Origin of the sequence: Serratia sp. B501 (assembly GCF_051172315.1) — a bacterium.
Classification (GTDB): Bacteria; Pseudomonadota; Gammaproteobacteria; order Enterobacterales; family Enterobacteriaceae; genus Serratia; species Serratia ureilytica.
This window is the reverse complement of sequence record NZ_JBPIZB010000002.1, coordinates 506,814-562,989: the sequence shown is the minus strand read 5'-3', so window position 1 is coordinate 562,989 and position 56,176 is coordinate 506,814. Positions and strand designations below refer to the sequence as shown.

The window sequence follows — 56,176 nt, the reverse complement described above, 5'->3', positions numbered from 1 at the left end:
CAGGTTGCCGATGATGATGCCGACGGCGAGCATCACGCCGAAGGTCAGCAGATACTGCATATCGCTGACGGCGAACGACCATTCGGGCTGAACGAAGAACAGATCGAAACTGGCGACGTTGATCACCGCCGCCAGCACCGATGGCCAGCGGCCGAAGAACAGCGCGACGATCGCCACGCCGAGCAGGTAGACCATCACCAGGTTGGCCTGATCGAAGCCCGGCAGCAGCCACTGCGAGAGCAGGGTGATCAGCGCGCACAGCGCCACCGCCACCGCGCAGCCGCGCAGCTGCATGCGCCATTTCTCATTGAAGCTGCGGCCGTCGTGCTCCTTGCCCGGCGGCGGCTGCGCGGCGTCGCTGTCCAGCGCGACGATCACCAGATCGAGATCCGGGCCCAGCCGGCCGAGGCGATCGGCAAAACTGCCACGCAGCTTCCAGCGCTGCTCGCTGCGGCGGCCGATGATGATTTTGCCGAGGTTATGTTCGCGGGCGTAGCGCAGCACTGCGCGCTCTTCGGACGGATCGGCCAAGGTGGCGGTTTCGGCGCCCAGCTCCTGCGCCAGCCGCAGCGCGCGCAGAATGGCGCGGCGCTGGTTTTCCGGCAGCCGGTGCAGCTTGGGGGTTTCCACGTAAACCGCATGCCAGTGGCAGCCGAGCCGCGCCGCCAGCCGGGCGGCGATGCGCACCAGCTTTTCGTTGCCGCTGTTGTGGCCGACGCACAGCAGAATGCTGTCGCGGGTGTGCCACACTTTCTCGCGCCCCTGGGTGTCGCGAAACTCGCGCATCTGGTCATCGACCCGATCGGCGGTGCGGCGCAGCGCCAACTCGCGCAGGGCGATCAGGTTGCCTTTACGGAAAAAATGCTCGATGGCGCGCTCGGCCTGACCGGGAATATACACTTTGCCTTCGTGCAGCCGTCGGCGCAGATCGTCCGGCGGCAGATCGACCAGCACCACTTCGCTGGCCTCGTCAAACACGTGGTCGGGCACCGTTTCGCGCACCCGCACGCCGGTCACGCCGCCCACCACGTCGTTCAGACTTTCCAAATGTTGCACGTTGACGGTAGTCAGCACGTCGATGCCGGCGTCCAGCAGCTCTTCCACATCCTGCCAGCGTTTGGGGTGGCGCGAACCGTGGGCGTTGCTGTGCGCCAGTTCGTCCATCAGGATCAGCGCCGGATGGCGCGCCAACGCGGCGTCGAGATCGAATTCATGCACCAGTCGCCCACGATGCTGGATGCGCTTTTGCGGCAACAGCGCCAGGCCGTCGAGCAGGGCGGCGGTCTCGCTGCGGCCGTGGGTTTCCACCACGCCGACCAGCACATCCAGCCCCTGGGCGCGCAAACGCTGGGCCTCCTGCAGCATGGCGTAGGTTTTGCCCACGCCGGCGCAGGCGCCGAAGAATACCTTCAACCGGCCGCGCGGTTTTTCATTGGCCAGCGCCAGCAGGCTATCGGGATCGGGACGCTGCTGTTCTTCTTCGACCATGACAATTCCTTGTGTTACCAAGCAAAAAGGGGTTCGGCATGCCGAACCCTATCACTATGCTGAATACGGCGCGTTACTTCAACGCATCCAGCGCCAGGTTCAGCTTCAGCACGTTGACCACCGATTCACCCATGAAGTTGGGCGTGGCCCGATCGGTGTTGTCTTCGATCAGTTTGGCAACCTGTTCCGGCGGCAGATGACGCGCCGCCGCGACCCGCGCCAGCTGATAACGCGCCGCAGCGGTCGAGATCTGCGGATCCAGCCCGCTGCCGGAGGCGGTCAGCAGATCCACCGGGATCGGGCCGCTCATGGCCGGATTGGCCTGGCGCAGCTGCGCCGCGCGTTCGGCGATAACCTTATCCAGCGCCGGGTTGGTGGCCGCCAGGTTGCTGCCGGCGGAGGCCTGTGGATTATAGGCTGAATCGCCGGTCGCCGACGGGCGGCCCCAGAAATAGTCGGCGCGCGTGAAGTTCTGGCCGATCAGCGCGGAGCCGACCGCCTTGTCGCCCTGGTACAGCAGCGAACCGTTGGCCGCGCCCGAAAACAGCAGCTGCGCCAGCCCGGTGGTCAGCAGCGGATAGGCGATGCCGGTGATCAGCGTCAGCAGGATCAACATCACCAGCGCAGGTCGTAAATACGTCATGTTCTTTTCCCTCAATGGTTAACCGGCGACGTGCAGCGCGACCAGGATCAGGTCGATCAGTTTGATGCCGACGAACGGCACCAGCAGACCGCCGACCCCGTACAGCCACAGGTTGCGGCGCAGCAGAGCCGCGGCGCTCATCGGCTTGTAGCTCACCCCTTTCAGCGCCAGCGGGATCAGAAACACGATCACCAGGGCGTTGAAGATCACCGCCGACATGATGGCGGAGGCGGGGGAGTGCAGGTGCATCACGTTCAGCGCGTTCAGCTGCGGATAGGTGGCCGCGAACGCCGCCGGAATGATGGCGAAGTACTTGGCCACGTCGTTGGCGATGCTGAAGGTGGTCAGCGAGCCGCGCGTCATCAGCATCTGTTTGCCGATATGCACCACTTCGATCAGCTTGGTCGGGTTGGAATCCAGATCGACCATGTTGCCCGCCTCTTTGGCGGCCTGGGTGCCGGAGTTCATCGCCACCGCCACATCGGCCTGCGCCAGCGCCGGGGCGTCGTTGGTGCCGTCGCCGGTCATCGCCACCAGACGGCCTTCCGCCTGATACTGGCGGATCAGCGCCAGCTTGGCTTCCGGCGTGGCTTCCGACAGGAAGTCGTCCACCCCGGCTTCGGCGGCGATCGCCGCCGCGGTCAGCGGGTTATCGCCGGTGATCATCACCGTTTTGATGCCCATCTTGCGCAGCTCATTGAAGCGCTCTTTGATGCCGCCCTTGACGATATCCTTCAACGCCACCACGCCTAGCACCCGTGCGCCTTCCGCCACCACCAGCGGCGTGCCGCCGGTGCGCGCCACGCTTTCCACCAGATCGTCCACCGCCCGCGGGAAGTGCCCCTGATTGGTTTCGACGTGACGGCGAATGGCGTCCACCGCGCCTTTACGGATCATGCGCTCCTGCACGTTGACGCCGCTCATGCGGGTCTGGGCGGAGAAGGGCACGAAGGTGGCGTTCAGCGCCTGCAGATCGCGCTCGCGCAGGTTAAAGCGCTGTTTGGCCAGCACCACGATGCTGCGGCCTTCCGGCGTTTCGTCCGCCAGCGAAGCCAGCTGCGCGGCGTCCGCCAGCTCTTGTTCTTTCACGCCCGGCGCCGGCAGGAACTCCGAAGCCTGACGGTTGCCCAGCGTGATGGTGCCGGTTTTATCCAGCAGCAGCACGTCCACGTCGCCGGCGGCTTCCACCGCGCGGCCGCTGGTGGCGATTACGTTGGCGCCGAGCATGCGGCTCATCCCGGCCACGCCGATGGCGGACAGCAGACCGCCGATGGTGGTGGGGATCAGGCAAACCAGCAGCGCGACCAGCACGGTGATGGTGACCACGCTGCCGCTGCCGGCCGCCTCGACGCTGTATTGCGAGAACGGGAACAGGGTGGCGGTAGCCAACACGAACACGATGGTCAGCGCCACCAGCAGGATGGTCAGCGCGATTTCGTTCGGCGTTTTGCGGCGTTTGGCGCCTTCCACCATGGCGATCATGCGATCGAGGAAGGTTTCCCCCGGGTTGACGCTGCACTGCACCACCAGCCAGTCGGACAGCACGCGGGTGCCGCCGGTGACCGAGGAGAAGTCCCCGCCGGATTCGCGGATCACCGGGGCGGATTCCCCGGTGATGGCGCTTTCATCCACCGAGGCGCCGCCCTCCAGCACTTCGCCGTCGCACGGAATGGTGTCGCCGGCTTCCACCAGCACGATATCGCCTTTGCGCAGGCTCTCGGCGGCCACTTTCTCCGTGGCGCCGTCGCGGCGCGGGCCGGCCAGTTTTTTCGCCCAGCTGGTTTTCTTGGTGCCTTTCAGGCTTTCCGCCTGGGCCTTGCTGCGGCCTTCGGCCAGCGCCTCGGCGAAGTTGGCGAACAGCACGGTGAACCACAACCACAGGGAGACGCTGCCGGTAAAGGCGGCGGCGCCGTCGGTTTGGCCGGCGAGGATCGCCAGCCAGATGGCGGTGGTCAGCAGGCTGCCGATATACACCACGAACATCACCGGGTTGCGCCATTGAACGCGAGGGTCCAGTTTTTTCACCGCATCGATCAGCGCGGTGCGCACCAGAGCCGGTTCAAACAGCGCGCGTTGTTTGCGAGTCATCTCTTATTCTCTCTCTGTGACGTCTGTTAGTTTGCCAACCAAAGTTGCAAATGCTCGGCCACCGGGCCCAGCGCCAGCGCCGGCACGAAGGTCAGCGCGCCCACCAGCAGCACGGTGCCGATCAGCAGGCCGATAAACAGCGGCCCATAGCTCGGCAGGGTGCCGTTGCCCGCCGGCTGGCGTGGCTTGGCGCTCAGCGAACCGGCGATCGCCAGCACCGGCAGGATCACCCCGAAGCGGCCGACGAACATGGCGAAGGCCAGCAGCAGGTTGTAGAACGGCGTATTGACGCTCAACCCGGCGAAGGCGCTGCCGTTGTTGTTGGCGGCGGAGGACAGGGCATACAGCACTTCGCTGAAGCCGTGGGCGCCCGGGTTGAGGATGCCGGCGCGGCCCGCGTCGGTGCCGATGGCCAGCGCGCTGCCCAGCAACACCAGCGTCGGCGTGACCAGGATCGCCAGCGCGGTCATCTTCATGTCGTAAACGTCGATTTTTTTGCCCAGATATTCCGGGGTGCGGCCGATCATCAGACCGGCGATAAACACCGTCAGCAGCACGAACAGCAGCATGCCGTACAGGCCGGAGCCGACGCCGCCGAATACCACTTCACCGATCTGCATCAGCCACATCGGCACCATGCCGCCCAGCGCGGTGAAGGAGTCGTGCATGGCGTTGACCGCCCCGCAGGACGCGGCGGTGGTCACCACCGAGAACAGGCTGGTGGCGAGAATGCCGAAGCGCGACTCTTTGCCTTCCATATTGATGTTGCTGTCAGCGCCCAGCGCGCTCAGGTGCGGGTTGCCCGCCAGCTCGGCGTACATCACCACCACCACCGCCACCACGAAGATCAGCGCCATCGCCCAGATCAGCGCGTGGCCCTGACGGTTTTCACCGGCCAGTTGTCCGAAAGAGAAGCACAGCGCGCAAGGGATCAGGAAGATGGCCAGCATCTGCACGAAGTTGGTCAGCACGGTCGGGTTTTCGAACGGGTGCGCCGAGTTGGCGCCGAAGAACCCCCCGCCGTTGGTGCCGAGCATCTTGATCGCTTCCTGCGAGGCGACCGGCCCCATCGGCAGCGTCTGCTGCGCGCCTTCGAGCGTGGTGACGTGCAGGTAAGGCAGGAAGTTTTGCAGCGTGCCCTGGCTGACGAAGAACAGGGCGATCAGCAGCGCGATCGGCAGCAGCACATACAGCGTGATGCGGAACAGATCGGCCCAGGCGTTGCCGACGGTCTTGCCGGCGCGGCGGGTAAAGGCGCGGATCAGCGCAAAGGCCACGGCGATGCCGGTGGAGGCGGAAACGAAGTTCTGCACCGCCAGCCCGGCCATCTGGCTGAAATAGCTGAGGGCGCTTTCACCGCTGTAGGCTTGCCAGTTGGTGTTGGTGACGAAGCTGACGGCGGTGTTGAGCGCCAGATCCCAGGAGAGGCCAGGGAAGCCTTGCGGGTTGAGCGGCAGCGAGCCCTGCGCCATCAGCAGGGCAAACAGCAGCGCCAGGCCGAGCAGGTTAAACGCCAGGATCGCCAGCGCATACTGCCACCAATTCATCTCGGTGGGGCGGATGCCGCAGGCGCGCCAGACGCCGGCTTCCACTGCGCGTAGCGCAGGCAGCGGCTCACCTTCGATCAGGCGCGCCATAAAACCGCCCAGCGGCCGGGCCAGCAGCAGAAGCACCAGCAGGAAACTGGCGATCAGTAAAAAGGCTGAAGCCGCCATCAGAAATCCTCCGCGTTAAACAGGGCGTAGACCAGATAGGCCAACAGCAGCAGAACCAACAGCGCACCACCAATAACGCTGAAACTCACGGGACACCTCCAGAGGTGTTGTTTTTGATAGAGGCAGTGTAGGGAGCGGGGTAGAAAGAAGATGAAAAAATCGCGCAGGCGGGTGTAAAAAAAGTATAAAAATGGCTGAAATTTCAGCGAAAATTGAGCATTTCAACCAGCAGGTTGGCGGCGAGATTGCGCCTGATGAGTGAATAAGCAAGGGCAGAGGCGTGGCAGCAGGAACCGGATAATAACCACAACGTAACCAATGTTAAGTTAAAAATTAACTTAGCTGTAACAAAATTACGAATCGCCGCGGTGATTAGCGATTTTTTGTGCGATTTAGTGGTCGGATGAGTAGTAAACTTTCATCAAGTGCGCTAAAATTTTGTCCAGTTACCAAATTACCGATTGTTCATTTGATACGCCCACGCCGTTTTCCCTGACAAATCAACGGCAGGCGTTTTTAAGGAGGTTCGCATGTCTACGACCTATCACGCTTATTCACTGCATCGGATTCTCCTGCGCCGCAGCGCAGTGGTGATCGCGGGCATTTTGGCCCTGCCGGTGATGCTGTTCCGCAGCGATCGCGGGCGTTTTTACAGCTACCTGCACCGCGTCTGGTCAAAAACCAGCGATAAGCCGGTCTGGCTGCAGCAGGCGGAACTGGCGTCCTGCGACTTCTACTGAGTCACTGCCGACTCACGAACAACCCTCGCCCTGCGGCGGGGGTTTTTTTATGCCCCAAGCCCGATGCCGTCAAGCGCAAGGTCGTATTTGGCAAGCCATTCTTCTACACTTTCCCCATCGACCAACACCACGAGAGAACGGTATGAGTGACAAGATCCCTATCGGCATCAGCGCCTGTTTACTGGGCGACGCGGTGCGTTTCGACGGTGGCCACAAGCGGCTGGCCTTCGCGGTGGAACAGTTGGCGCCCTATGTGCGCTTTGAGCCCGTATGCCCGGAAATGGCGATCGGCCTGCCCACGCCGCGCCCGGCGCTGCGCCTGGTGAAACAGGCGCAGCCGTGGCCGGCGATGCGCTACAGCAACGACGCCGGCGTGGATCTGACCGAGGAGATGCGCAGTTTCTCCGCGCAGCGCGTGGCCGCGTTGCAGCACCTGTGCGGCTATATCGTCTGCGCCAAGTCGCCGAGCTGCGGCCTGGAACGGGTGCGGGTCTACAGCGAGAACGGCAAGGACTCGCGTAAAAACGGCGTCGGGCTGTTTACCGCCGAGCTGCTGCGCCAGATGCCGTGGCTGCCGGTGGAAGAGGATGGGCGTTTGCAGGATGCGGCGCTGCGGGAAAACTTTATCGAGCGAGTGTACGCGCTGTATGAGTTGAACATGCTGTGGCGTCAGGGGCTGACCCGCGGCGGGCTGATCGCGTTTCACAGCCGCTACAAGCTGTCGCTGCTGGCGCATTCGCAGCCGGCGTACCGCGAACTGGGGCGTTTCGTCGCCGACATTCATCGCTGGGACTCGCTGGAAGACTTCGCCGTGGAGTACCGCAGCCGCCTGATGGCGCTGTTGGCGCACAAGGCGACGCGCCGCAACCATACCAACGTGCTGATGCACGTGCAGGGTTACTTCCGCCGCCAGCTCAGCGCGGCGCAGCGCCAGGAGCTGGCGCACCTGATCGACCGCTACCGGCAGGGCATGCAGCCGCTGCTGGCGCCGATCGCCTTGCTTAAGCATTACATGGCGGAATACCCCGACAGTTATCTGGCGGAACAACGCTATTTCGAACCTTATCCGGAGGCGCTGCGTTTGCGTTACGGCCATTGATTGACAAGGGAATTTTATGACCACGCATCTGGTCTGGTTGCGTAACGATCTGCGTATCACCGACAACAAAGCGCTGCACGCTGCCTGCAGCGATCCCAAAGCCCGGGTGCTGGCGGTGTTTATCGCCACCCCGCAGCAGTGGCGGGAACATGAGATGGCGCCGCGGCAGGCGGCGCTGATCCACGCCAGCCTGCGGGCGGTACAGCAGGCGCTGGCGCAAAAGGGCATTGCGCTGCATTGCCATGCCGGCACGGACTTTGCCGCGTCGATCGACTGGCTGGCGGAGTATTGCCGGCGAGAGCAGGTGGACGCACTGTTTTACAACCGCCAGTACGAACTGAATGAACGGCGACGCGATGCGCGGCTGGAGCAGCAGTTGAATGGACGGGTAACGTGCCACGGTTTTGATGACAGCCTGCTGTTGCCGCCGGGCAGCGTGCTAACCGGCGGCGGCGAGATGTACAAGGTTTATACGCCGTTTCGCAACGCCTTCATTCAGCGCCTGACTGAGTCCGACGTGAGCTGCCTGCCGGCGCCGAAGATCCGTGCCGATGGCGCGTTGCCTGCGCCTGAAGCGCCGGCGGCGTTCGATTATCCCGCGGCGGACATCGGGGATGATTATCCCGCCGGCGAGGAGGCCGCGCTGCAGCGGCTGCGCGCCTTTTGTCGTGAGCAGGTGCAAGATTACCTTCGGCAGCGCGATCTGCCCGCCATCGCCGGCACCAGCAGCCTGTCGCCCTATCTGGCGATCGGCGTGCTGTCGCCGCGCCAGTGTTTTAACCGCCTGCGCGCCGAATGCCCGCAGCTGCTGGAAGATCGCGAGAGCGGCGCTTTCGCCTGGCTGAACGAGCTGATTTGGCGCGAGTTCTATCGCCACCTGCTGGTGGCCTACCCCGAGCTGTGCCGCCATCGTCCCTTTATCGCCTGGACGGACAAGGTGCGCTGGAGCGCTGACGCGGCGAAGCTGCAGGCCTGGCAGCGGGGCGAAACCGGCTATCCGATCGTCGATGCCGCCATGCGCCAACTGAACGCTACCGGCTGGATGCACAACCGGCTGCGCATGATCAGCGCCAGTTTTCTGGTGAAGGATCTGCTGATCGACTGGCGCGCCGGGGAGCGCTATTTCATGTCGCAACTGCTGGACGGGGATCTGGCGGCCAATAACGGCGGCTGGCAGTGGGCGGCCTCCACCGGCACCGACGCCGCGCCGTATTTCCGCATCTTTAACCCGACCACTCAGGGTGAACGTTTTGATCCACAAGGCACTTTCATCCGTAAATGGTTGCCGGAACTGGCGGATGTGCCCGACAATGACATCCATTACCCCCACCGCTGGGCGGAAAAGCAGCGCCGTACGCTGAACTACCCGCTGCCGATCGTCGATCACAAACAAGCCCGCGTGGAGACGTTGGCGGCGTTCGAGGCGGCGAAACGGGGAGAGTCTTGAGGCAACTGCAAGGAGCGACGTAATGATGAAAAAGGTGCTGGCCCTGTGCCTGAGCGGCTATTCTGCGCTGGCGATCGCCGGCTTTGACGTGGTGGCGCTGGGCGTCGACGGCGGCGTCAGCGACGGCAACCTGACCTCTTATCTGATCCGCAGCGATAATCAGCCGCAGTATGTGGCGCTGGACGCCGGCTCGCTGCTGCCGGGCATCGCCAAAGGGCTGGAGAAGGGCAGTTTCCCGCAGGTGACCCCCGAGCTGGCTGCGCCTTACACGCCGCAGGGCTATGTGTTCCGGCAGTTGATCGGCGGCTATTTCATCAGCCACGGCCATCTGGACCACGTGGCGGGGCTGATCGTCGGCTCGCCCGAGGATAATAAAAAAACCGTTTACGCCCAGGCGGACACCGTGCTGACCCTGCGCAACCATTACTTCAACTGGAAGGCCTGGCCGAACTTTACCGACGCCGGCAACGGCTCGCGGCTGGGCACCTACCGGCTGCAAACGGTGCGGCCGCAGCAGCGCTTTACCCTCGGCCTGACCGGGTTGACCGGCGTGATGTACCCGCTCAGCCACGATCGCTACCCGTCGTCAATGCTGCTGATTTCCAACGGCAACGAGTTCTTCGCCTACTTCGGCGATACCGGGCCGGACAAGGTGGAGCAGTCGCGCGATCTCGATACCGTGTGGCGCGTGCTGGGGCCGCTTGTCGAGCAGAAAAAGCTCAAGGGCATGATTATCGAAACCTCTTACCCCAACGGGGTGGAGGACAAACATCTATACGGCCATCTGACGCCGGCCTGGCTGCTGAAGGAGCTGAAGAACCTGACGCAGTACAGCGGCGGCGAAGGCTCGCTGAACGGTCTGCCGGTGGTGATCAGCCACATCAAGCCGAGCCTGAAGCAGGGCGAAGACGCGCGCGCCGCCATTGCGCAGCAGCTGGCGCAGGGCAACGATCTGGGGGTGAAATTCATCCTGATGGCGCAGGGCGATCGGCAGACATTTTGACTATGAAGAGAGAAGAGAATGCGTAACCTCGATCTGGAACAACTGATCAACACGGAACTGAATGCCGCGGCGTTTCAGGACTATGCCCCCAATGGATTGCAGGTGGAAGGGCGCCCGCACGTGCAGCGCATCGTGACCGGCGTCACCGCCTGTCAGGCGCTGTTGGACGCCGCGTTGGCGCATCAGGCCGACGCGATCATCGTGCATCACGGCTATTTCTGGAAAAACGAGGCGCCGGCGGTGCGCGGCATGAAGCGCAACCGCCTGAAAACGCTGTTGACCCACGACATCAATCTGTACGGCTACCACTTGCCGCTGGACGCGCATCCGGTGCTGGGCAACAACGCGCAGCTGGCGCAGGCGCTGGGCATTCGGGTGATTGGCGACGTCGAGCCGCTGGTGCCGCACGGGGAATTCGAACAGCCGCTGACCGGCGAAGCGCTGCAACAGCGCATCGAAAGCCGGCTGGGGCGCGCGGTGCTGCACTGCGGCGATAACGCGCCTGAGCATATTCGCCGAGTGGCCTGGTGCACCGGCGGCGGCCAGGGCTTTATCGACAGCGCGGCGCGCTTCGGCGTCGATGCTTTCATCAGCGGTGAAGTGTCTGAGCAGACCATTCACAGCGCGCGCGAAATGGGCGTGCATTTCTTTGCCGCCGGCCACCACGCAACCGAGCGCGGCGGCGTGAAAGCGCTGGGGGAATGGCTGGCTCAGCACCACGGTTTTGATGTGACCTTTATCGATATCCCGAATCCCGCCTGATTTTTTTCTGCGTCGGATCCAGCCCGGCCTGCGCGCCGGCTGAATCCTTTTACCGCGCTATTTCCTTATTTTCCTTATGGTTGCGTTCTATTGACAGCCGGGGCTGCGTCACGCATAACTGGTGTGTTTTTCAGCGCGATAATAATAAGGAGAATAAGGGTGCAACAAGCGCGTTATTACCTTTTAGGTGAAAGAGCGGTAGTGCTTGAACTGTCGCCGCCGGTGACGTTGTCGAGCCAGCAGCGCATCTGGGCGCTGGCGGAAAAGCTGAATCATCATCCCGACGTGCGGGAAGTGGTGCCGGGAATGAACAACCTGACGCTGCTGTTGCATACGCCGCAGGCCGACGCCGAAGCGATGCTCGCGTTACTGCAGCAGGGGTGGGAAAGCAAAGAGCGCCTGACGCCGGAGTCGCGTCAGGTGGAGATCCCGGTTGTCTACGGCGGGGAACAGGGCCCTGATCTGGATGAGGTGGCGCGCCATACCGGCATGACGCCGCGACAGGTGGTGGAATGCCATGCGGCGGCGGCTTACGTGGTCTATTTTCTCGGCTTTCAGCCGGGCTTCTCCTATTTGGGCGGCATGCCGGAAAAACTGGCGACGCCGCGCCGCGCCGAACCGCGTCTGGCGGTGGCGGCCGGCTCCGTCGGTATCGGCGGCGGCCAGACCGGCATCTATCCGCTGGCGACGCCCGGCGGCTGGCAGCTGATCGGCCGCACGCCGCTGGCGTTGTTCAATCCCCATGAAATGCCGCCGACGCTGCTGCGCCCGGGCGATAGCGTACGCTTTGTGCCGCAGAAGGAGGGCGTATGCTGATTATTCTGCGCGCCGGCATCTATACCACGGTGCAGGATTTGGGCCGTGAAGGATTTCGCCGTCTGGGCATCAGTACCGGCGGCGCGTTGGATCAACCGGCGCTGAAGATCGCCAACCTGCTGGTGGGCAACGCGCCGGAGGCCGCCGGGCTGGAGATCACGCTCGGCCAGTTCAGCGCCGAGTTTACCCGTCCCGGCTGGATCGCCCTGACCGGCGCCGGCTGCGACGCGCAGCTGGACGGTAAGCCGCTGTGGACCGGCTGGCGCTACCCGGTGAAAAAGGGGCAGCGGCTGGTGCTGGGCACGCCGAAGCGCGGCATGCGCAGTTATCTCGCGATCGCCGGCGGTATCGCCGTGCCGGAAATGCTGGGCTCGCGCAGCACCGACATGAAAGCCGCTTTTGGCGGGTGCGAGGGGCGTAATCTGAAGGACGGCGATCGGTTGCCGCTGGGCAAATCCGCCGCTGAACCGCAAACCCGCTGTGGCGTGAAGCAGTTGCTGTTCACCAATCGCATCCGTGCGTTGCCGGGGCCGGAGTACGCCGAATTCAGCGAAGAGGCGCAAGATGCGTTTTGGCGCGCCGCCTGGCAGCTCAGCCCGCAGAGCAACCGCATGGGCTACCGTCTGCACGGCGGCACGCCGCTGGCACGCACCACCGACAGAGAGATGCTGTCGCACGGCCTGATGCCCGGCGTGGTGCAGGTGCCGCACAACGGCCAGCCGATCGTGCTGATGGCCGATGCGCAAACCACCGGCGGTTACCCGCGCATCGCCTGCGTGATCGAAGCCGATCTTTACCATTTGGCGCAGATCCGTCTCGGCGAACCGATCCATTTCGTTCTCTGTTCACTGGCCGAGGCGCAGCGCGCCAAGGCCGAGCAGGATCTTTTCCTTCGACAGATTGCCTGGGGGTTACATGATCGTTGATTTGAACGCCGATCTCGGCGAAGGCTGCGCCAACGACCAAGCGCTGTTGCAATTGGTGAGCTCGGCCAACATCGCCTGCGGCTTCCACGCCGGCGATGCGCAGACCATGCGTCAGTCGGTGCGCTGGGCATTGCAGTACGGCGTGGCGATCGGCGCCCACCCGAGTTTTCCCGATCGGGAGAATTTCGGCCGCACTCGCATGCAGCTACCGCCGGAAACGGTGTACGCGCAGGTGGTGTATCAGCTCGGGGCGCTGGCGGCCATCGCCCGCGCCGAGGGCGGGGTGATGGTGCACGTTAAGCCGCACGGCATGCTGTACAACCAGGCGGCGGTTGAGCCGGCACTGGCAGAAGCCATCGCCCGGGCGGTGCAGGCGGTCGATCCGGCGCTGCGGCTGGTGGGGCTGGCCGGCAGCGAGCTGATCCGCGCCGGGCAACGGCTCGGTCTGACCACCCGGCAGGAGGTGTTCGCCGATCGCGGTTATCAGGCCGACGGCACGCTGGTGCCGCGTGGTTTGCCGGGGGCATTGATCGAGGATGACGAACAAGCGCTGGCGCAAACCCTGGAGATGGTGCGCCATCACCGGGTGCGCAGCGTCGATGGCGTTTGGACCGCCGTACAGGCGGAGACCGTCTGCCTGCACGGGGACGGCGAGCATGCGCTGGCGTATGCGCGCAAGCTGCGGGACAGTTTTGTTCAACAGGGCATCCGCGTCAGCGCAGAGCAGTAAAGCAAGACACAACATCACAAACAAAAAAATTATTAGAAAATATCGAGGGAAGACTATGGAACAGGCCGTGAATCTCTGGCCACTGATCGGCATCGCCGCGATCGTGGTCGGGTTTGTATTGCGTTTCAATCCGGTGCTGGTGGTGATCGCCGCCGGCATCATCACCGGTCTGGCGGCGCTGATGCCGCTGGACGTCATTCTGGAAAAGCTCGGCGAGGGCTTTCTCAATACCCGAAACCTGCCGCTGATCCTGCTGCTGCCGCTGGCGGTGATCGGCCTGCTGGAACGTCACGGGCTGAAAGAGCGGGCGCAGGCGTGGATCGCCAAGATCAAAAGCGCCACCGCCGGCCGTTTGCTGATCGTGTACCTGTTCGTGCGCGAGATCACCGCGGCGATGGGGCTGACCAGCCTGGGCGGGCATCCGCAGATGGTGCGGCCGCTGCTGGCGCCGATGGCGGAAGGGGCGACGGAAAACCGTTACGGCGAGCTGCCGGAGCGCACCCGCCACCGCCTGCGCGCCATGTCGGCCGCTACCGACAACGTCGGGCTGTTCTTCGGCGAGGATATCTTCGTGGCCTTCGGTGCGATCATCTTCATGCATAACTTTATGCTGGAGTCCGGCGGCATTCAAACCGAGCCGCTGCATATCGCGCTGTGGGGCATTCCGACCGCCATTTTCGCTTTCCTGATTCACGCCTTCCGGCTGTATCGGATGGATAAACAGCTGAGCGCCGAGCTGGCGCAGCTGAATCAGGCGGCGCTGCAGGCGAAGGGGGAAGCGCGATGAACTTCCAGCAACAATACCTTTACTGGCTGGCCGGCGCGGTGCTGCTGATTGTGGCGGTGATGTCCTTGCGCGATCGCGCCAACCCGCGCCGCATCACCACCGGGCTGTTTTGGGGGCTGTACGGCCTGGTATTCCTGGTCGGCGACTGGACTTATCGCCTGTTGGGCGATGTACTGGGTGAGGGCAGCAACGAAAAACGCATGCTGCATATCATCGTTGGCGCGGTGGTGGTGGTGATGGCTCTGATTGCCGGCTTCGGCGGCGTGCGCCTCGGCAGCTATCACCAGCGGACGCCGCAGGAGCGCGAGGCGAGCGCCAAGCGCCTGGGCAACAAGCTGTTCATTCCCGCGCTGGCGATCCCGGTGGTGACGGTGGTCGGCGTGCTGCTGTTTAACAACGTGCCGGCGTTGCAAAACGCGGTATTCGGCAGCGGTAACCACGCGACGCTAATTACCCTGTTCTCGATGACCGTCGGCTGCCTGATCGGGTTGGCGATCGCGGTGACAATGACCCATGAGAAGGCGCTGCAGCCGATACAGGAAGCGCGGCGCCTGCTGGATTCGATCGGCTGGGCGTTCATTCTGCCGCAGATCCTCGCCACGCTGGGGCTGCTGTTTACCGTCGCCGGCGTCGGCACTGCGATCTCGCATTTGACCCAGGAATATCTGGCGGTCGATAACCGCTTTATCGCCGTGGCGGTCTACGCTATCGGTATGGCAGTGCTGACCATGGTGATGGGCAACGCCTTCGCCGCGTTCCCGATCGTTACCGCCGGCATCGGCATTCCGATCCTGGTGTTGCAGCACGGCGGCAACCCGGCGGTGATGGCGGCGATCGGCATGTTCTCCGGCTATTGCGGCACCCTGATGACGCCGATGGCGGCGAACTTCAACATTGTGCCGGCGGCGCTGCTGGAGTTGCCGGACAAGAATGCGGTGATCAAGGCGCAGGTGCCGACTGGCGTGCTGCTGCTGTTGGTTAACGTGTTCCTGCTGTATTTCCTGATGTTCCTGTAGGAGTAAGGATGCAAAAAGTATTGATTACCGGCTTCGAGCCGTTTGGCGGCGAGCGCCTCAATCCCTCCTGGGAAGTGGTGAAGCAGCTCAACGATATGGAACTGGTGGGCACGCGTATCGTGGCGCGCCAGTTGCCGTGCGTGTTCGGCGCCGCGCTGGAGGCGCTCAATGCGGCGATCGACGAGGTGCAGCCGGTGATGGTGCTGGCTATCGGCCAGGCCGGCGGCCGCACCGATATCACGATTGAACGGGTGGCGATCAACGTCGACGACGCGCGTATTCCCGACAATCAGGGGCAGCAGCCGGTGGATGAGCCGATCGTCGCCGGCGGTCCGGCGGCCTATTTCAGCACTTTGCCGATCAAAGCGATGGTGAGTTCGATGCGCGAGGCCGGCATTCCGGCCGCCGTTTCGCAGACTGCCGGCACCTACGTGTGCAACCATGTGATGTATGGGCTGCTGCACCGTTTGAGCGGCCAACGCGAGGTGAAGGGCGGTTTTATCCATATCCCGTATCTGCCTGAGCAGGCGGCGGCGCACCCCGGCGCGCCGAGCATGGCGGCTTCGACGGTGCTGTTTGCGCTGGAGCTGGCCGTTTCCATCGCTTTGCAGGTGGAACACGATCTGAAAGTGGTGGGCGGCGCGACGCATTAATCAAGAGAATCCCCGGCGCATCGGGCTGCGCCGGGTCTACGCAAGGAGTGGTCTATGCCGGAAGGACCGGAGATCCACCGGGCGGCGGACAAACTGGCGGCGGCGGTGATCGATCAGCCGCTGACCGCCGTCGATTTCGCTTTTCCCCAGTTGAAGCACTACCGCCAGCGTTTGCTCGGCGAGCGCATCGTCGCCATCGAGCCGCGCGGCAAGGCGCTGTTGACCCACTTTTCCAATGGGCTGACGATGTACAGCCATAACCAGCTGTACGGCGTATGGAAAGTGGCGGCGGCGGGAGAGACGCCGGAGACCAAGCGCGATCTGCGGGTGCGGCTGGAAACCGCTCGCAGCGCAATATTGCTCTACAGCGCGTCCGACATCACCGTCGGGCCGCGGGAGGAGATAGAACAGCACCCGTTCCTGCAACGCATCGGCCCCGACGTGCTGGACATGTCGTTGACGGTGGCTGAGGTGCAGGAGCGTTTGCTGACGCCGCGTTTTCGCCGCAGGCAGCTGGGCGGCATGCTGCTCGACCAGGCGTTTCTCGCCGGATTGGGCAATTATCTGCGCGCCGAAATTCTGTGGCAGGCCGAACTGGCGCCGCAGCACAAACCGCAGGATCTGGCGCCGGAAGCGCTTTGGCGTCTGGCGGAGGCGCTGCTGGCGGTGCCGCGTCTTTCCTATCAGACTCGCGGGCAGGCGGATGAGAACCGCCATCACGGCGCGCTGTTTCGCTTCAAGGTGTTTCATCGCAGCGGCGAGCCCTGTGAGCGCTGCGGCGCGATGATTGTGCGCACCGACCTGTCGTCGCGGCCGTTTTATTGGTGCCCGGGCTGCCAGAAATAAGCAAAAAAAACGCCGCCCGAAGGGGCGGCGCTGTGCGGTTTCAGCCGGGGAAGCGGCTTACTTGGTTTTCAGCTGGGATTTGAAATCACGCTCGGCATAGCCGGTGTACAGCTGACGCGGACGAGCAATTTTGATGCCTTCGTCGTGCATTTCGTTCCAGTGCGCGATCCAGCCGATGGTGCGCGCGATGGCGAAGATCACGGTGAACATGGAAGAAGGAATGCCCATCGCCTTCAGGATGATGCCGGAGTAGAAGTCGACGTTCGGGTACAGTTTCTTCTCGATGAAGTACGGGTCGTTCAGCGCGATGTGCTCCAGCTCCATCGCCACCTGCAGCAGGTTGTCGTCCTTCTTGTTCAGCTCTTTCAGCACTTCGTGACAGGTCTCGCGCATCACGGTGGCGCGCGGATCGTAGTTCTTGTACACGCGGTGGCCGAAGCCCATCAGGCGGAAGGAGTCGTTCTTGTCCTTGGCGCGCTTGATGAATTCCGGAATGTGATCGACGGTCTTGATCTCTTCCAGCATTTTTAGCGCCGCTTCGTTGGCGCCGCCGTGCGCCGGCCCCCACAGGGAGGCGATGCCGGCCGCGATGCAGGCGAACGGGTTGGCGCCGGAAGAGCCGGCGGTGCGCACGGTCGAGGTAGAGGCGTTCTGCTCATGGTCGGCGTGCAGGATCAGGATGCGATCCATGGCGCGTTCCAATACCGGGTTCACCACGTACTCTTCGCACGGGGTGGCGAACATCATGTGCAGGAAGTTGCCGGCATAGGACAGATCGTTGCGCGGATAAACGAACGGCTGGCCCAGGGAGTATTTGTAGCACATCGCGGCCACGGTCGGCATTTTGGACAGCAGACGGAACGCGGTGATTTCACGGTGACGCTCGTTGTTGACGTCCAGCGCATCGTGGTAGAACGCCGCCAGCGCGCCGGTCACGCCGCACAGCACCGCCATCGGGTGCGAGTCGCGACGGAAGCCACGGAACAGATGGGTGATCTGGTCGTGGATCATGGTGTGGCGGGTAACGGTCGTTTTGAAGGTCTCGAACTCTTCCGGCGTCGGGGTCTCGCCGTACAGCAGGATGTAGCACACTTCCAGGTAGGAAGATTCTTTCGCCAGCTGTTCGATAGGGAAGCCGCGGTGCAGCAGCACGCCTTTGTCGCCGTCGATGAAGGTAATCTTGGATTCGCAAGAAGCGGTGGAGGTAAAGCCGGGATCAAATGTGAAATAACCTTTGGAACCCAGAGCGCGGACATCGAGGACATCAGGGCCCAGTGTCGGTGTCAATACGCCCAGTTCGATCGGAGCTTCGCTGTCGTTAATGGTTAGCGTCGCTTTCTTATCAGTCATTTACTGTCTCCTTAGCGCCTTATTTTAAAAACCACTAACAACTGAAATACCTTAAATCTCTGCAGGTTGCCCGCAAAAAATGGTGCGGACGCTAACTCTGTGAGCGACTGCGCAACTGTGCGCGGGTAGGGTACAGAGTGCTGACCAGGCGAACGAGACGGGTGACCAGTTGTTAACGATTCAGAGTAATTCGTTATAGTCTGTTAATCTTACCTATGAGCTGTTCGAAGAGATGTGAACCTATCCCAATAAACTGTTTTTATTTGCTTTATTTGCTTTTTGACGCCGGCAAAATCGAGCGGGAAACAACGGCTATTGGGATAGGTTCGCCAAATACACTGTTGCATAACTCGAACCCGGGGGGAAGTGTATCTGCTGACCCGTAGCGCATCATAGGACCGTTTGTGCCCCTATATGTAATGGAAATGTTGATCTCTTGTCAAATCAGATAATTAATTTTGCACTAATTGTGAAATCCGTGATCTGAATCACTGTTCGGGGGAAATGTTATCAAAGCGGTTGTATGAGAATTGTAATCAGAATGTGATCCTCCTATACTGCCGCCAGGTCTCCGGATTACCCTGAAGTAGGAGCACCCAGCGTTATAAATGCGCGCCGTTTGAGCACAGAGGATGTTGATGTTTGAGCGCGTGACGTGTAAGGGTTTTAGGCTCTTAACGCTGTCTGATCCCCGCCCAGGCCCGGAGGAAGGAAAATAATAAGAGCTGTGTGGGCAAATACGTGAAAAAACAACGACCTGTCAACTTGGATCTGCAAACGATCCGGTTCCCCGTAACTGCGATAGCGTCTATCTTACACCGAGTCTCTGGCGTAATTACCTTCGTTGCCGTGGGTATCCTCCTCTGGCTGCTGGGCCTGTCACTCTCTTCCCAAGAGGGGTTCCTGCAGGCGGCCGCCATCATGAATAGCTTCATCGTCAAATTCATATTCTGGGGCATCCTCACGGCGCTGGCCTATCACATTTGCGGTGGCATCCGTCACTTGTTAATGGATTTTGGCTACATCGAAGAGAGTTTGGCCGCCGGCACCCGTTCCGCCCAGGTGGCGATCGGTCTGACCGTCGTGCTGTCAGTTCTGGCTGGAGTCCTCGTATGGTAAACAACGTTTCTGCATTAGGGCGCAACGGCGTGCACGATTGGCTGCTGCTGCGTGCTTCCGCTATCATCATCACCCTGTACGTCCTGTATATCCTGGGCTTTTTCGTCACGGCTCCGGAACTCACTTATGACATCTGGCGCGGTTTCTTCGCCACTTCCATTACGAAAGTGTTCACTCTGCTGACCTTGCTGTCGATTCTGGTGCACGCCTGGATCGGGCTGTGGCAGGTGCTGACGGACTACGTCAAGCCGCTGGCGGTTCGCCTGGTGTTGCAGCTGGCTGTCGTGGTCGCGTTGCTGGTCTATTTACTGTACGGAACAATCGTAGTGTGGGGTGCTTAAATGAAACTGCCAGTCAGAGAGTTTGATGCCGTCGTAATCGGCGCCGGCGGTGCGGGCATGCGTGCCGCGCTGCAAATTTCCCAAGCGGGCTCGACCTGTGCCCTGCTGTCCAAAGTTTTCCCGACCCGTTCCCATACCGTGTCCGCCCAGGGCGGCATCACCGTCGCGCTCGGCAACAGCCACGAGGACAACTGGGAATGGCATATGTACGACACGGTGAAAGGTTCCGACTATATCGGTGACCAGGACGCCATCGAATATATGTGTAAAACCGGCCCGGAAGCGATTCTGGAACTGGAACACATGGGCCTGCCGTTCTCTCGCCTGGACGACGGCCGCATCTACCAGCGCCCGTTCGGCGGTCAGTCGCTGAACTTCGGCGGCGAGCAGGCGGCGCGTACCGCCGCCGCAGCCGACCGTACCGGCCACGCGCTGCTGCACACCCTGTACCAACAGAACCTGAAAAACCACACCACCATTTTCTCTGAGTGGTATGCGCTCGATCTGGTGAAAAACCAGGACGGCGCGGTGGTCGGCACCACGGCTATCTGCATCGAAACCGGTGAAGTGGTTTACTTCAAAGCCAAGGCCACCGTGCTGGCGACCGGCGGCGCAGGCCGTATTTACCAGTCCACCACCAACGCCCACATCAACACCGGCGACGGTGTCGGCATGGCGCTGCGCGCCGGCGTGCCGGTGCAGGACATGGAAATGTGGCAGTTCCACCCGACCGGCATCGCCGGCGCGGGCGTGCTGGTGACCGAAGGCTGCCGCGGCGAAGGCGGTTACCTGTTGAACAAACACGGCGAGCGCTTCATGGAGCGTTATGCGCCGAACGCCAAAGATCTGGCGGGGCGCGACGTGGTTGCCCGTTCGATCATGATCGAAATCCGCGAAGGCCGCGGCTGTGACGGTCCTTGGGGCCCGCACGCCAAGCTGAAGCTGGATCACCTGGGCAAAGAGGTGCTGGAATCCCGTCTGCCGGGCATTCTTGAGCTGTCCCGCACCTTCGCGCACGTCGATCCGGTGAAAGAGCCGATCCCGGTTATCCCAACCTGTCACTATATGATGGGCGGCATTCCGACCAAGGTGACCGGTCAGGCGTTGACCGTAAACGAGAAAGGCGAAGACGTGGTGATCCCTGGGCTGTTCGCCGTGGGCGAAATCGCCTGCGTATCGGTGCACGGCGCCAATCGTCTGGGCGGCAACTCGCTGCTGGACCTGGTGGTGTTCGGCCGTTCCGCCGGCATGCACCTGCAGGAATCGTTGGAAGAGCAGGGCGTGAGCCGTGACGCCAGCGACTCCGACGTGGAAGCTTCGCTTGATCGTCTGAACCGTTGGAACAATACCCGTTCCGGCGAAGACCCGGTCGAAATTCGCAAAGCGCTGCAGTCTTGCATGCAGCACAACTTCTCGGTATTCCGCGAAGGCGATGCGATGGCCAAGGGCCTGGAAGAACTGAAAGTGATCCGTGAACGTCTGAAGAACGCACGCCTGGACGATACCTCCAGCGAGTTCAACACCCAGCGCATCGAGTGCCTGGAGTTGGATAACCTGATGGAGACCGCGTATTCCACCGCCGTGTCGGCCAACTTCCGTACCGAGAGCCGTGGCGCACACAGCCGCTTCGACTACCCGGAACGCGATGACGCCAACTGGCTGTGCCATTCGCTGTATCTGCCGCAATCGGAAAGCATGACGCGTCGTGAAGTGAACATGCAACCGAAGCTGCGCCCGGCATTCCCGCCGAAAGTGCGTTCTTACTAATTGCGGAGATCGACAGATGAAACTCGAATTTTCCATTTATCGCTACAATCCGGATGTCGACGACGCGCCGCACATGCAGGACTACACCCTGGAAGCGGAAGAAGGCCGTGACATGATGCTGCTGGATGCGTTGATCCAGCTGAAAGAAAAAGATCCGACCCTGTCGTTCCGTCGCTCATGCCGCGAAGGCGTGTGCGGTTCCGACGGCCTGAACATGAACGGTAAAAATGGCCTGGCGTGCATCACTCCGGTTTCGTCGCTGCGCAAAGGCAACGGCAAGATCGTGATCCGTCCGCTGCCGGGGCTGCCGGTGGTGCGCGATCTGGTGGTGGATATGGGGCAGTTCTACACTCAGTATGAAAAGATCAAGCCTTACCTGCTGAACGACGGCAAGAATCCGCCGGCGCGTGAGCACCTGCAGTCGCCGGAACAGCGCGCCAAGCTGGACGGTCTGTACGAGTGCATCCTGTGCGCCTGCTGCTCGACTTCTTGCCCATCGTTCTGGTGGAACCCGGACAAGTTCATCGGGCCTGCCGGTCTGTTGGCGGCGTATCGCTTCCTGATCGACAGCCGTGACACGGAAACGCAAGAACGTTTAGATGATCTGGACGATGCTTTTAGTGTTTTCCGCTGCCATAGCATTATGAATTGTGTCAGTGTATGTCCTAAAGGCTTGAACCCGACGCGTGCGATCGGGCATATCAAGTCCATGCTGCTGCAACGCGGCGCATAAACGGAATGAGATGCTGCGCCGGGCTCTTTTCCGGCGCACATCCCATAGGGGAGGGAACCTCTAAAAACTGACCCGCGGCTGCGGCGCTATGCAGCCTGGTTCTTCCGCCGGTTTTTAGAGGTTCCTTGTAAGGGACCGCAAGGTCCATAACAGAACGTATCGGGCCGTCATGGCCGCAAGTACGTCGAGTGAACCGTTTTACGGCAAACCGTATTCATCACGGTAATTATGTTAACCACGGCGAAAACTAAAGCTTCAAAGCTTAAGGGATCATGATGCAGAACGGCGCAATGAAGGCCTGGCTGGATTCCTCCTATCTGGCGGGCGCGAACCAGTCTTACATAGAGCAGCTCTATGAAGATTTCTTAACCGATCCGGGTTCCGTTGAAGATAGCTGGCGTTCCATTTTTCAACAGCTACCAACCGCGGGTGTCAAACCCGATCAGCTCCACTCTCAAACGCGCGACTACTTCCGCCGCCTGGCGAAAGACTCCGCGCGCTACAACACCACCATCACCGATCCGGCAACCGACGCCAAACAGGTCAAGGTACTGCAGCTGATCAACGCCTTCCGCTTCCGCGGACATCAGCATGCCAACCTCGATCCGCTCGGCCTGTGGCAGCGTGAGCAAGTTCCTGACCTTGAGCCCGCTTACCACAACCTGACCGAAGCCGATTTCCAGGAAACCTTCAACGTGGGCTCTTTCGCCATCGGCAAAGAAACCATGAAGCTGGGCGATCTGTACGCCGCGCTGAAGCAGACCTACTGCGGTTCGATCGGCGCTGAATACATGCACATCACCAACACCGAAGAGAAACGCTGGATCCAGCAGCGCATCGAGTCGGTGGTGGGGCGCGCCAGCTTTACCGCCGACGAAAAACGCCGTTTCCTGAACGAGCTGACCGCTGCGGAAGGCCTGGAACGCTACCTGGGCGCCAAATTCCCGGGCGCCAAACGCTTCTCGCTGGAAGGCGGCGACGCGCTGGTGCCGATGCTGAAAGAGATGGTGCGCCACGCCGGCAAGAACGGCACGCGTGAAGTGGTGTTGGGCATGGCCCACCGCGGCCGTCTGAACGTGCTGATCAACGTGCTGGGCAAAAAGCCGGCCGACCTGTTCGACGAATTCGCCGGCAAGCATAAAGAACACCTCGGCACCGGTGACGTGAAATATCACCAGGGCTTCTCCTCCGACGTGGAAACCGAAGGCGGCATGGTTCACCTGGCGCTGGCGTTCAACCCGTCGCACCTGGAGATCGTCAGCCCGGTGGTCATGGGGTCGGTTCGCGCCCGTCGCGATCGTCTGGACGAAGCGCGCAGCAACATGGTGCTGCCGATCACCATCCACGGCGACGCCGCCATTACCGGCCAGGGCGTGGTTCAGGAAACCCTGAACATGTCTCAGGCTCGCGGCTACGAAGTGGGCGGCACTGTGCGCATCGTCATCAACAACCAGGTTGGCTTCACCACCTCCAACCCGCTGGATGCGCGCTCTACCGAATATTGCACCGACATCGCCAAAATGGTTCAGGCGCCGATCTTCCACGTTAACGCGGACGATCCGGAAGCCGTGGCCTTCGTCACTCGCCTGGCGTTGGATTTCCGTAACACCTTTAAGCGTGACGTGATGATCGATCTGGTCTGCTACCGTCGCCATGGGCACAACGAGGCCGATGAGCCGAGCGCCACCCAGCCGGTGATGTATCAGAAGATCAAGAAACACCCTACGCCGCGCAAAATCTACGCTGACATTCTGACCGAACAGAAAGTGGCCAGCCTGGAAGATGCCACGGAAATGGTCAACCTGTATCGTGATGCGCTCGACCGCGGCGATTGTGTGGTTGAAGAATGGCGTCCGATGAATCTGCACTCCTTCACCTGGTCGCCGTACCTGAACCACGAGTGGGACGAAGAGTACCCGAGCAAGGTTGAGATGAAGCGTCTGCAGGAACTGGGCCGCCGCATCAGCACCGTGCCGGAAGCGATCGAAATGCAGTCACGCGTGGCGAAAATCTACGCTGACCGCGCCGAGATGGCGGCGGGCAACAAGCCGTTCGACTGGGGCGCCGCCGAAACGCTGGCCTACGCCACCATGGCGGATGAAGGCATTCCAATCCGCATCTCCGGCGAAGATGCCGGCCGCGGCACTTTCTTCCACCGTCACGCGGTGGTGCACAACCAGAAAAACGGTTCGGTCTATGTTCCGCTGGCGAATATCCACAGCGGCCAGGGCGAATTCAAGGTCTGGGACTCCGTGCTGTCTGAAGAGGCGGTGCTGGCGTTCGAATACGGCTACGCCACGGCAGAACCGCGCACGCTGACCATCTGGGAAGCGCAGTTCGGCGACTTCGCCAACGGCGCGCAGGTTGTTATCGACCAGTTCATCAGCTCCGGCGAGCAAAAATGGGGCCGTATGTGCGGCCTGGTGATGCTGCTGCCGCACGGCTATGAAGGCCAGGGCCCAGAGCACTCCTCCGCGCGTCTGGAACGTTATCTGCAGCTGTGCGCTGAGCAGAACATGCAGGTGTGCGTCCCGTCCACGCCGGCGCAGGTTTACCACATGCTGCGTCGTCAGGCGCTGCGCGGTATGCGTCGTCCGCTGGTGGTGATGTCGCCGAAGTCGCTGCTGCGTCACCCGCTGGCGGTCTCTTCGCTGGACGAGCTGGCCAACGGCACCTTCCTGCCGGCGATCGGCGAGATCGACGATTTGGATCCGAAAGCGGTCAAGCGCGTCGTGCTGTGCTCCGGTAAGGTTTACTACGACCTGCTGGAACAGCGTCGCAAGAACGAGCAGAAAGACGTGGCCATCGTGCGCATCGAGCAGTTGTATCCGTTCCCGCATCAGGCCGTGCAGGCCGTGCTGGAGCAATACTCGCACGTGCATGACTTCGTCTGGTGTCAGGAAGAGCCGCTGAACCAGGGCGCCTGGTACTGCAGCCAACACAACTTCCGTGAAGTGGTGCCGTTCGGGGCTTCTTTACGTTACGCAGGACGTCCGGCCTCCGCCTCTCCGGCGGTGGGTTATATGTCCGTACACCAGAAGCAGCAGCAGGCTCTGGTGAATGATGCGCTGAATATTGACTAATGTTCGCTCGCTTGCCGGCCGAGGGGCCGGCAAGCAGATGATAAAAAACTTAAGGGAAAGCTAAATGAGTAGCGTAGATATTCTGGTTCCTGACCTTCCTGAATCGGTTGCCGATGCGACCGTAGCCACCTGGCACAAGAAACCGGGCGACAGCGTTCAGCGTGACGAAGTCCTGGTTGAAATCGAAACCGACAAAGTGGTGTTGGAAGTGCCGGCCAGTGAAGCGGGTATTCTCGATGCTATCGTGGAAGAAGAGGGCGCGACCGTACTGTCTCGCCAGCTGCTCGGCCGCATCCGTCCGGGCGACAGCTCCGGCAAGCCGACCGCTGAGAAGAGCCAGGAGAAAGAAGCCACGCCTGCACAGCGCGCGACCGCGAGCCTGGAAGAAGAAAGCAATGACGCGCTCAGCCCGGCGATTCGCCGCCTGATTGCTGAACACGATCTCGATGCCGGCGCCATCAAAGGCACCGGCGTGGGTGGCCGCATTACGCGTGAAGACGTGGAAGCGCACCTGGCCAAAGGCGGCGCCGCTGCCAAACCAGCCGCCGCTGAAGCCGCGCCGCAGCCTGCTCTGGCCGGCCGCAGCGAAAAACGCGTGCCGATGACCCGCCTGCGCAAACGCGTCGCCGAGCGTCTGCTGGAAGCGAAAAACAGCACCGCGATGTTGACCACCTTCAACGAAATCAACATGCAGCCGATCATGGATCTGCGCAAGCAGTACGGCGAAGCCTTCGAGAAACGCCACGGCGTGCGTCTGGGCTTCATGTCCTTCTACATCAAGGCGGTGGTTGAAGCGCTGAAGCGTTTCCCGGAAGTGAACGCGTCGATCGACGGTTCCGACGTGGTTTACCACAACTACTTCGACATCAGCATCGCGGTTTCCACCCCACGCGGCCTGGTGACGCCGGTACTGCGCGATGTAGACGCCATGAGCATGGCTGACATCGAGAAGAAAATCAAAGAGCTGGCCGTTAAGGGCCGCGACGGCAAACTGACCGTGGAAGAGCTGACCGGCGGTAACTTCACCATTACCAACGGCGGCGTATTCGGCTCCCTGATGTCCACCCCGATCATCAACCCGCCGCAGAGCGCCATCCTGGGCATGCACGCCATCAAAGATCGCCCAATGGCGGTCAATGGTCAGGTGGTGATCCAGCCGATGATGTATCTGGCGCTGTCTTACGACCACCGCCTGATCGACGGTAAAGAATCCGTCGGTTATCTGGTGACGGTCAAAGAGATGCTGGAAGATCCGGCTCGTCTGCTGCTGGACGTCTAGTAACCCTTGCCGGGCGCGGCACGCCGCGCCCGCACTCTGTGCTATGTGGCCGGAAAACCATGCGGTTTACCGCGTAACAATGGTCCGGCTAAAAACCTTCAGAACTGAATGGATAGAACATCATGAATTTACACGAATATCAGGCAAAACAGCTGTTTGCTCGGTATGGCATGCCGGCACCAACCGGTTACGCCTGTACCACTCCGCGTGAAGCAGAAGAAGCCGCATCCAAAATCGGCTCCGGCCCGTGGGTGGTGAAATGTCAGGTTCATGCTGGCGGCCGCGGTAAAGCGGGCGGCGTTAAAGTCGTCAACAGCAAAGAAGATATCCGTGCCTTCGCGGAAGCCTGGTTGGGCAAACGTCTGGTGACTTACCAGACTGACGCGCTGGGCCAGCCGGTTAACCAGATCCTGGTAGAAGCGGCGACCGACATCGATAAAGAGCTGTACCTGGGGGCCGTTGTAGACCGCGCGACCCGTCGCATCGTATTCATGGCGTCTACCGAAGGCGGCGTGGAAATCGAGAAAGTGGCGGAAGAAACCCCGGAACTGATCCACAAAATGACCATCGATCCGCTGGCGGGTCCACAGCCTTATCAGGGCCGTGAACTGGCCTTCAAACTGGGCCTGACCGGCAAGCAAGTCAGCCAGTTTGCCAAGATCTTCATGGGTCTGGCCACGCTGTTCCTGGAGCGCGACCTGGCGATGGTTGAGATCAACCCGCTGGTGATCACCAAGCAGGGCGATCTGGTGTGCCTGGACGGCAAACTGGGCGCCGACGGCAACGCCCTGTTCCGTCAGCCTGAACTGCGTGAAATGCGTGACCCTTCGCAGGAAGACGAGCGTGAATCCCGTGCGGCTCAGTGGGAGCTGAACTACGTTGCCCTCGACGGCAACATCGGCTGCATGGTGAACGGCGCCGGTCTGGCGATGGGCACCATGGACATCGTTAAACTGCACGGCGGTGAACCGGCCAACTTCCTGGACGTTGGCGGCGGCGCGACCAAAGAGCGCGTGACCGAAGCGTTCAAAATCATCCTGTCCGACGACAAGGTGAAAGCGGTTCTGGTTAACATCTTCGGCGGTATCGTACGTTGCGATCTGATCGCCGACGGCATCATCGGCGCAGTGGCTGAAGTGGGCGTTAACGTCCCGGTCGTTGTGCGCCTGGAAGGGAACAACGCCGAACTGGGCGCCAAGAAACTGGCGGACAGCGGCCTGAATATCATTGCTGCGACCAGCCTGACTGATGCGGCTCAGCAAGTTGTTGCAGCAGTGGAGGGTAAATAATGTCCATCTTAATCGATAAAAACACCAAAGTAATTTGCCAGGGCTTCACCGGTAGCCAGGGGACTTTCCACTCCGAACAAGCTATCGCTTACGGCACCAAAATGGTTGGCGGCGTCACCCCAGGCAAAGGCGGCACTCAGCACCTGGGTCTGCCGGTGTTCAACACCGTGCGCGAAGCGGTTGAAGCGACCGGCGCGACGGCCTCCGTCATCTACGTTCCAGCGCCGTTCTGCAAAGACTCCATTCTGGAAGCGATCGATGCCGGCATCAAATTGATCATTACCATCACCGAAGGCATCCCGACCCTGGACATGCTGACCGTGAAAGTGAAACTGGACGAAGCCGGCGTGCGCATGATCGGGCCGAACTGCCCAGGCGTGATCACCCCGGGCGAGTGCAAAATCGGCATCATGCCTGGCCACATCCACCTGCCGGGCAAAGTGGGCATCGTTTCCCGCTCCGGTACCCTGACCTATGAAGCGGTGAAACAAACCACCGATGCCGGTCTGGGCCAGTCCACCTGCGTGGGCATCGGCGGTGACCCGATCCCGGGCTCCAACTTCATCGATATCCTGAAGATGTTCCAGCAGGATCCGCAGACCGAAGCGATCGTGATGATCGGTGAGATCGGCGGCAGCGCTGAAGAAGAAGCGGCAGCTTACATCAAAGAACACGTCACCAAACCGGTCGTGGGCTACATCGCCGGCGTGACCGCGCCAAAAGGCAAGCGTATGGGCCACGCGGGCGCCATCATCGCAGGCGGCAAAGGCACGGCGGACGAGAAGTTTGCTGCGCTGGAAGCGGCGGGCGTGAAAACCGTTCGCAGCCTGGCGGACATCGGCGACGCGGTAAAAGCGGTGCTGAAGCGCTAAGATATTAGTACGAAAAAACACTATCTCGACATGTTTGGCCACCCATTGGGTGGCCTTTTTTATGGGTGAAGATCAGAACTCGTTGAGCGCCTTGATCAGCGCGATCCGATCCTGCAGGCGGCGCTGCAGCACCGGATCCGCGGCGGCTTGCCGCTGTTGCTCCAGCGAGGTGAGGGCGGTGCGGTAATCGTCGGCGTTGTGGAACAGCGCGTCTTTGACGTTGATCGAGGCGACGTTGGTGTAGCGGCCATCGTCGGTGGTCGGCACCTGGATAACGCCTTCATTGAGCAGCCGTTTGACAATCGCCCGCTGCGGTTCGTATCCCGCCATGCCGACCAGCTTCCAGCGCTGCGGCGGCACGCTCTGATACTGGCCGTGTTTCACTTCCGTCAGGTAGCGCAGAGCCAGGTTGCGAATGGTGCCTTCTTCTTCACCGTATTGCGCTTTGCTGTCGAACAGCACCGGGAAGGATTGCCCCTCCAGCGCGCCGCCCTTCTGCGTCAGGTGGCCCATACGGTAACTGTTCATACCCAGGCGGATCGGCATGTCGTCGGTGACCGGCGTGCCGTCTGCCAGGCGCAGACTGACGATGCGTGAACCGGCCGGTTGACGCAGATCGATAGTGTAAGTGACGCCGTCGAAGAAATCGTTGGTGGAATATTTGGACGAGCGCCGCGCCGGGTTAAAGCTGTAGGTGACGTCGCCCGGCTGCAGCTGATTGAAATAATCGGCAGACCACTCCATGTAGCGTTTAAGCGCTTTGCCGTTGAGCTGATAAACGGTGATCTCGCCGCCGGCGTATTGGTAGTTAAAGGCGATATCCTTGGCCTTGATGTCGCCGACATCCAGTTTGGCGCGATCGTTGTCGATCTGCAGGGCGATCACCTGCGCCAGCGGTGCATAGTGACGGGCGGCCTGCTGGAATAACTCACTGATGCCGGTATCCTGAACGTGTACCTGAGGAATGCCGCGGAACTCGTCGGCAGGCACCAGATCGCTGCCGCTCAGCTTCGCCACGACTCGGTTGGCGTTGGCGCGCAAAATGTCATGATACGGCTGGTAGAGAGCCTGCATGGCGCTGTCCGGCGCCAGCCCCTTGATGGAATAGGTGTAGCTGTTTTTGTCGATCAGCGTGAATTTGCCATCGCGGCGTTCAAATTGCAGGTCAATGCGTGACAGCGCGCGACCGTACTTATCCGGCTCCGTGATGATGACGCCGTTCACCACCGCTTTGTCGATCTTCACATGCATGTGGCCGGCGACGATCGCCGCCAGCTCCGGGTTGGCGTTGGCGATGTCCGCCACGCCGGTGCCGGGGCGCTGGTTCTCGTTGTCGATGCCCATATGCGCGACCAGCACGATCGCGTCGACCTGGCCGTCGATCTGCCTGATGACCTGTTTCACCGCCTGTACCGGATCGGTGAAGTTTAGCCCTTTGATGCGATCGGTGCCCTTGGCGAATTCCGCAGTCATCGGCGTGTCCATGCCGATAATGCCGATCTTCACGCCCTGGCGTTCAAGGATGGTATAGGCCGGCAGATAAGGTTTGCCGCTGTCCCAGACGATGTTGCCCGCCAGCGCCGCGCCTTTAAACTGTTTGAGCGGCGTGGCCAGCGCCGGCAGACCGAAGTCGAATTCGTGGTTGCCCATCACCCAAACGTCGTAGTCAAGCGCGTTGAGGCCCAGCATCATCGGGCTGACGGCCTCCTGTTTGAAGGTTTCGACGAAGTTGCCCTGGATGGTGTCGCCGGCGTCCACCAGAATCAGGTTGGGCTGTTCGGCGCGCACCTTTTTGACCTGGGTGGCTATCTGGCTCAGGCTGCCCGCCAGGTTTTCCGTGTCGCTGGCGTAGTCCCAGGGCACGAAAGTGCCGTGCAGATCGGAGGTGCCCAACAGGGTGATATTTACCGTTTCGGCGGCCATGGCGTTTCCCGAGAGTCCCAAGACAGAGGCAAAGATGATTTTTTTCATAAGTTATTGTCACTCAATGCAATTTTAACATAAGTGGTCATTTTGCTACAAAATCGCAACCTTTACGATCCCATTGCGAGAAATAGACTAATATTGGAGAGAGATTTGTTGTTTTGTGACTGCTATCACTGTCACGGCTTATTGGAAATAAAAGGTTAATTATGTCGCATAATAAGTGCGTAATAATACAATGGCGGCTCTTTTGAATTACATTTATTTAACACAAAAATATCATTAAAAAACAATTAAACCATTGCGCAACATGACCCTAAGAAAATTATGCGAAATGTGCTGATGAATATGGAAATAATATGCGGATAGGCTTAAATTGTCTCAGATCAAATTAGGCCGAAGTACCTCTTTCGGCTAAGATTTGACCTGTAACCAAAAGTCCAACCCACGTCACGTAAAAACCTATTTATTGTGTGGGATTGGGCGAGTATCATCCATGTTGTGATTATGGATGGTTGATCTTGTTGCATTTGTTACCCGTTGTCGGTTTTCAGTGGCGTGCTTGTCGACGGCCCGTGCGGGCTATTGGCCGAGTGTGCGGTTGAAAGCGGAGAAGCTGGATCAAATTTGTTGTGTTTAAGGGCATTCACTGCGGGGCGTTACTGGCGGCTTTGAAAGAAGCGTGCCGATAACCGCGTGTCGGAGTCTTCCTGCGAGGAGCAAGGAGTCAAGATGTTTGATATTGTCGAACTGTCGCGCTTACAGTTTGCTTTAACGGCGATGTACCATTTCTTATTTGTCCCATTAACGCTCGGTATGGCGTTCTTGCTGGCAATTATGGAAACGGTATATGTCCTGTCTGGCAAACAAATCTATAAAGACATGACCAAATTCTGGGGAAAGTTATTTGCGATTAACTTTGCTCTGGGTGTGGCCACCGGTTTGACCATGGAGTTCCAGTTCGGGACTAACTGGTCATATTTCTCTCATTACGTCGGCGATATCTTCGGGGCCCCACTGGCTATCGAAGGTCTGATGGCGTTCTTCCTTGAATCGACGCTGGTCGGCCTGTTCTTCTTCGGCTGGGATCGTCTGAGCAAGGTGCAGCACATGGCGGTAACCTGGTTCGTGGCACTCGGCTCCAACCTGTCCGCGCTGTGGATCCTGGTCGCCAACGGCTGGATGCAGAACCCGATCGCGTCGGATTTCAACTTCGAAACCATGCGCATGGAGATGGTCAGCTTCTCCGAGCTGGTCCTTAACCCGGTTGCGCAGGTGAAATTCGTTCACACCGTGGCTGCAGGCTACACCACCGGCGCCATGTTCGTGCTGGGCATCAGCGCTTACTACCTGCTGAAGGGCCGCGACATCGCTTTCGCCAAACGCTCCTTCGCCATCGCAGCCAGCTTCGGCATGGCTGCGGTGCTGTCGGTGATCGTGCTGGGTGACGAATCCGGTTACGAAATGGGCGACGTACAGAAAACCAAACTGGCCGCCATCGAAGCGGAGTGGGATACCCAGCCGGCGCCGGCGTCCTTCACCCTGTTCGGCATCCCCGATCAGGACAAGATGGAAAACTCCTTCTCTATTCAGATCCCGTATGCGCTTGGCCTGATCGCCACGCGTTCCACCGACACTCAGGTCACCGGCCTGAAAGATCTGCTGGCGCAACATGAAGTGCGCATCCGCAACGGCATGAAAGCCTACCAGCTGCTGGAAGAGCTGCGCGGCGGCAATACCGATCCTGCGGTGCGTGCGGAATTCAACAAAACCAAGCAAGACCTGGGCTACGGCATGCTGCTGAAGCGTTATACCCCGAACGTCAGCGACGCGACGGAAGCGCAGATCCAGCAGGCGACCAAGGACTCCATTCCACGCGTGGCGCCGCTGTACTTCGCCTTCCGCATCATGGTGGCCTGTGGCGTGCTGATGCTGCTGATTATCGGTCTGTCCTTCCTGAGCGTGGTGCGCGGCCGCATCGGCCAGAAAAAATGGCTGTTGCGTGCGGCGCTGTATGGCTTGCCGCTGCCGTGGATCGCGGTGGAAGCCGGCTGGTTCGTGGCGGAATACGGCCGTCAACCGTGGGCGATTGGTGAGGTGCTGCCGACCGCAGTCGCCAACTCTTCGCTGACCGCGGGCGACATTCTGTTCTCGATGGGGCTGATTTGCGGCTTGTACACCCTGTTCCTGGTGGCTGAAATGTACCTGATGTTCAAGTTTGCGCGTCTGGGTCCAAGCAGCCTGAAAACCGGCCGCTACCACTTTGAACAACCGACTGCCGCCGTGCAGGAAGCGCGCTAAACAGGAGTCCACGTATGTTTGACTATGAAGTACTGCGATTTATCTGGTGGGTGCTGGTTGGCGTACTGCTGATCGGCTTCGCCGTCACCGACGGTTTCGACATGGGCGTCGGCATCCTGGTGCGCATCATCGGTAAAACCGATACCGAGCGCCGGGTGATGATCAACTCCATCGCCCCTCACTGGGACGGTAACCAGGTGTGGCTGATCACCGCCGGCGGCGCGCTGTTCGCCGCCTGGCCGATGGTCTACGCAGCGGCCTTCTCGGGCTTCTACGTCGCCATGATCCTGGTGCTGGCGGCGTTGTTCTTCCGCCCGGTCGGTTTTGACTACCGTTCCAAGCTGGAGAGCAGCCGCTGGCGCAACATGTGGGACTGGGGCATCTTCATCGGTTCCTTCGTGCCTGCGTTGGTGTTCGGCGTGGCGTTCGGCAACCTGCTGCAGGGCGTGCCGTTCCATGTGGACGAGTACCTGCGTCTGTTCTACACCGGCAACTTCTTCCAACTGCTGAATCCGTTCGGTCTGTTGGCAGGCGTGGTCAGTCTGACCATGCTGGTCACTCAGGGCGCGACCTACCTGCAGATGCGCACCACCGGCGAGATCCACCTGCGGTCACGCGCCGCAGCGCAGATCGCGACGCTGATCATGGCGGTATGCTTCCTGCTGGCGGGTGTGTGGCTGGTTAAAGGCATCGACGGCTACGTGATCACTTCGGCGCTGGACACCATGGCGGAATCCAACCCGCTGCGTAAAGAAGTGGCGCATCAGGCCGGCGCATGGCTGATCAACTTCAACAAGTATCCGCTGCTGTGGGCCTTGCCTGCACTGGGCGTGGTGCTGCCGTTGTTCACCATCCTGTTCTCGCGTCTGGAGAAAGGCGCGCTGGCGTTCGTCACCTCGTCGCTGACCATCGCCTGCGTCATCCTCACCGCCGGGGTCACCATGTTCCCGTTCGTGATGCCGTCCAGCACCGTGCCTAACGTCAGCCTGACCATGTGGGACGCGACGTCGAGCCTGTTGACGCTGAAAGTGATGACCGTCGTGGCGGCGATCTTCGTGCCTATCGTTTTGGCGTACACCAGCTGGTCGTACTACAAAATGTTCGGTCGTCTCGACAAGAACTACATCGAAAACAACAAGCATTCGCTGTACTAAGGATAAGGAGCTAAACCATGTGGTATTTTGCCTGGATTCTCGGAACGCTTCTTGCCTGCGCCTTCGGCATCATCACGGCGCTGGCGCTTGAGCAGAGCGAAGCGACCAAAGCTCAGCAAGACGGTAAGTAATGAGCTCGTCCGTGATTGACAAGCTGTACGCTGTCACCGACAAGGGCCCGGTTCGGGCCCTTTCCCTGGTGCTGGCGTTGATTTTGGCGGGGTGCGTGTTCTGGGATCCGACGCGTTTCGCCGCCAAAACCAGCTCGCTGGAGATTTGGGAAGGGCTGTTGCTGATTTGGGCCGTATGCGCCGGAGTGATCCACGGTTTCGGATTCCGCCCGCAGCGCAGCGTCTGGCGCGCTTTTTTCGCGCCGCTTCCTGCAATTGTGATCTTGTGCGCAGGATTACTTTACGTTTCTTTATAATCTCCCCGATGTCCCCACGTTATGGGCCCTCACGGCCCATAATTATTTTCATTCCCATCTTGTAACCCATTCCCAACCCGATCCGTCTTGCGTATAGTAGCAGCGTTAAATTGCATTGCTGGGAAGTAGAGTGAGTAATACGTTGTTTCGATGGCCGGTTCGCGTTTACTACGAGGATACCGATGCCAGTGGTGTGGTCTATCACGCCCGCTACGTCGCCTTTTTTGAAAGAGCGCGCACAGAGATGCTGCGTCAGCACAACTTTCATCAACAGCAGCTGCTCAGTGAACAAGTCGCTTTTGTCGTCCGGCGCATGACGGTGGATTATCTGGCTCCGGCTCGTCTTGACGAGCAACTGGAGGTCCAGAGTGAAATCACCTCTCTGCGCGGGGCTTCTCTCACGTTTGCTCAACGCATTGTCAATTCTGACGGGGCCCTACTGAGCCAGGCAGATGTCCTGATTGCCTGTATTGATCCACACCAAATGAAGCCAAGAGCGCTTCCTAAGTCTATTGTCGCGGAGTTTAAGCAGTGACTGACATGAACATCCTAGATTTATTCTTGAAGGCGAGCCTGCTGGTTAAGCTTATCATGTTGATTTTGATATGCTTCTCGGTAGCCTCTTGGGCGATCATCATTCAGCGCACCCGCATCCTCAATGCGGCGACGCGTGACGCCGAAGCCTTTGAAGACAAATTCTGGTCCGGTATCGAGCTTTCCCGTCTGTACCAGGAAAGTCAGGCGCGTCGCGATAGCCTGACCGGTTCCGAGCAGATCTTCCATTCCGGCTTCAAAGAGTTCGCCCGCCTGCACCGCGCCAACAACCATGCGCCGGAGTCGGTGATCGAAGGGGCGTCGCGTGCGATGCGCATTTCGATGAACCGTGAGCTGGAAACGCTGGAAACCCATATTCCGTTCCTCGGCACCGTCGGTTCGATCAGTCCGTACATCGGTCTGTTCGGCACCGTGTGGGGGATCATGCACGCCTTTATCGCGCTGGGCGCGGTGAAGCAAGCCACGCTGCAGATGGTGGCGCCGGGTATCGCCGAAGCGCTGATCGCCACCGCGATCGGTCTGTTCGCCGCCATCCCGGCGGTAATGGCCTATAACCGTCTCAACCAGCGCGTCAACAAGCTTGAGCAGAATTACGACAACTTTATGGAAGAGTTCACCGCTATTCTGCATCGTCAGGCCTTCTCCAGCGACAGCAAATAAGTAGGAGGTAGCATGGCGAGAGTACGTGGACGTAGTCGGCGCGAGCTGAAGTCCGAAATTAACATCGTTCCGCTGCTCGACGTGTTGCTGGTGCTGCTGCTGATCTTTATGGCAACCGCGCCAATCATCACGCAGAGCGTGGAGGTTGACCTGCCGGACGCCACCGATTCCAAAACGGTGTCCAGCGATGACAATCCGCCGGTGATCCTCGAGGTTTCCGGCGTAGGTCAATACACCCTGGTGGTGGATCACAACCGTATGGAGCTGCTGCCGCCTGAACAAGTCGCGGCCGAAGCCAAGTCGCGTTTGGCGGCTAACCCGAAAACGGTCTTTTTGATCGGCGGTGCGAAGGAAGTCCCTTACGATGAGATTATCAAGGCATTGAATATTCTCCATCAGGCGGGCGTGGCTTCCGTGGGGCTGATGACCCAGCCGATCTGACCGTAAGGCGAACGGCAACCCGGTTCCTGCGCTGCGGCCCAGGAACCCCGTATAAGCAACACCAGTTTTTGGGAATCTATTTTGGTAAAGGCAACTGAGCAAAACGATAAGCTGAACCGCGCCGTTATTGTTTCGGTCGTTCTGCACTTCATACTGATTGCCCTGCTGATTTGGGGATCGCTGCAGGAAAAGGTCGACATGAGCGCCGGCGGCGGCGGCGATGGTTCTGTCGTGGGCGCGGTGATGGTCGATCCCGGCGCCGTGGTGGAACAGTACAACCGCCAGCAGCAGCAGAGCAACGATGCGCAGCGTGCCGAGAAGCAGCGCCAGAAAAAAGCGGAGCAACAGGCCGAAGAGCTTCAGCAGAAGCAGGCGGAGCAACAGCAGCGCCTGAAAGAGCTGGAGAAAGAGCGTTTGGCGGCGCAGGAGAAAGCCGCGCAGAACGCCAAGGCGCAGGCTGAGCAACAGCAGAAGGCAGCGGAGCAGCAGAAACAGGCCGCCGAGCAGCAAAAAGCGGCGGAAGCCGCCGCAGCGAAAGCCAAAGAGCAACAGAAGGTCGCCGAAGCCGCCGCCGCCAAGGCGAAGGCCGAAGCGGACAAGGTCGCCAAGGCGCAGGCGGACGCGCAGAAGAAAGCCGAAGCGGAAGCCAAGAAAGAAGCGGCCGCCGCTGCCGCCGCCAAGAAACAGGCGGAAGAGGCGAAGAAAGCCGCCGCCGCTGCCGCAGAGCAAAAAGCCGCAGAGGCCGCGGAGAAGAAAGCGGCCGCTGAAGCCGAGAAAAAAGCCGCAGCGGAAGCCGAGAAGAAGGCTGCCGCCGAGGCAGAGAAGAAAGCGGCCGCCGCTGAGAAAGCTGCGGCAGCCAAGAAAGCCGCTGCAGAGAAGAAAAAAGCCGCCGCCGAGGCTGCGAAGCAATCGGCGGAAGTTGATGACCTGTTTGGTGGCCTGGCGGACGGCAAGAACGCGCCGAAAGGTGGCGGCAAGCAGAAGGGTGACGGTAAACCGGCTGGCCAGGGCAATGCCAAAACGGCTGGCGCCAGCGGGGCGGAAATCAATGGCTATCTTGGCCAGATTACCGCTGCGATTCAAAGCAAGTTCTACGATGCGGATCTGTACAAGGGCCGTAAATGTGACCTGCGAATCAAGCTGGCGCCGGACGGTTTTCTGGTAGACGTAAAATCTGAAGGGGGCGATCCGGCACTGTGTCAGGCGGCGATAGCCGCGGCGAAACAGGCGAAGATCCCTAAACCGCCAAGCCAGGCGGTTTATGAGGTGTTTAAGAATGCTCCCCTTACGTTCAAGCCGCAATAATGGTTGTTTGAGCTGAGTAATATCACAGGGATGTACTAAGGTAACCAACAGGGATTATGTAGTTTTACGTAAGTTGGTTTGTTAAAATTCTGCTAATTTATCGCAGGCATCCCGCCTGGATAAGGGAGATGAGATGAAGCAGGCATTTCGAGTAGCGCTAGGTTTTTTAATTCTGTGGGCGTCCGTGTTGCACGCGGAAGTTCGCATTGAAATCACCCAAGGGGTCGACTCCGCTCGTCCGATTGGCGTGGTGCCGTTTAAATGGGCGGGCCCAGGCACGCCGCCGGAAGATATCGGCAAGATTGTCGGCGCGGATCTGCGCAACAGCGGCAAATTCAACCCGATCGACGTGGCGCGCATGCCGCAGCAACCCACCTCCGCGTCTGAAGTGACGCCGGCGGCCTGGACTGCATTGGGCATCGACGCCGTAGTGGTCGGTCAGGTTCAACCTGGCGCCGACGGCAGCTACCTGATCTCCTACCAGTTGGTGGACACCTCGGGTTCGCCGGGTACCGTATTGGCGCAGAACCAGTATAAAGTGACCAAACAGTGGTTGCGTTATTCTGCCCATACCGCCAGCGACGAAGTGTTCGAGAAGCTGACCGGCATCAAGGGCGCGTTCCGCACCCGTATCGCCTACGTGGTGCAGACCAACGGCGGGAAATTCCCGTACGAGCTGCGCGTAGCGGATTACGACGGTTACAACCAGTTCACGGTGCACCGTTCGCCTGAGCCGCTGATGTCGCCAGCCTGGTCGCCGGACGGCAGTAAACTGGCTTACGTGACCTTCGAGAGCGGCCGTTCCGCGCTGGTGGTGCAAACCCTGGCTAACGGCGCTATCCGCCAGATCGCTTCGTTCCCGCGCCACAACGGTGCGCCGGCGTTCTCGCCGGACGGCAGCAAGCTGGCCTTCGCGCTGTCCAAGAGCGGCAGCCTGAACCTGTACGTGATGAACCTCGGCTCCGGCCAGATCACGCAGCTGACCGATGGCCGCAACAACAACACCGAACCGACCTGGTTCCCGGATGGCCAGTCTCTGGCGTTTACCTCCGACCAGGGCGGGCGTCCGCAGATTTATAAAATCAGCGCCAGCGGCGGTGCCGCACAGCGTCTGACGTGGGAAGGCTCTCAGAACCAGGATTCTGAAGTCAGCTCCGATGGTAAATTCCTGGTGATGGTCAGCACCAACAGTGGTGCACAACACATCGCCAAACAAGATCTTGGATCAGGCGCCGTTCAGGTTTTGACCGGCACCTTCCTGGATGAAACGCCTAGTATTGCGCCAAACGGCACCATGGTGATCTATAGCTCCACGCAAGGTATGGGCTCCGTGCTGCAGTTGGTGTCAACTGATGGGCGTTTCAAAGCGCGTCTTCCGGCAACTGATGGACAGGTCAAATTCCCTGCCTGGTCGCCGTATCTGTGATGCATGTGTAAATATGTATGGCAAACTATAAAAGGATCAAAGAAATGCAACTGAACAAAGTGCTGAAAGGGCTTCTGCTGGCACTGCCAGTTCTGGCTGTAGCAGCTTGTAGTTCTAACAAAAGCGCGAACAACGACCAATCTGGTATGGGCGCTGGCGCCGGCACTGGTATGGAAAACGGCAGCAGCAACCTGTCTTCCGAAGAACAAGCTCGTCTGCAGATGCAAGAACTGCAGAAGAACAACATCGTTTACTTCGGCCTGGACAAGTATGACGTAAGCTCCGAATTCGCTCAGATGCTGGACGCGCACGCTGCATTCCTGCGTAACAACCCGTCTTACAAAGTGACCGTTGAAGGCCACGCTGACGAACGCGGCACGCCGGAATACAACATCGCTCTGGGTGAGCGTCGTGCTAACGCCGTTAAAATGTACCTGCAGGGTAAAGGCGTTTCCGCTGACCAGATCTCTATCGTTTCTTACGGTAAAGAAAAACCAGCAGTACTGGGCCACGACGAAGCGGCTTATGCTAAAAACCGTCGTGCCGTTCTGGTTTACTAAGAGAATCGCATGAACAGTAACTTCAGACGTCACCTGTTGAGTCTGTCGTTACTGGTTGGCGTAGCGGCCCCTTGGGCCGCTACTGCCCAAGCGCCAATCAGTAATGTCGGCTCCGGCTCGGTCGAAGACCGCGTCACCTCGCTTGAGCGCATCAGCAATGCTCAAGGCCAGCTTTTAAACCAACTCCAGCAACAACTCTCTGACAATCAACGCGACATTGATTCTCTCCGTGGGCAAATCCAGGAAAGCCAGTATCAGTTGAATCAGGTCGTTGAACGCCAGAAGCAAATCTATCAACAGATGGATAGCCTCAGCCAGGGCGGCGCTCAGAGCGCCTCTGCGGCAGCGGGCGCTGCCGGCGGGGCAGCCGCAGGCGCATCTTCCGATGCGGGCAGCAGCGCGCCTGCAGCCGCTTCTGCAACGCCGAGCGGCGGTGATGAGAACAGCGACTACAACGCCGCTGTTTCTCTGGCGCTGGAAAAAAAACAGTATGACCAGGCGATTTCCGCCTTTCAGTCCTTCGTAAAACAGTACCCGAAGTCTACTTACCAGCCCAACGCCAACTATTGGCTGGGCCAGTTGTTCTACAACAAGGGTAAAAAAGACGATGCGGCCTATTATTTTGCGGTGGTGGTGAAGAATTACGCTAAATCACCGAAGGCGCCGGACGCCATGTACAAGGTGGGTATCATCATGCAGGAAAAAGGGCAGGCCGATAAAGCCAAGGCCGTGTTCCAGCAGGTGATTAAACAATACCCAACCAGTGCGGCGGCCAAGCAGGCGAAAAGTCGCGTAGGCGGTTAACGGTTAGAAAAATGAGCCCAGAAGTTAGTCGATTTGACCGATTTCTGGGCTCATTCGCGTGAAGAACAAGCAGTTGAACGCATCGGTAAAAAATTTAGGTTGCGCTGCCAAGATAAATTAGTAATATATGCCGCCGTTGCCAAGACATCTTGCAAGATGTTAAAGCGGCAGGGAAATTGGGTCGTTAGCTCAGTTGGTAGAGCAGTTGACTTTTAATCAATTGGTCGCAGGTTCGAATCCTGCACGACCCACCAATTTCTGAAGTAGCAGTAACCACAACAGTGGGTGATTAGCTCAGTTGGTAGAGCATCTCCTTTACACGGAGGGGGTCGGCGGTTCGAGCCCGTCATCACCCACCACTGTTATGGGTCGTTAGCTCAGTTGGTAGAGCAGTTGACTTTTAATCAATTGGTCGCAGGTTCGAATCCTGCACGACCCACCATTCTTCGAGAATGGCTGCGATAGAGAATCGTAAAGGATGAGAACCGTAAAGGTTCGAGTCTCGCGCAGCGAGACAACATCACTCCGGTGATGGCCCGCAAGGGCGAGGCCAAAGGCCGAGTTATCCTGCACGACCCACCATTCTTAGAGAATGGCAGCTTCAGAATCGGTTTGATGTGGCAAAGTAAAGGTCCGAGTCGAGTACCCGTCGAGTTGTCCTGAACATCCCCATCCTTGTTTTCCGCGAGTCGGTTTTTGTAGCCTATTCGCCATCAGCAGTAAACCACATCAGTGGGTCGTTAGCTCAGTTGGTAGAGCAGTTGACTTTTAATCAATTGGTCGCAGGTTCGAATCCTGCACGACCCACCACTCTTTGATAGAGCAGGATGTGAAAAATAGCAGTACCACAGCAGTGGGTGATTAGCTCAGTTGGTAGAGCATCTCCTTTACACGGAGGGGGTCGGCGGTTCGAGCCCGTCATCACCCACCACACTGCGGGTCGTTAGCTCAGTTGGTAGAGCAGTTGACTTTTAATCAATTGGTCGCAGGTTCGAATCCTGCACGACCCACCAATTCAGAGAAAAGCGCCTTTTGGCGCTTTTTTCGCATCTGCGCCTACCTGGCTCTGCCTTTATCTTCTTGCTGACATAGCCCACTGAGTCGTGCGGGTGAGATCCTGCGTTCAGGTTCGAGCATCGCGCAGCGATACGACAACGCGCAGCGTTGCCCGTAGGGTGAGGCCACAGGCCGAATCAATCCTGCACGACCCACCAATTCAGAAAAAAGCGCCTTTTGGCGCTTTTTTCGCCTCTGCAGCACCCCAACCTGAATCCCTGCTTTCTCGTTTCAACTCTGCGCCAATCGGCATCCGGGTCTTCCCTGGGCGTTATGCGTCTTCGCCAGGCCATTATCCACTGTGTTCTGCGCGGCTCATTCCAGTGTTTTTAATCTATTAAACACCAAGTGCGCAAATTTGAAAATATCAGCGGACTTTTCGCGCAATTTTAGGTATTTTGTTTAGTATATAAAACGAAGGGCGTTGCGGCAGGCGATATTCAAATGGCAGGCGCCCAGCCTAGCATGAGATTGCAGCGATGAGTGAAATGTTTGATGTCAACGCGGCGGTGTATCCTTTCCCGCCCAAACCGGTACCGCTGGACGTAGCGGAAAAAGCCTTTTATCGCGAAAAGATCAAAACCTTGCTCAAGCAGCGCAATGCGGTGATGGTCGCCCACTACTATACCGATCCGGAAATCCAGGCGCTGGCGGAAGAAACCGGTGGCTGCGTGGCGGATTCGCTGGAAATGGCGCGCTTCGGCAGCGCCCATCCGGCTTCCACGTTGTTGGTGGCCGGCGTGCGCTTCATGGGGGAGACCGCCAAGATCCTCAGCCCGGAAAAACAGGTGCTGATGCCGACCCTGTTTGCCGAATGTTCGCTTGACCTGGGTTGCCCGGAAGAGGAGTTCCATGCGTTTTGCGACAGCCATCCCGATCGCACCGTGGTGGTCTATGCGAACACCTCGGCGGCGGTCAAAGCGCGCGCCGACTGGGTGGTGACCTCCAGCATCGCTGTCGAACTGATCGAGCATCTGGATAGCCTGGGCGAGAAAATTATCTGGGCGCCGGATCGCCATCTCGGCAGCTATGTGCAGAAGCAGACCGGCGCCGACGTGCTGTGCTGGCAAGGCGCCTGCATTGTCCATGACGAGTTCAAGACCCAGGCGCTGCGGCGCATGAAGGCGCTCTATCCGCAGGCGGCTATCCTGGTGCATCCCGAATCGCCTCAGGCGGTGGTCGAGCTGGCGGATGCGGTGGGGTCTACCAGCCAGTTGATTCAGGCGGCGAAAACATTGCCGCATCAACAGCTGATCGTCGCCACCGATCGCGGTATCTTTTACAAGATGCAGCAGGCCTGTCCGGACAAGGAGCTGTTCGAAGCGCCGACCGCCGGAGAAGGCGCGACCTGCCGCAGCTGCGCGCATTGCCCGTGGATGGCGATGAATGGCCTGAAGGCGATTGCCGAAGGTCTGGAGCAGGGGGGCGCACAGCATGAGATCCACGTGGACGCTGCGTTGCGTGAAAAGGCGCTGGTGCCGCTGAACCGCATGCTGGATTTCGCCGCTCAGCTTAAGATGCAGGTTAAAGGCAACGCTTAACCGTTTAAAAGGATGACCTCATGAGCTTCTTCAGTACCAGCAATATTCTGGTGCACATTCCGCTTGGCGCGGGCGGCTACGATCTGTCGTGGATCGAAGCCATCGGCACCCTGTTCGGGTTGCTGTGCATCTGGTACGCCAGCAAGGAAAAAATCGTCAACTACCTGTTCGGCCTGATCAACGTCACGCTGTTCGCGGTGATTTTCTTCCAGATCCAGCTGTACGCCAGTCTGCTGCTGCAGCTGTTTTTCTTCGGCGCCAACATTTACGGTTGGTATGCCTGGAGCCGCCAGACGCAGGATAATCAGGCTGAGCTGCAGATCCGCTGGCTGCCGCTGCCGAAAGCGCTGGCTTGGGCGGCGGTGTGCGTCATCGGCATTGGCCTGATGACCTTTAACATCGACCGCGTGTTCGCCTGGCTGACGCAGATTGCGGTGGCGGTGATGCAAGGGCTGGGGCTGAACGTACAGATGCCGACGCTGCAGCCGGACGCCTTCCCGTTCTGGGATTCGGCGATGATGGTGCTGTCCATCGTGGCGATGATCCTGATGACGCGCAAGTACGTGGAAAACTGGCTGCTGTGGGTGGTGATCGATGTCATCAGCGTGGCGATCTTCGCTTACCAGGGCGTTTACGCGATGGCGCTGGAGTACGTCATTCTGACGCTGATCGCGCTGAACGGCTCCTGGCTGTGGATCAAGAGCGCCGGGCGCAACCATTCCAATCCGTTATCTTCCGCTCCGTAACAACGCAGAGGGCGCCGTGATGGCGCCCTCCTGGCTTAGTGGCGATGCCCCAGGTGCGAATGCGCTTCGGCATGTGAGTGTTCACTCGGCTCCGGCGCCCGATTGATACCGCAGTCCGGCGTCTCGCAGTGCCGGTACTCCATCTGAATGGTCACGTGGCCGATCTTGTAGTGTTGCAACAGATAAGCCTGGATGCGTTGCAACAGTCCATCGTGGTCATGTGGCGGGATCACCTGCGCATGCAGCGTCATCAGCTTCTGTTCGCCGATCTGCCAGACGTGTACGTGGTGGATATTGCGCACTTCCGGGATGTTCAGGCACAGGTCTTTTTGCAGCTTGGCGATGTCGACCTCCTGCGGCGTGCCTTCCAGCAGCTCGTGGAAGCTCTCCTTCAGCAGCCGCCAGGCGCTGCGCAGCACCAGACAGGAGACCAGCACCGACAGGATCGGGTCAATCGGCGTCCAGCCGGTGGCGAGAATAACGATGGCCGCGACGATAGCGCCCACCGAGCCGAGCAGGTCGCCCAGCACATGCAGCGCGGCGGCGCGCACGTTGATATTTTTCTCTTCGCTGCCGCGATGCAGCAGCCAGAAGGCGAACAGGTTCGCCAGCAGCCCCGCTATGGCGATGATCAGCATCGGGGTACCCATCACCGGCTGTGGTTCGAAGAAACGCCGTATCGCCTCCCACAGGATGAATACCACGATCACCAGCAGCGCCGCGGCGTTGAGGAAGGCCGCCAGCGTGGTCAGGCGCAGGTAGCCGAAGGTGTGGCGCGCGTTGGGTTTGCGCTGGGAGAAGTGCACCGCCATCAGCGCCACCAGCAGCGCGGCGGCGTCGGTCAACATATGGCCGGCGTCGGCCAACAGCGCCAGCGAGCCGGACAACAGGCCGCCGACCACCTCGGCCACCATAAAGACGGCGGTGACTAAAAAAGCGGTCAGTAGGCGTTTACTATTACTGTCTTTCGGCAGGTGTACGTGTGGAGTGTCCGACATTATTCATCCTTATGCATAGCGAAAGAGGGGGCGGCGGCGAGCAGAGCGTCCAGCTCCGGTTCTATCTGCGCCACTAACGCCTTTAATTTAGTATAAGCGGCGGCGGCAAGCTCGCCCCGACGTGCGGTATCCACCAGCTGTTGGCATAGCTGCGCGGCTTCCGGCAGCTGCAGCATCAGCAGGCTGCCCTTGATGCGGTGTGCCGCCTGCTCCAGGCGAGGCCAGTCGTTCGCGGCGACGGCGTCCGCGAGCCGCTGCCGGTCTTGCCGCAGCGTATCGCCTAGCGTCTGCGCCAGCCGCTGCAGCATGGCGCCATCGCCGCCCGCCATGTCGGCCAGCGTTTGCCGTAGGTCAGTAAGGACTGACTTTTCTTCCTGAGCCTGAGGTTGCTGAGCCAATACCTGGCCGATCGCCGTCAGCGAAATCGGCTTGGTCAGGAAGTGATCGATCGCCACCAGCCCCGGCGGGATGCGGGTAAACTCCTGCACGTCCGCCGAACAGAGCACGATGCGGCAAGGCGGGCGCTGCAGCCGCTGTTCGTCGCGCCGGATCAGCCTGGCCAGCGTCAGGCCGTCCGGGCGCGGCATGTTATAGTCGATAAACAGCAGGTCAAACGGCTGCCGTCGCTGGGCCTTCAGCAACGCATAGCCTTGTTCGAAGCGGGCGGGTTGCTGCCCGAAGTGGCGCAGTTGGCGTTCCAGCAGCAACAAATTGGTGGGATGATCGTCGATCAGCGCGGTACGCAAGGCGGAAGACGGCAGAGCAAAGGTGTGCTCCTCCTGGGCGCCAGCCGGCGCGTCGCCGCTCAGCTCGACCGGTATCACTACCTCGACGCGGGTGCCGACGCCCGGCTGCGAGTGCAGCTCTATGCGGCCGCCCATCTGTTCGACGATTTCTTTGCAGATAGACAGGCCCAAACCGGTACCTTGCACCGAGATGCGTTGCGCGCCGCGCGCGCGGTAAAACGGTTGAAACAGCTTGCCTACTTCATCGGCGGCGATGCCGCAGCCGCTGTCGTTCACCGTTAACTGCAACTCTCCCTGCCGTTCATCCTGCGCGCGCCAGCCAACTTCGACCTGAATGGTTCCGCGCGTCGTGAACTTTATCGCATTGTTTATCAGGTTGTTAGCCACCTGAAGTAAACGCTCACCATCAATGACCACCGCCTCCGGCAGCGCCGGATCCGCCGTCACCTTCAACGTCAACGGCCGTTCGCCGATAAGCGGGCGGTAAAGGGCGTCAATGCGCGCGACCCAGGGGCGCAGCGCCACCGGTTTTGGCGCCAACGTCAACGACCCGGTTTCCAGTCGGGCGTGATCCTGCAGGTCGTTGAGCAGGTTGAGCAGCGATGAGGCCGAACTGTAAATCACCGGCAGGCCTTCCGGCGCCGGTTGGCGTTTGAGCTCCAGTTCCAGCAGGCCAAGGATGGCGTGCATCGGCGTGCGCAGTTCATGGCTGACGGTGGCGAGGAATTTGCTCTTCATGCGGTTTTCCGCTTCGGCGCGGCGGCGCGCCTGCTCGAGCTCTTCGCGTTCGCGTTTTTCACGGCGCTGCAGCATGAAACGGCGCAGCGTCAGCGCCAACAGCAGCACGGTGGCGGCGGCCAACAGCGCCAGCAGCCAGGTGGTCTGCGGCGGCATGCGGTTGTCGTTCACCGCGTCGATAAGGTTGCTGCGGTCGACGATCCACTCGTCGCGCAGCGATTGCAGGGTATCCGCCGGGATTTGCATCAGGTTCTTATCGAGGATCGCCAGCAGCAGCGGCTGATCGCGGCGTACGCCGAACGCTACCGGATAAGGGATGTTGTTGGCGGCGAAGGCCAGTTTGATGGCGCCGGAATAGCGCGACAGCGCCAAAAAGTTGGCGGAAATGACGTTATCCACCAGCGCATCCAACTGGCCGTTGGCCAGCGCGTCGTACATCGACTTGCTGTCGGCGAAGCTGACGGTCTGTTCCTGCTCCGGCACCAGCCCCTGAGCCAAATCGCCCTGCAGCACGCCGATGCGCTTGCCGGCCAGATCGCTCCAGGTCGAGACGCCGTTGGCATACTGGCCGACGTAAACGCCCCACAGCGAACGGTGGATCGGCATGCTGGCGCCATAGCGCGCCTTGACGCCGCGCGCCAGCGGCAGGGCGGCGCGGAAGCTGGCCTGGCCGGATTGCACCAGCTGATCGGCCTGCTCGGCGTTGCGCGCCCACAGCGGCGCGAAACGCAGCCCGGTGTTTTGCGCGATGATGTTGAGAATATCGATGGCGTAGCCGCGCGGCTGGCCGTCGGAACCGCGGTAGGCGAACGGGAAGTTGTTCTCGATGGCGGCATAGTAAACCACGCGGTGGCTCGCCACCCAATTCTTCTCCATCGTCGTCAGATCGGCATTGCCGGTATCGAGGTAGCTGGGGATCTTTTTGCTCCAGCGGCTCTGCAGGGCATTCATCAGTTCCATCGGCGCGTCGGCGATGGCGGTGTCCAGCGTGTCTATCAGGCGCGGGTCGGCGGCGGCGAACACGAAGGAGAGGTTGCCCAGGTTCTCGTTGCTTTCAATTTGATAGAGCTGGCCGAGCTGCAACTGGTCGATGATAAAGCTGGCGCTGGCCTCGTCGGCGATAAAGTAGTCGCTGCTGCCGTTGAGCAGCGAATAGACCGCCTGCAGGTTGTTGTCGTAGCGCTGGATCTGCGACGCCACCGCCTGCAGGGCGCCGCCGGACTGCATGTCGGTCAGCGCGCCGATCGCGACGCGGGCGTTGGCGGAATTGAGCATCACCGGCCTATCGTTGCTGCGATCGCGCAATACGCGCAGGTTGCTGATGTAGTAAGGCTGGGAGATCTCCAGCCCGTGCAGCGCTTCGCTCTGCGGGATGCCGTACAGCAGATCGACCTTGCCGTCGTGCAGCGCCTGTTCCAGCTGGGTCAGATCGGCGAAGCCGTAAATGGCGAAGCGGATGCCGGTCACCTGCTGAATATAGCCGAGGTAGTCGGCGTTCAGCCCATACAGATCGTCGTCCACGATGATGTTGTACGGGCTGGTGTTCTCACTGATGATGCCGACGCGCAGCGTGCGATCGCGCCAGGGATTTTTCTCGCCGACGATCAGCATATTCTCGGGGGTATTCAGGTTGCTGACCAGCTGATAGCGCACCGGCTCCGCCGCCTGCGCCAGGCCGCACCACAGGATCAGCAGCAGCAGGGCGCGGCGCATCATGGCGCCAGCTCTTTAAACACCGCCACCAGCTCCAGCAGGTTGCCGGCGCCGGTTTTGCGCTGGATGTTTTTTTTGTGCGTGCTGACGGTCTTGTTGCTGATGTGCAGCCGGTCGGCGATCTGCAGGTTGGACAGCCCCTGGCTCAGCAAGCCCAGCACCTCGAGTTCCTTAGGGGTGAGCAGCCCGCCGTCCGCCGTCGGCGCCTCTTCGGCCAGCGCGGCGGCGGGGAAGCTGGTTTCACCGTCCAGCACCTGTTCGATCGCCTGCACCAACTCCGCCAGCGGGCTGCCTTTATTGACGAAACCGTCGGCGCCGGCGGCATGCGCCATGCGCGCATAGACATCGGCTTCCTGCGCGGTGTAGATCAGGATCTTTTGTTGCGGATAGCGGCGGCGGATTTTTTTCAACAGCTGCAGCCCGTCGACCTGCGGCAGGCCGATATCCAGGATCACCAGGCCGAAAGCGGCCTCGGCCAGCAGGGCCAGCGCCTGTACGTCATCCTGCGCCGCCTGCAGGCGGTAGGGGCGGGATGATTTCATTAGCGCCGCTTCCAGTGCGACATGAACCACCGGGTGGTCATCAACTAATAGCAGAGAGGGCATGTTCAACTCGGGTCACTTTATATTCTGATCGCTAGCATAGCGAAAAAGGAGGCTCTGCGCTCGCCAGATGAAACAGCACAATCTGCTGTTAATTTGGCGGTTCCAGCGGCGGGGGGCAAAGGTGATTTACAGCGCCATTCTCACAGGCTAGATTGTTGGGATCTACACCGTTACGCACTGCGAAATACCCCACGATACCGAATGGAAAAGCTATGAATTACCAAAACGACGATTTACGCATTAATGATATTAAGGAACTCCTGCCGCCGGTGGCTTTGCTGGAGAAATTCCCGGCCACTGAACGCGCGGCAAAGACGGTGTCCCAGGCCCGCAGCGCAATTCACAATATCCTCCGCGGCAGCGACGATCGCCTGCTGGTGGTGATTGGCCCTTGCTCCATCCATGATACCCAAGCCGCCAAAGAGTACGCGGGGCGCCTGCTGGCGCTGCGTGAAGAACTGAGCGGCGAGCTGGAAGTGGTGATGCGCGTGTACTTCGAAAAACCGCGCACCACCGTGGGCTGGAAAGGCCTGATCAACGATCCGCAAATGGACAACAGCTTCAACATCAACGACGGCCTGCGCCTGGCGCGCAAGCTGCTGGTGGAGATCAACGACAGCGGGCTGCCGGCCGCCGGCGAATTCCTCGACATGATCACGCCGCAGTACCTGGCGGATCTGATGAGCTGGGGCGCCATCGGCGCGCGCACCACGGAATCGCAGGTGCACCGTGAACTGGCCTCCGGTCTCTCTTGCCCGGTCGGCTTCAAGAACGGCACCGACGGCACCATCAAGGTGGCGATCGACGCCATCAACGCCGCCGGCGCGCCGCACTGCTTCCTGTCGGTGACCAAATGGGGCCACTCGGCGATCGTTAACACCAGCGGCAACGGTGACTGCCACATTATCCTGCGCGGCGGCAAAGAGCCAAACTACAGCGCGGCGCATGTGAAGGACGTCAAAGCCGGTCTGAGCAAAGCGGGGCTGCCGGCGCAGGTGATGATCGACTTCAGCCATGCCAACAGCAGCAAACAGTTCAAAAAACAGATGGACGTGAGCGCCGATGTTTGCGGGCAAATTGGCGGCGGTGAAAAAGCGATTATCGGTGTGATGATCGAAAGCCACCTGGTGGAAGGCAACCAGAGCCTCGAAAGCGGCGAGCCGCTGGTTTACGGCAAGAGCGTCACCGACGGCTGCATCGGCTGGCAGGATACCGAAACCGTGCTGCGCGATCTGGCGGCGGCGGTGAAAGCGCGCCGCGGTTAATCGCGTAAAGAGGGGCTCGCCAGCGGGCCCTTTTTCTATTTACCTTAAAATTTTATATCTCCTGTCAATTTAAGGCCTACAGTCAATAGGCTTATTAAATCATTAGGCGACCGTCTTCGCATTATTCCTATTTAATAAAAGAATAATTGTCACCGCTCTCGGCATTGTGCTTATATAAGACGCTTTTTTATTCCATAAACCCCGCAGGCCTAATAAGTGGGGAGTGGTATGACCTTATTCCTTTCAGGACGAAAGAATTATGACAAACAATACCTCGCAGCCGCTGGGGCTGCATCGGATTAAATTCCATGGGAAAGGTGGTGAGTACTTCGCTATTTGGTTAGTCAACGCGTTATTGACGGCTCTGACCCTGGGCATCTATTCCGCCTGGGCGACGGTGCGTCGTCGTCGCTATTTTTACGGCAACACGGAATTGGACGGCGATCGTTTCGATTATCATGCGCAGCCGCTGCAAATTCTGAAAGGGCGGCTGTTGGTGATCGGCGGCATCATCGTGTTTTATATCTTGCTGGCGATAACGCCTCTGCTGGGGCTGCTGGCTTTGCTGGTGTTGCTTGCCCTGTTGCCGTGGATCGTTATCCGCAGCTGGCGTTACAATGCGATTATGTCGAGCTATCGCGGCGTGCGTTTTAATTATGTCTGCCGCACCGGGCGCGCCTATTGGGCTTTACTGTTCTGCCCGTTATTGCTGATTATCGGGCTGTATGTCGGTCTGATCGTCTTGCTCGGCATTGGCAGCGGTCTTGGCAGCATCAACGCCATCGCATTTATGCTGGTGCTGACGCTGATTTTGGCCGTGCCTGCATTTGCGGCGGTAAACGGCATTATTAGCGCACTGCAGCATGATTTGTACGTTAATAACCTGTTTTTCGGGAACACGCCGTTTATTGCCGAACTGAAGAAATCGGCCTTTATCAAATTTGCCTTGATCGGCCTGCTCATATTCCTGCCGTTCATGTTGGTCGCGCTGGTGTGCATCGGTTCGTTCTTCTTTACCCTCTATCAGATGGTGTTGATGGGCATGTTGACCAACGAAGCCATCGATGTGCTGGTGCTGGACAATATCAGCAGCCTTCTGCTGATGATGGTGGTGCTGCTGATCGGCGCCCTGGTGGCCAGCAGCTACCAGGTTGTCGCCCAACGCAACTACCTGTTTAACCAGGCAAGGCTGAACGGCGACATCAAGCTGCATTCCTCAATGAAAACGCTGCCGTATATGGGATTGTTGATCACCAATACCCTGATTACCCTGTTCTCGCTCGGTTTGGCGGCGCCGGTGGCGGAAGTGCGTCATGCCCGTTATCTGGCGGCGTGCACGGCGGTTGAAGGCGATCTGGCGCTGCTGGACATTACGGCGCATCAGGAAACCGCCAACAGCGCGGTGGCCGAAGAAGCGGTGCAGGCGCTGGATCTGGGCGGCAGCTTCTGAGGCGCCGATGATCCTTGAAGGCGCTTATCAGTTGCCGGGGCGGGCCGCACGTGAGGCGGCTCGTCTGCTGGTGAACGAAAGCGGCGAAGGCGTGACGCTGCAGCGGCAGGATGAACAGCGTTACATCCCGCTGACGGACATCACCGTTTCTGCCGCGCTGGGCAATATTCCGCTGACGCTTACCTTCAAGGGCGGCGGGCGTTTTGTGCCCGACGACGACGCGGCCTTTCGCCGCTGGTTCTATCAGCGCCGTTCGCCGGGGTGGGTGCATCGCCTGGAACGCCATAAACGCGGCGTCGCCCTGGCGCTGCTGCTGACGCTGCTGGCGGTAGTGGCTTACGTTTACGTGGTGCTGCCGTGGGCGAGCAGCGAGATCGCCATGCGCATCCCCACCTCGGTGGAACAGAAGCTGGGCGAACATACGCAGACGTTCTTGGAGCAGAGCGGCTTCGCACCCTCGGCACTGCCGGCAGAGCGGCAACTGGCGCTGCAGCAGCTGTTCCGGCAGGTGATGCCGGCCGACATGCGCCAAGAGCGCACGCCGCTCTCGCTGAAGTTGATGGCGGCGCCCGGTGCGCCGAACGCCTTTATGTTGCCGGACGGCACGCTGGTGCTCAGCGATAGCCTGGTCACCTTGTCGAAAAACGACGATGGCCTGGCGGCGGTGATGCTGCACGAAATGGGGCATCACGCTTATCGCCATCCGATGCGCATGTTGGTGCGCTCGTCACTGGTGGCATTGACGCTGATGTGGATGACGGGTGACGTCAGCGGCATCGGCGACACGTTGCTGCAGTCCGCATCCTTCGTAAATGAGATGCAGTTTTCTCGCGGGATGGAGCGTGAGGCGGATGCGTTTGCGATAGCGGAAATGCAGCGCCAGGGGCGTTCGCTGGCGGAAATGGCGGCGATCTACCGCGCGTTGGCACAGGCGCCTGAACGAGAAAAGACCGATGACTGGGCGCTGCCTGCCTGGCTCAGCACTCATCCGGCGATGCAGGAACGGCTGGATGCGGTGAATGAGGCGATGGCGCAGCAGAAATAAAAAAGCCCCCGGTGAAAACCGGGGGCTTTTTCGTGAACCGGCGAAATTACTTCGCTTTACCCTGGTTCGCCACGGCCGCCGCTTTTGCAGCGATCTCATCGGCGTTACCCAGGTAGTAACGTTTGGTTGGCTTGAAGTTCTCGTCGAACTCATACACCAACGGCACGCCGGTTGGGATGTTCAGCTCGAGGATTTCGTCTTCGCTCAGGTTATCCAGGTATTTCACCAGCGCGCGCAGCGAGTTGCCGTGCGCCGCAACGATCACGCGTTCGCCGCTCTTGATGCGTGGCAGGATTTCTTCGTCCCAGTAAGGGATAACGCGATCGATGGTCAGCGCCAGGCTTTCGGTCAGCGGCAGCTCTTGCTCGGTCAGCGAAGCGTAGCGCGGATCGTGGCCAGGGTAACGTTCGTCTTCTTTGGTCAGCTCCGGCGGGGTCACCGCGAAGCCGCGACGCCATTGTTTCACCTGCTCGTCGCCGTATTTTTCAGCGGTTTCCGCTTTGTTCAGACCCTGCAGCGCGCCGTAGTGACGTTCGTTCAGCTTCCAGGATTTTTCGGTTGGCAACCAGGCCTGATCCAGCTCGTCGAGGATGTTCCACAGGGTGTGGATCGCGCGCTTCAGTACGGAGGTGTAAGCGAAGTCGAAAGTGAAACCTTCTTCTTTCAACAGCTTGCCTGCTGCTTTCGCTTCGGTGCGGCCCTTGTCGGACAGATCAACATCATACCAACCGGTGAAGCGGTTTTCTTGGTTCCACTGGCTTTCGCCGTGACGCACCAGAACCAGCTTAGTTACAGCCATAGCTTAACTCCTTAATAATCTGACATTTCAATGATAACGAAAATCATTATATTGCCGCGGGCCGGGGCTCGGCAATCGATAGTGTCTAACCATAGCCAATTTCTTGCCGCAAAGTAAGGGCTGGAGAAAGGAAAAAGCTGAATCGTTCAGGCTGGGGCGGAAGGGGGAGAAACGGCGCGTCGGAATCGCTTCGGACGCGCCGTGGCAGAGGGAAAATCAGGCCGATTTTTTCAGGCAGTTGCTCATGAAGGTTTTACGCGCGTCGCCCTTCAGATCCTTGGTCTTGGCGTCGGCGTTGCAGCTTTTCATCTTCTGCTGCTGCGGCGTCAGGGTTTTGCCCGTTGCAGCGGCGCCTTCGGATTTCAGACAGGTGCTCATAAAGGTGGAGCGGTCCGCGCCTTTCAGCGACTTGGTGGATGCCTGCTGGTTGCAATCGGTCATGCGTTTCTGTTGGGCCGCCTGCGCCGGCGAAGGCGTTTTCGTCGCCGTCGTCGCGTCGGCCGCCATCAGATTGGTGCTCAGCATTAAGCCCGCCAGCAATGGAAGTGCAGTAATCAGACGCATAGGTGTTCCTTCAGCTATTGATTGGCCGCCATCGGCCGAAAATTGTGACGTTGCACAAGGCGTTGTGCTTATCACGGTAGCCTGAGTGTAGTGCGCGCTTTGGAATAAGGGAAGGTGGGCGCCGGCGGGGGGATAGGGCTAAAAGGTAAGCATTTATAACAAATCGCCCCCGGCCGCACGGCGAGGGGCATGGCGGGTTAGATAGGATAAAACTGATAATGCGTGGCGCTGCGGTAGCGGCTCCCCGGCTGCAGCCAGCAATCCGGCTGCGGCCACTCGGGATGGTGCGGGCTGTCCGGCAAAAACTCGCTTTCCAGCGCCACGCCGGCATGGTTGGCATAGCTGCCGCCCTCGCGCGCCGGCGTGCCGGCCAGAAAATTGCCGCTGTAGAGTTGCAGCGCAGGTGCGTCGGTGAACACGCTCATTTGCACCTGCCCGTCGGCGGACCATAAATGGGCCGCCGGGCTTTCCAGCGCGCCGCAGATGCGGTGCAACAGAAAGGCGTGATCGTAGCCGTTGACCCGCTGTTGGTCGCGATCGCGCAGGAAATCCTGCAGCAGCGTTTTCGGTTGACGAAAATCCATGCCGCTGCCGTCCACCGGCGTCAGCTCGGCGCAGGGAATGCCCTCGGCGTCGACGGGCAGATAGCGATCGGCGAACAGCTGCAGCCGTTGGGCGCGGGCGTCGGTGCCGGGGCCGTCCAGATTGAAATAGGCGTGGTTGGTCAGGTTGACCGGGCTGGGGCGATCGACCTGCGCCAGATAGCTGATTTCCAGACGATTATCGGGGGTCAGGCGGTAGCAAACCTGCACGTCGAGATTGCCGGGGAAGCCCTGATCGCCATCCGCTGAATGCAGCGCATAGCAGACCTGGTGCGCATCCTGCTGTACCCGGCGCCAGCGGCGGGTATGAAAACCGTCGGGGCCGCCGTGCAACTGGTGCGCGCCCTGATTGGCGAGCAGCGCATGGGATTTACCGTCGATGGGCAGGCTGGCATTGGCGATGCGGTTGGCGTAACGGCCAACGGTGGCGCCCAGATAGGCGCCCTGACGTTGATAGTCCGCGGCGCTGCGGCAGCCGAGCAGCAGCTCGCGTTTTTCGCCGGATGTGAGCGGTAATACCGCGGACAACCAGGTGGCGCCCCAGTCCATCAGGGTGACGGTCATGCCGCCGGCGTTTTGCAGCCGCGTCAGCTGGTAAGGCTGCCCATCGGGCGCCGCTTCCGTGCTCACCGTCAGCATGTGCCGGCCCCCTGCGAAGCCTGGCAGACGTAAAACGTTTCCCGCAATCCGCCGGTTTGCCGCGGATACTCGTGCGCCACGGCGGCGCGCACCGTTTCCACGAGGTCCTGTGGCATCAGCGCGACGATGCAGCCGCCAAAGCCGCCTCCGGTCATGCGCACGCCGCCGCGCGGGCCGAGGGTCGCTTTGACAATCTCGACCAACCGATCGATTGGCGGCACGGTGATTTCAAAGTCGTCACGCATCGAGGCGTGAGACTCCGCCATCAGCCGGCCCATGCGTTGCAGATCGCCGGCCGCCAGCGCATCGGCCGCCGCCAACGTGCGGGCATTCTCGCTGATGACATGGCGCGCGCGTTTGGCCACCAACGGATCCAACTCATGTTGACGCGCTGCAAACTGTTCGGGGCTCACGTCGCGCAGCGCCTTGACGCCGAAGAAACGCGCCGCTTCTTCGCACTGTTTGCGGCGGGTGTTGTATTCGCTGTCCACCAGCCCGCGTTGCACATTGGAGTTGATGATCACCACCGCCACGCTGTCCGGCATCGGCACCGCGCGGGTCTCCAGCGAGCGGCAGTCGATCAGCAGAGCGCTGTCGCGCCGGCCGAGCGCGGAGATCAGCTGGTCCATGATGCCGCAGTTGCAACCGACGAATTGGTTCTCCGCCTCCTGGCCGTTCAGCGCCAGCGCCACGCCGTCCAGCGGCAACTGATAGAGCGCCTGCAGCGCCTGGCCCACCGCCACTTCCAGTGCGGCGGAGGAGCTGAGCCCCGCGCCCTGCGGCACATTGCCGGCGATCACCAGATCCGCGCCGCCGAAATCGGCGTTACGGCGCTGAAGGTGCTTCACCACGCCGCGGACATAGTCAGACCAGCGCTGGTCGGGATGGCTGACGATCGGATCGTCGAGCGAGAATTGATCCTGCTGATTCTGATAATCGGCGGCCAGCACGCGGATCTGACGGTCGTCGCGCTTGGCGCAGGCGATAACGGTTTGGTAATCGATGGCGCAGGGTAGCACGAAGCCGTCATTGTAATCGGTATGCTCGCCGATCAGGTTCACCCGCCCCGGCGCCTGGATGGTCAACGCCGGCGCATAGCCGAAGTGTTCGGTGAACAGGGAATGGGTAAGCGGTTTCAGGCTCATGCTTGGGCTCCGGCTTCACGGTAATGAATATCGCTGACGGCGCGCAGACGCTCTGCGGCCTGTTCGGCGGTCAGGTCACGCTGGGTTTCCGCCAGCATCTCGTAACCGACCATAAATTTGCGCACGCTGGCTGAGCGCAGCAGCGGCGGATAGAAATGGGCGTGCAGCTGCCAGTGCCGGTTGTCGGCGCCGTTGAACGGCGCGCCGTGCCATCCCATCGAATAGGGGAACGAGCACTGGAACAGGTTGTCGTAGCGGCTGGTCAGCTTCTTCAGCGCCAGCGCCAGATCGCGGCTTTGCGCCGCGCTGAGATCGGTGATGCGCTGCACCGCCGTTTTCGGCAGCAGCAGCGTTTCAAACGGCCAGGCGGCCCAGT

51 protein-coding genes, 6 tRNA genes and 2 other RNA genes (2 of these 59 only partly in view) are annotated in these 56,176 nt (G+C 60.1%); 44 read left to right on the top strand and 15 right to left on the bottom strand.

The genetic code is table 11. The features are described 5' to 3' along the window. From kdpD to ACSBQV_RS09200, 5 genes are all read right to left on the bottom strand, one after another. On the bottom strand, positions 1-1,488 hold the 5' portion of the coding sequence (gene kdpD / locus ACSBQV_RS09220; RefSeq protein ID WP_033633919.1) for a two-component system sensor histidine kinase KdpD. The gene continues 1,209 nt to the left of window position 1, outside the view; only the first 1,488 of its 2,697 coding nucleotides appear in the window; the start codon lies at positions 1,486-1,488; its stop codon lies beyond the left edge, outside the window. A 73-nt stretch (positions 1,489-1,561) separates the two neighbouring features. Further along, on the bottom strand, positions 1,562-2,131 hold the full coding sequence (gene kdpC / locus ACSBQV_RS09215) for a potassium-transporting ATPase subunit KdpC (RefSeq protein WP_099785374.1): 570 nt from the start codon (positions 2,129-2,131) through the stop codon (positions 1,562-1,564). A gap of 18 nt (positions 2,132-2,149) precedes the next feature. Next, positions 2,150-4,219, bottom strand: coding sequence for a potassium-transporting ATPase subunit KdpB (gene kdpB / locus ACSBQV_RS09210; RefSeq protein WP_033642184.1), 2,070 nt, complete (start codon positions 4,217-4,219; stop codon positions 2,150-2,152). A gap of 26 nt (positions 4,220-4,245) precedes the next feature. Next, positions 4,246-5,934, bottom strand: a complete 1,689-nt coding sequence (gene kdpA / locus ACSBQV_RS09205) for a potassium-transporting ATPase subunit KdpA (protein WP_099785372.1) — start codon at positions 5,932-5,934, stop codon at positions 4,246-4,248. After that, on the bottom strand, positions 5,934-6,023 hold the full coding sequence (locus ACSBQV_RS09200) for a K(+)-transporting ATPase subunit F (RefSeq protein WP_016928742.1): 90 nt from the start codon (positions 6,021-6,023) through the stop codon (positions 5,934-5,936). The genes kdpA and ACSBQV_RS09200 overlap by 1 nt, the downstream gene beginning before the upstream one ends. A 441-nt stretch (positions 6,024-6,464) precedes the next feature. Here ACSBQV_RS09200 and ACSBQV_RS09195 point away from each other — a divergent pair, with 441 nt between their 5' ends. The 12 genes from ACSBQV_RS09195 (at position 6,465) to nei (ending at position 16,759) form a co-directional block, all read left to right on the top strand. After that, positions 6,465-6,674 carry a YbfA family protein gene (locus ACSBQV_RS09195; protein ID WP_004939916.1) on the top strand — a complete coding sequence of 70 codons (210 nt, stop codon included), beginning with the start codon at positions 6,465-6,467 and terminating at the stop codon, positions 6,672-6,674. A 142-nt stretch (positions 6,675-6,816) separates the two neighbouring features. Then, positions 6,817-7,773, top strand: a complete 957-nt coding sequence (locus tag ACSBQV_RS09190; protein WP_033651168.1) for a YbgA family protein — start codon at positions 6,817-6,819, stop codon at positions 7,771-7,773. 16 nt (positions 7,774-7,789) lie between these two features. Then, the gene (phrB, locus tag ACSBQV_RS09185) at positions 7,790-9,220 is read left to right on the top strand and encodes a deoxyribodipyrimidine photo-lyase (RefSeq protein ID WP_099785370.1); all 1,431 of its coding nucleotides are present in this window, start codon (positions 7,790-7,792) and stop codon (positions 9,218-9,220) included. A 22-nt stretch (positions 9,221-9,242) separates the two neighbouring features. Beyond that, on the top strand, positions 9,243-10,223 hold the full coding sequence (locus ACSBQV_RS09180) for an MBL fold metallo-hydrolase (RefSeq protein ID WP_033642189.1): 981 nt from the start codon (positions 9,243-9,245) through the stop codon (positions 10,221-10,223). Positions 10,224-10,241: 18 nt separating this feature from the next. After that, entirely contained in the window at positions 10,242-10,985 is a 744-nt protein-coding gene (locus ACSBQV_RS09175; RefSeq protein ID WP_099785368.1) for a type 2 GTP cyclohydrolase I, read from the top strand. Between the two features lie 159 nt (positions 10,986-11,144). Then, complete coding sequence (gene pxpB / locus ACSBQV_RS09170; protein ID WP_099785366.1) at positions 11,145-11,801, top strand: 5-oxoprolinase subunit PxpB; 657 nt, start codon at positions 11,145-11,147, stop codon at positions 11,799-11,801. Next, positions 11,795-12,727: a 5-oxoprolinase subunit PxpC gene (pxpC, locus tag ACSBQV_RS09165; protein WP_047572334.1), complete on the top strand. Its 933-nt coding sequence runs from the start codon at positions 11,795-11,797 to the stop codon at positions 12,725-12,727. Before pxpB ends, pxpC begins: the two co-directional genes overlap by 7 nt. Beyond that, the gene (gene pxpA / locus ACSBQV_RS09160; protein ID WP_004939906.1) at positions 12,717-13,457 is read left to right on the top strand and encodes a 5-oxoprolinase subunit PxpA; all 741 of its coding nucleotides are present in this window, start codon (positions 12,717-12,719) and stop codon (positions 13,455-13,457) included. Before pxpC ends, pxpA begins: the two co-directional genes overlap by 11 nt. A gap of 55 nt (positions 13,458-13,512) precedes the next feature. Next, the gene (locus tag ACSBQV_RS09155) at positions 13,513-14,244 is read left to right on the top strand and encodes a DUF969 domain-containing protein (protein WP_016928734.1); all 732 of its coding nucleotides are present in this window, start codon (positions 13,513-13,515) and stop codon (positions 14,242-14,244) included. After that, positions 14,241-15,260: a DUF979 domain-containing protein gene (locus tag ACSBQV_RS09150; protein ID WP_033642193.1), complete on the top strand. Its 1,020-nt coding sequence runs from the start codon at positions 14,241-14,243 to the stop codon at positions 15,258-15,260. The genes ACSBQV_RS09155 and ACSBQV_RS09150 overlap by 4 nt, the downstream gene beginning before the upstream one ends. An 8-nt stretch (positions 15,261-15,268) precedes the next feature. Beyond that, positions 15,269-15,913 (top strand): pyroglutamyl-peptidase I, encoded by a 645-nt coding sequence (gene pcp / locus ACSBQV_RS09145; RefSeq protein ID WP_016928732.1) that lies wholly within the window; start codon positions 15,269-15,271, stop codon positions 15,911-15,913. Positions 15,914-15,967: 54 nt separating this feature from the next. Next, on the top strand, positions 15,968-16,759 hold the full coding sequence (gene nei, locus ACSBQV_RS09140; RefSeq protein ID WP_099785362.1) for an endonuclease VIII: 792 nt from the start codon (positions 15,968-15,970) through the stop codon (positions 16,757-16,759). Positions 16,760-16,816: 57 nt separating this feature from the next. Here the strand turns inward: nei and ACSBQV_RS09135 are convergent, their stop codons facing one another. Beyond that, entirely contained in the window at positions 16,817-18,109 is a 1,293-nt protein-coding gene (locus ACSBQV_RS09135) for a citrate synthase (RefSeq protein WP_033642196.1), read from the bottom strand. 729 nt (positions 18,110-18,838) lie between these two features. Here ACSBQV_RS09135 and sdhC point away from each other — a divergent pair. The 8 genes from sdhC to sucD all read left to right on the top strand — a co-directional run bounded on the left by sdhC (position 18,839) and on the right by sucD (position 28,592). Continuing rightward, positions 18,839-19,228 carry a succinate dehydrogenase cytochrome b556 subunit gene (gene sdhC / locus ACSBQV_RS09130; RefSeq protein WP_004939893.1) on the top strand — a complete coding sequence of 130 codons (390 nt, stop codon included), beginning with the start codon at positions 18,839-18,841 and terminating at the stop codon, positions 19,226-19,228. Beyond that, complete coding sequence (gene sdhD, locus ACSBQV_RS09125) at positions 19,222-19,569, top strand: succinate dehydrogenase membrane anchor subunit (protein ID WP_004939891.1); 348 nt, start codon at positions 19,222-19,224, stop codon at positions 19,567-19,569. The genes sdhC and sdhD overlap by 7 nt, the downstream gene beginning before the upstream one ends. Then, positions 19,570-21,336: a succinate dehydrogenase flavoprotein subunit gene (gene sdhA / locus ACSBQV_RS09120; protein ID WP_015376974.1), complete on the top strand. Its 1,767-nt coding sequence runs from the start codon at positions 19,570-19,572 to the stop codon at positions 21,334-21,336. A 16-nt stretch (positions 21,337-21,352) separates the two neighbouring features. Beyond that, the gene (locus ACSBQV_RS09115; protein WP_015376975.1) at positions 21,353-22,069 is read left to right on the top strand and encodes a succinate dehydrogenase iron-sulfur subunit; all 717 of its coding nucleotides are present in this window, start codon (positions 21,353-21,355) and stop codon (positions 22,067-22,069) included. 275 nt (positions 22,070-22,344) lie between these two features. Next, positions 22,345-25,152, top strand: a complete 2,808-nt coding sequence (gene sucA, locus ACSBQV_RS09110; protein ID WP_033644215.1) for a 2-oxoglutarate dehydrogenase E1 component — start codon at positions 22,345-22,347, stop codon at positions 25,150-25,152. Between the two features lie 64 nt (positions 25,153-25,216). After that, positions 25,217-26,431 carry a 2-oxoglutarate dehydrogenase complex dihydrolipoyllysine-residue succinyltransferase gene (gene odhB / locus ACSBQV_RS09105; protein ID WP_033642197.1) on the top strand — a complete coding sequence of 405 codons (1,215 nt, stop codon included), beginning with the start codon at positions 25,217-25,219 and terminating at the stop codon, positions 26,429-26,431. Between the two features lie 122 nt (positions 26,432-26,553). Then, complete coding sequence (gene sucC, locus ACSBQV_RS09100) at positions 26,554-27,720, top strand: ADP-forming succinate--CoA ligase subunit beta (protein ID WP_015376978.1); 1,167 nt, start codon at positions 26,554-26,556, stop codon at positions 27,718-27,720. Then, positions 27,720-28,592: a succinate--CoA ligase subunit alpha gene (gene sucD, locus ACSBQV_RS09095; protein ID WP_004939878.1), complete on the top strand. Its 873-nt coding sequence runs from the start codon at positions 27,720-27,722 to the stop codon at positions 28,590-28,592. Before sucC ends, sucD begins: the two co-directional genes overlap by 1 nt. A 72-nt stretch (positions 28,593-28,664) precedes the next feature. Here sucD and ACSBQV_RS09090 read toward each other — a convergent pair whose 3' ends face one another. Continuing rightward, a complete protein-coding gene (locus ACSBQV_RS09090) occupies positions 28,665-30,563 on the bottom strand; it encodes a bifunctional metallophosphatase/5'-nucleotidase (protein ID WP_099785360.1) in 1,899 nt (632 codons plus the stop codon). 684 nt (positions 30,564-31,247) lie between these two features. On the opposite strand from ACSBQV_RS09090, the gene cydA reads away from it, so the two are divergent. The 21 genes from cydA to pnuC all read left to right on the top strand — a co-directional run bounded on the left by cydA (position 31,248) and on the right by pnuC (position 43,491). Continuing rightward, positions 31,248-32,816 (top strand): cytochrome ubiquinol oxidase subunit I, encoded by a 1,569-nt coding sequence (gene cydA, locus ACSBQV_RS09085; protein WP_004939873.1) that lies wholly within the window; start codon positions 31,248-31,250, stop codon positions 32,814-32,816. 14 nt (positions 32,817-32,830) lie between these two features. After that, the gene (gene cydB / locus ACSBQV_RS09080) at positions 32,831-33,970 is read left to right on the top strand and encodes a cytochrome d ubiquinol oxidase subunit II (protein ID WP_015376980.1); all 1,140 of its coding nucleotides are present in this window, start codon (positions 32,831-32,833) and stop codon (positions 33,968-33,970) included. 17 nt (positions 33,971-33,987) lie between these two features. Beyond that, positions 33,988-34,101, top strand: coding sequence for a cytochrome bd-I oxidase subunit CydX (gene cydX, locus ACSBQV_RS09075; RefSeq protein ID WP_004939868.1), 114 nt, complete (start codon positions 33,988-33,990; stop codon positions 34,099-34,101). Then, positions 34,101-34,397, top strand: coding sequence for a cyd operon protein YbgE (gene ybgE, locus ACSBQV_RS09070; RefSeq protein WP_004939866.1), 297 nt, complete (start codon positions 34,101-34,103; stop codon positions 34,395-34,397). Before cydX ends, ybgE begins: the two co-directional genes overlap by 1 nt. Before the next feature lie 130 nt (positions 34,398-34,527). Next, positions 34,528-34,932, top strand: coding sequence for a tol-pal system-associated acyl-CoA thioesterase (gene ybgC, locus ACSBQV_RS09065; protein WP_004939863.1), 405 nt, complete (start codon positions 34,528-34,530; stop codon positions 34,930-34,932). Then, positions 34,929-35,612: a Tol-Pal system protein TolQ gene (gene tolQ / locus ACSBQV_RS09060; RefSeq protein WP_004939862.1), complete on the top strand. Its 684-nt coding sequence runs from the start codon at positions 34,929-34,931 to the stop codon at positions 35,610-35,612. The genes ybgC and tolQ overlap by 4 nt, the downstream gene beginning before the upstream one ends. A gap of 12 nt (positions 35,613-35,624) precedes the next feature. Beyond that, positions 35,625-36,053 (top strand): colicin uptake protein TolR, encoded by a 429-nt coding sequence (tolR, locus tag ACSBQV_RS09055; protein WP_004939859.1) that lies wholly within the window; start codon positions 35,625-35,627, stop codon positions 36,051-36,053. Positions 36,054-36,134: 81 nt separating this feature from the next. Next, the gene (gene tolA, locus ACSBQV_RS09050) at positions 36,135-37,358 is read left to right on the top strand and encodes a cell envelope integrity protein TolA (RefSeq protein WP_099785358.1); all 1,224 of its coding nucleotides are present in this window, start codon (positions 36,135-36,137) and stop codon (positions 37,356-37,358) included. Positions 37,359-37,491: 133 nt separating this feature from the next. Then, complete coding sequence (gene tolB, locus ACSBQV_RS09045; RefSeq protein WP_004939856.1) at positions 37,492-38,784, top strand: Tol-Pal system beta propeller repeat protein TolB; 1,293 nt, start codon at positions 37,492-37,494, stop codon at positions 38,782-38,784. Positions 38,785-38,828: 44 nt separating this feature from the next. Next, complete coding sequence (gene pal / locus ACSBQV_RS09040; RefSeq protein ID WP_004939853.1) at positions 38,829-39,344, top strand: peptidoglycan-associated lipoprotein Pal; 516 nt, start codon at positions 38,829-38,831, stop codon at positions 39,342-39,344. A gap of 9 nt (positions 39,345-39,353) precedes the next feature. Then, positions 39,354-40,148 carry a cell division protein CpoB gene (gene cpoB / locus ACSBQV_RS09035; protein ID WP_004939852.1) on the top strand — a complete coding sequence of 265 codons (795 nt, stop codon included), beginning with the start codon at positions 39,354-39,356 and terminating at the stop codon, positions 40,146-40,148. A 178-nt stretch (positions 40,149-40,326) separates the two neighbouring features. Beyond that, positions 40,327-40,402, top strand: a tRNA-Lys gene (locus ACSBQV_RS09030). Positions 40,403-40,431: 29 nt separating this feature from the next. After that, positions 40,432-40,507, top strand: a tRNA-Val gene (locus ACSBQV_RS09025). Positions 40,508-40,514: 7 nt separating this feature from the next. Next, positions 40,515-40,590 (top strand) — tRNA-Lys (locus ACSBQV_RS09020). A gap of 15 nt (positions 40,591-40,605) precedes the next feature. Continuing rightward, positions 40,606-40,730: non-coding RNA, RtT sRNA (locus tag ACSBQV_RS09015), on the top strand. A gap of 152 nt (positions 40,731-40,882) precedes the next feature. Next, positions 40,883-40,958, top strand: a tRNA-Lys gene (locus ACSBQV_RS09010). Positions 40,959-41,003: 45 nt separating this feature from the next. Further along, a tRNA-Val gene (locus ACSBQV_RS09005) sits at positions 41,004-41,079 on the top strand. Between the two features lie 6 nt (positions 41,080-41,085). Then, positions 41,086-41,161: transfer RNA gene (locus tag ACSBQV_RS09000), tRNA-Lys, on the top strand. Between the two features lie 76 nt (positions 41,162-41,237). Then, positions 41,238-41,362: non-coding RNA, RtT sRNA (locus ACSBQV_RS08995), on the top strand. 321 nt (positions 41,363-41,683) lie between these two features. Continuing rightward, positions 41,684-42,745 (top strand): quinolinate synthase NadA, encoded by a 1,062-nt coding sequence (gene nadA, locus ACSBQV_RS08990; RefSeq protein WP_015376982.1) that lies wholly within the window; start codon positions 41,684-41,686, stop codon positions 42,743-42,745. Between the two features lie 20 nt (positions 42,746-42,765). Further along, positions 42,766-43,491 carry a nicotinamide riboside transporter PnuC gene (gene pnuC / locus ACSBQV_RS08985; RefSeq protein WP_033652339.1) on the top strand — a complete coding sequence of 242 codons (726 nt, stop codon included), beginning with the start codon at positions 42,766-42,768 and terminating at the stop codon, positions 43,489-43,491. 35 nt (positions 43,492-43,526) lie between these two features. Here the strand turns inward: pnuC and zitB are convergent, their stop codons facing one another. The 3 genes from zitB to ACSBQV_RS08970 are packed head-to-tail and all read right to left on the bottom strand — an operon-like array spanning position 43,527 to position 48,291. Next, positions 43,527-44,489 (bottom strand): CDF family zinc transporter ZitB, encoded by a 963-nt coding sequence (gene zitB / locus ACSBQV_RS08980; protein WP_033652340.1) that lies wholly within the window; start codon positions 44,487-44,489, stop codon positions 43,527-43,529. Beyond that, on the bottom strand, positions 44,489-47,689 hold the full coding sequence (locus ACSBQV_RS08975; protein WP_099785356.1) for an ATP-binding protein: 3,201 nt from the start codon (positions 47,687-47,689) through the stop codon (positions 44,489-44,491). Before ACSBQV_RS08975 ends, zitB begins: the two co-directional genes overlap by 1 nt. Continuing rightward, a complete protein-coding gene (locus tag ACSBQV_RS08970; RefSeq protein ID WP_099785354.1) occupies positions 47,686-48,291 on the bottom strand; it encodes a response regulator in 606 nt (201 codons plus the stop codon). The genes ACSBQV_RS08975 and ACSBQV_RS08970 overlap by 4 nt, the downstream gene beginning before the upstream one ends. A 212-nt stretch (positions 48,292-48,503) precedes the next feature. Here ACSBQV_RS08970 and aroG point away from each other — a divergent pair, with 212 nt between their 5' ends. From aroG to ACSBQV_RS08955, 3 genes are all read left to right on the top strand, one after another. After that, a complete protein-coding gene (gene aroG, locus ACSBQV_RS08965) occupies positions 48,504-49,556 on the top strand; it encodes a 3-deoxy-7-phosphoheptulonate synthase AroG (RefSeq protein ID WP_025301893.1) in 1,053 nt (350 codons plus the stop codon). Between the two features lie 259 nt (positions 49,557-49,815). Then, positions 49,816-51,006 (top strand): YjgN family protein, encoded by a 1,191-nt coding sequence (locus tag ACSBQV_RS08960; RefSeq protein WP_099785352.1) that lies wholly within the window; start codon positions 49,816-49,818, stop codon positions 51,004-51,006. Between the two features lie 7 nt (positions 51,007-51,013). Continuing rightward, positions 51,014-52,051 carry a M48 family metallopeptidase gene (locus ACSBQV_RS08955; protein ID WP_099785350.1) on the top strand — a complete coding sequence of 346 codons (1,038 nt, stop codon included), beginning with the start codon at positions 51,014-51,016 and terminating at the stop codon, positions 52,049-52,051. A gap of 46 nt (positions 52,052-52,097) precedes the next feature. Here ACSBQV_RS08955 and gpmA read toward each other — a convergent pair whose 3' ends face one another. From gpmA to galT, 5 genes are all read right to left on the bottom strand, one after another. After that, positions 52,098-52,850 carry a 2,3-diphosphoglycerate-dependent phosphoglycerate mutase gene (gene gpmA, locus ACSBQV_RS08950; protein WP_004939834.1) on the bottom strand — a complete coding sequence of 251 codons (753 nt, stop codon included), beginning with the start codon at positions 52,848-52,850 and terminating at the stop codon, positions 52,098-52,100. A gap of 216 nt (positions 52,851-53,066) precedes the next feature. Then, positions 53,067-53,414 carry a PsiF family protein gene (locus ACSBQV_RS08945; protein WP_033642211.1) on the bottom strand — a complete coding sequence of 116 codons (348 nt, stop codon included), beginning with the start codon at positions 53,412-53,414 and terminating at the stop codon, positions 53,067-53,069. A 197-nt stretch (positions 53,415-53,611) separates the two neighbouring features. Beyond that, entirely contained in the window at positions 53,612-54,655 is a 1,044-nt protein-coding gene (galM, locus tag ACSBQV_RS08940) for a galactose-1-epimerase (protein ID WP_099785348.1), read from the bottom strand. After that, a complete protein-coding gene (gene galK, locus ACSBQV_RS08935; protein WP_099785346.1) occupies positions 54,649-55,800 on the bottom strand; it encodes a galactokinase in 1,152 nt (383 codons plus the stop codon). Before galK ends, galM begins: the two co-directional genes overlap by 7 nt. Further along, positions 55,797-56,176, bottom strand: partial view of a galactose-1-phosphate uridylyltransferase gene (galT, locus tag ACSBQV_RS08930; RefSeq protein ID WP_099785344.1) — the 3' portion only. 673 nt of this gene lie beyond the right edge of the window; 380 of the gene's 1,053 nt are visible here — the last part of the coding sequence; the start codon falls outside the window, past its right edge; its stop codon occupies positions 55,797-55,799. The genes galK and galT overlap by 4 nt, the downstream gene beginning before the upstream one ends.

What these genes read in the sequence shown, in the direction of transcription:
- sdhD (WP_004939891.1), top strand. Translation starts at nt 19,222, where the DNA reads ATGGTAAACAACGTTTCTGCATTAGGGCGCAACGGCGTGCACGATTGG.
- cydX (WP_004939868.1), top strand. Translation starts at nt 33,988, where the DNA reads ATGTGGTATTTTGCCTGGATTCTCGGAACGCTTCTTGCCTGCGCCTTC.
- cydA (WP_004939873.1), top strand. Translation starts at nt 31,248, where the DNA reads ATGTTTGATATTGTCGAACTGTCGCGCTTACAGTTTGCTTTAACGGCG.
- ACSBQV_RS08970 (WP_099785354.1), bottom strand. Translation starts at nt 48,291, where the DNA reads ATGCCCTCTCTGCTATTAGTTGATGACCACCCGGTGGTTCATGTCGCA.
- tolR (WP_004939859.1), top strand. Translation starts at nt 35,625, where the DNA reads ATGGCGAGAGTACGTGGACGTAGTCGGCGCGAGCTGAAGTCCGAAATT.
- ACSBQV_RS09190 (WP_033651168.1), top strand. Translation starts at nt 6,817, where the DNA reads ATGAGTGACAAGATCCCTATCGGCATCAGCGCCTGTTTACTGGGCGAC.
- ybgE (WP_004939866.1), top strand. Translation starts at nt 34,101, where the DNA reads ATGAGCTCGTCCGTGATTGACAAGCTGTACGCTGTCACCGACAAGGGC.
- tolB (WP_004939856.1), top strand. Translation starts at nt 37,492, where the DNA reads ATGAAGCAGGCATTTCGAGTAGCGCTAGGTTTTTTAATTCTGTGGGCG.
- cydB (WP_015376980.1), top strand. Translation starts at nt 32,831, where the DNA reads ATGTTTGACTATGAAGTACTGCGATTTATCTGGTGGGTGCTGGTTGGC.
- aroG (WP_025301893.1), top strand. Translation starts at nt 48,504, where the DNA reads ATGAATTACCAAAACGACGATTTACGCATTAATGATATTAAGGAACTC.
- galM (WP_099785348.1), bottom strand. Translation starts at nt 54,655, where the DNA reads ATGCTGACGGTGAGCACGGAAGCGGCGCCCGATGGGCAGCCTTACCAG.
- ACSBQV_RS09135 (WP_033642196.1), bottom strand. Translation starts at nt 18,109, where the DNA reads ATGACTGATAAGAAAGCGACGCTAACCATTAACGACAGCGAAGCTCCG.
- ACSBQV_RS09115 (WP_015376975.1), top strand. Translation starts at nt 21,353, where the DNA reads ATGAAACTCGAATTTTCCATTTATCGCTACAATCCGGATGTCGACGAC.
- ACSBQV_RS09195 (WP_004939916.1), top strand. Translation starts at nt 6,465, where the DNA reads ATGTCTACGACCTATCACGCTTATTCACTGCATCGGATTCTCCTGCGC.
- galK (WP_099785346.1), bottom strand. Translation starts at nt 55,800, where the DNA reads ATGAGCCTGAAACCGCTTACCCATTCCCTGTTCACCGAACACTTCGGC.
- ACSBQV_RS08955 (WP_099785350.1), top strand. Translation starts at nt 51,014, where the DNA reads ATGATCCTTGAAGGCGCTTATCAGTTGCCGGGGCGGGCCGCACGTGAG.
- phrB (WP_099785370.1), top strand. Translation starts at nt 7,790, where the DNA reads ATGACCACGCATCTGGTCTGGTTGCGTAACGATCTGCGTATCACCGAC.
- pal (WP_004939853.1), top strand. Translation starts at nt 38,829, where the DNA reads ATGCAACTGAACAAAGTGCTGAAAGGGCTTCTGCTGGCACTGCCAGTT.
- pcp (WP_016928732.1), top strand. Translation starts at nt 15,269, where the DNA reads ATGCAAAAAGTATTGATTACCGGCTTCGAGCCGTTTGGCGGCGAGCGC.
- odhB (WP_033642197.1), top strand. Translation starts at nt 25,217, where the DNA reads ATGAGTAGCGTAGATATTCTGGTTCCTGACCTTCCTGAATCGGTTGCC.
- zitB (WP_033652340.1), bottom strand. Translation starts at nt 44,489, where the DNA reads ATGTCGGACACTCCACACGTACACCTGCCGAAAGACAGTAATAGTAAA.
- sucA (WP_033644215.1), top strand. Translation starts at nt 22,345, where the DNA reads ATGCAGAACGGCGCAATGAAGGCCTGGCTGGATTCCTCCTATCTGGCG.
- ACSBQV_RS09180 (WP_033642189.1), top strand. Translation starts at nt 9,243, where the DNA reads ATGATGAAAAAGGTGCTGGCCCTGTGCCTGAGCGGCTATTCTGCGCTG.
- sucD (WP_004939878.1), top strand. Translation starts at nt 27,720, where the DNA reads ATGTCCATCTTAATCGATAAAAACACCAAAGTAATTTGCCAGGGCTTC.
- ACSBQV_RS08945 (WP_033642211.1), bottom strand. Translation starts at nt 53,414, where the DNA reads ATGCGTCTGATTACTGCACTTCCATTGCTGGCGGGCTTAATGCTGAGC.
- sdhA (WP_015376974.1), top strand. Translation starts at nt 19,570, where the DNA reads ATGAAACTGCCAGTCAGAGAGTTTGATGCCGTCGTAATCGGCGCCGGC.
- ACSBQV_RS09150 (WP_033642193.1), top strand. Translation starts at nt 14,241, where the DNA reads ATGAACTTCCAGCAACAATACCTTTACTGGCTGGCCGGCGCGGTGCTG.
- ACSBQV_RS08960 (WP_099785352.1), top strand. Translation starts at nt 49,816, where the DNA reads ATGACAAACAATACCTCGCAGCCGCTGGGGCTGCATCGGATTAAATTC.
- kdpB (WP_033642184.1), bottom strand. Translation starts at nt 4,219, where the DNA reads ATGACTCGCAAACAACGCGCGCTGTTTGAACCGGCTCTGGTGCGCACC.
- ACSBQV_RS08975 (WP_099785356.1), bottom strand. Translation starts at nt 47,689, where the DNA reads ATGATGCGCCGCGCCCTGCTGCTGCTGATCCTGTGGTGCGGCCTGGCG.
- ACSBQV_RS09090 (WP_099785360.1), bottom strand. Translation starts at nt 30,563, where the DNA reads ATGAAAAAAATCATCTTTGCCTCTGTCTTGGGACTCTCGGGAAACGCC.
- kdpA (WP_099785372.1), bottom strand. Translation starts at nt 5,934, where the DNA reads ATGGCGGCTTCAGCCTTTTTACTGATCGCCAGTTTCCTGCTGGTGCTT.
- pxpA (WP_004939906.1), top strand. Translation starts at nt 12,717, where the DNA reads ATGATCGTTGATTTGAACGCCGATCTCGGCGAAGGCTGCGCCAACGAC.
- nadA (WP_015376982.1), top strand. Translation starts at nt 41,684, where the DNA reads ATGAGTGAAATGTTTGATGTCAACGCGGCGGTGTATCCTTTCCCGCCC.
- ACSBQV_RS09155 (WP_016928734.1), top strand. Translation starts at nt 13,513, where the DNA reads ATGGAACAGGCCGTGAATCTCTGGCCACTGATCGGCATCGCCGCGATC.
- kdpC (WP_099785374.1), bottom strand. Translation starts at nt 2,131, where the DNA reads ATGACGTATTTACGACCTGCGCTGGTGATGTTGATCCTGCTGACGCTG.
- pnuC (WP_033652339.1), top strand. Translation starts at nt 42,766, where the DNA reads ATGAGCTTCTTCAGTACCAGCAATATTCTGGTGCACATTCCGCTTGGC.
- pxpC (WP_047572334.1), top strand. Translation starts at nt 11,795, where the DNA reads ATGCTGATTATTCTGCGCGCCGGCATCTATACCACGGTGCAGGATTTG.
- ACSBQV_RS09175 (WP_099785368.1), top strand. Translation starts at nt 10,242, where the DNA reads ATGCGTAACCTCGATCTGGAACAACTGATCAACACGGAACTGAATGCC.
- gpmA (WP_004939834.1), bottom strand. Translation starts at nt 52,850, where the DNA reads ATGGCTGTAACTAAGCTGGTTCTGGTGCGTCACGGCGAAAGCCAGTGG.
- cpoB (WP_004939852.1), top strand. Translation starts at nt 39,354, where the DNA reads ATGAACAGTAACTTCAGACGTCACCTGTTGAGTCTGTCGTTACTGGTT.
- nei (WP_099785362.1), top strand. Translation starts at nt 15,968, where the DNA reads ATGCCGGAAGGACCGGAGATCCACCGGGCGGCGGACAAACTGGCGGCG.
- sucC (WP_015376978.1), top strand. Translation starts at nt 26,554, where the DNA reads ATGAATTTACACGAATATCAGGCAAAACAGCTGTTTGCTCGGTATGGC.